Source organism: Cedecea sp. B1(4) (genome assembly GCF_059414925.1).
The window spans coordinates 795868-851167 of record NZ_JCAHMZ010000002.1 but is presented as its reverse complement, the minus strand read 5'-3'; the positions used below and the strand labels follow the sequence as shown (position 1 = coordinate 851167).

The 55300-nt window shown below is 56.0% G+C and carries 55 protein-coding genes (2 of these 55 running past the window's edge); 29 read left to right on the top strand and 26 right to left on the bottom strand.

Annotation, left to right across the window (positions count from 1 at the left end):
* Positions 1-813: the 3' portion of a GlxA family transcriptional regulator gene (locus tag ACR6JA_RS07380; protein ID WP_494493232.1), read on the top strand. 132 nt of this gene lie to the left of the window's left edge; only the last 813 of its 945 coding nucleotides appear in the window; its start codon lies off the left edge, out of view; it ends in the stop codon at positions 811-813.
* A gap of 70 nt (positions 814-883) precedes the next feature.
* Positions 884-1435, top strand: coding sequence for a dihydrofolate reductase family protein (locus ACR6JA_RS07375; protein WP_494493231.1), 552 nt, complete (start codon positions 884-886; stop codon positions 1433-1435).
* 28 nt (positions 1436-1463) lie between these two features.
* On the opposite strand, the gene ACR6JA_RS07370 is transcribed toward ACR6JA_RS07375, so the two are convergent.
* The 3 genes from ACR6JA_RS07370 to ACR6JA_RS07360 all read right to left on the bottom strand — a co-directional run bounded on the left by ACR6JA_RS07370 (position 1464) and on the right by ACR6JA_RS07360 (position 7065).
* Positions 1464-5474 (bottom strand): NACHT domain-containing protein, encoded by a 4011-nt coding sequence (locus ACR6JA_RS07370; protein ID WP_494493230.1) that lies wholly within the window; start codon positions 5472-5474, stop codon positions 1464-1466.
* A gap of 142 nt (positions 5475-5616) precedes the next feature.
* The gene (locus ACR6JA_RS07365; protein ID WP_494493229.1) at positions 5617-6486 is read right to left on the bottom strand and encodes a hypothetical protein; all 870 of its coding nucleotides are present in this window, start codon (positions 6484-6486) and stop codon (positions 5617-5619) included.
* A gap of 192 nt (positions 6487-6678) precedes the next feature.
* Positions 6679-7065, bottom strand: a complete 387-nt coding sequence (locus ACR6JA_RS07360) for a hypothetical protein (RefSeq protein ID WP_494493228.1) — start codon at positions 7063-7065, stop codon at positions 6679-6681.
* Positions 7066-7446: 381 nt separating this feature from the next.
* Here ACR6JA_RS07360 and ACR6JA_RS07355 point away from each other — a divergent pair, with 381 nt between their 5' ends.
* Together ACR6JA_RS07355 and ACR6JA_RS07350 are read left to right on the top strand one after the other, a co-directional pair.
* Positions 7447-7722: a metal/formaldehyde-sensitive transcriptional repressor gene (locus ACR6JA_RS07355; RefSeq protein WP_045782454.1), complete on the top strand. Its 276-nt coding sequence runs from the start codon at positions 7447-7449 to the stop codon at positions 7720-7722.
* A 28-nt stretch (positions 7723-7750) separates the two neighbouring features.
* Positions 7751-8869 carry an S-(hydroxymethyl)glutathione dehydrogenase/class III alcohol dehydrogenase gene (locus tag ACR6JA_RS07350; RefSeq protein ID WP_008459158.1) on the top strand — a complete coding sequence of 373 codons (1119 nt, stop codon included), beginning with the start codon at positions 7751-7753 and terminating at the stop codon, positions 8867-8869.
* A gap of 74 nt (positions 8870-8943) precedes the next feature.
* On the opposite strand, the gene katG is transcribed toward ACR6JA_RS07350, so the two are convergent.
* The 3 genes from katG to ACR6JA_RS07335 all read right to left on the bottom strand — a co-directional run bounded on the left by katG (position 8944) and on the right by ACR6JA_RS07335 (position 12404).
* Complete coding sequence (gene katG / locus ACR6JA_RS07345; RefSeq protein ID WP_494493227.1) at positions 8944-11118, bottom strand: catalase/peroxidase HPI; 2175 nt, start codon at positions 11116-11118, stop codon at positions 8944-8946.
* Positions 11119-11382: 264 nt separating this feature from the next.
* The gene (speG, locus tag ACR6JA_RS07340; RefSeq protein WP_008459155.1) at positions 11383-11940 is read right to left on the bottom strand and encodes a spermidine N1-acetyltransferase; all 558 of its coding nucleotides are present in this window, start codon (positions 11938-11940) and stop codon (positions 11383-11385) included.
* Positions 11941-12005: 65 nt separating this feature from the next.
* Positions 12006-12404, bottom strand: coding sequence for a DUF1283 domain-containing protein (locus ACR6JA_RS07335; RefSeq protein ID WP_008459153.1), 399 nt, complete (start codon positions 12402-12404; stop codon positions 12006-12008).
* A 103-nt stretch (positions 12405-12507) separates the two neighbouring features.
* Between ACR6JA_RS07335 and ACR6JA_RS07330 the strand changes: the two genes are divergently transcribed.
* On the top strand, positions 12508-12834 hold the full coding sequence (locus ACR6JA_RS07330; protein WP_008459149.1) for a YnfA family protein: 327 nt from the start codon (positions 12508-12510) through the stop codon (positions 12832-12834).
* A 78-nt stretch (positions 12835-12912) separates the two neighbouring features.
* On the opposite strand, the gene ydfG is transcribed toward ACR6JA_RS07330, so the two are convergent.
* Complete coding sequence (gene ydfG / locus ACR6JA_RS07325) at positions 12913-13662, bottom strand: bifunctional NADP-dependent 3-hydroxy acid dehydrogenase/3-hydroxypropionate dehydrogenase YdfG (RefSeq protein WP_494493226.1); 750 nt, start codon at positions 13660-13662, stop codon at positions 12913-12915.
* Positions 13663-13797: 135 nt separating this feature from the next.
* Between ydfG and dcp the strand changes: the two genes are divergently transcribed.
* Positions 13798-15846, top strand: coding sequence for a peptidyl-dipeptidase Dcp (dcp, locus tag ACR6JA_RS07320; RefSeq protein WP_494493225.1), 2049 nt, complete (start codon positions 13798-13800; stop codon positions 15844-15846).
* Positions 15847-16078: 232 nt separating this feature from the next.
* Here dcp and ACR6JA_RS07315 read toward each other — a convergent pair whose 3' ends face one another.
* Together ACR6JA_RS07315 and ACR6JA_RS07310 are read right to left on the bottom strand one after the other, a co-directional pair.
* Positions 16079-16735, bottom strand: coding sequence for a methyltransferase (locus ACR6JA_RS07315; RefSeq protein ID WP_494493224.1), 657 nt, complete (start codon positions 16733-16735; stop codon positions 16079-16081).
* Between the two features lie 98 nt (positions 16736-16833).
* Positions 16834-17502, bottom strand: coding sequence for an epoxyqueuosine reductase QueH (locus ACR6JA_RS07310; RefSeq protein WP_494493223.1), 669 nt, complete (start codon positions 17500-17502; stop codon positions 16834-16836).
* A gap of 102 nt (positions 17503-17604) precedes the next feature.
* Here ACR6JA_RS07310 and ACR6JA_RS07305 point away from each other — a divergent pair, with 102 nt between their 5' ends.
* A complete protein-coding gene (locus ACR6JA_RS07305; RefSeq protein ID WP_494493222.1) occupies positions 17605-18156 on the top strand; it encodes an AAA family ATPase in 552 nt (183 codons plus the stop codon).
* A 32-nt stretch (positions 18157-18188) separates the two neighbouring features.
* Here ACR6JA_RS07305 and ACR6JA_RS07300 read toward each other — a convergent pair whose 3' ends face one another.
* The gene (locus ACR6JA_RS07300) at positions 18189-18578 is read right to left on the bottom strand and encodes an acyl-CoA thioesterase (protein WP_008459134.1); all 390 of its coding nucleotides are present in this window, start codon (positions 18576-18578) and stop codon (positions 18189-18191) included.
* 117 nt (positions 18579-18695) lie between these two features.
* Here ACR6JA_RS07300 and ACR6JA_RS07295 point away from each other — a divergent pair, with 117 nt between their 5' ends.
* Positions 18696-18884, top strand: a complete 189-nt coding sequence (locus ACR6JA_RS07295) for a YdiH family protein (RefSeq protein ID WP_008459131.1) — start codon at positions 18696-18698, stop codon at positions 18882-18884.
* A gap of 43 nt (positions 18885-18927) precedes the next feature.
* Here the strand turns inward: ACR6JA_RS07295 and ACR6JA_RS07290 are convergent, their stop codons facing one another.
* Both ACR6JA_RS07290 and ACR6JA_RS07285 read right to left on the bottom strand, forming a co-directional pair.
* Positions 18928-19551 (bottom strand): LysE family translocator, encoded by a 624-nt coding sequence (locus ACR6JA_RS07290; protein ID WP_494493221.1) that lies wholly within the window; start codon positions 19549-19551, stop codon positions 18928-18930.
* A 79-nt stretch (positions 19552-19630) separates the two neighbouring features.
* Positions 19631-20494, bottom strand: coding sequence for a LysR family transcriptional regulator (locus ACR6JA_RS07285; protein ID WP_494493220.1), 864 nt, complete (start codon positions 20492-20494; stop codon positions 19631-19633).
* 88 nt (positions 20495-20582) lie between these two features.
* Here ACR6JA_RS07285 and ACR6JA_RS07280 point away from each other — a divergent pair, with 88 nt between their 5' ends.
* From ACR6JA_RS07280 to ACR6JA_RS07270, 3 genes are all read left to right on the top strand, one after another.
* Entirely contained in the window at positions 20583-21038 is a 456-nt protein-coding gene (locus tag ACR6JA_RS07280; protein WP_213713980.1) for a multidrug/biocide efflux PACE transporter, read from the top strand.
* Between the two features lie 101 nt (positions 21039-21139).
* On the top strand, positions 21140-22558 hold the full coding sequence (locus ACR6JA_RS07275) for an aldehyde dehydrogenase family protein (RefSeq protein ID WP_494493219.1): 1419 nt from the start codon (positions 21140-21142) through the stop codon (positions 22556-22558).
* A 1-nt stretch (position 22559) separates the two neighbouring features.
* A complete protein-coding gene (locus ACR6JA_RS07270; protein ID WP_494493218.1) occupies positions 22560-23489 on the top strand; it encodes an AraC family transcriptional regulator in 930 nt (309 codons plus the stop codon).
* On the opposite strand, the gene tam is transcribed toward ACR6JA_RS07270, so the two are convergent.
* Positions 23486-24244, bottom strand: coding sequence for a trans-aconitate 2-methyltransferase (tam, locus tag ACR6JA_RS07265; RefSeq protein WP_213713990.1), 759 nt, complete (start codon positions 24242-24244; stop codon positions 23486-23488). The two genes, ACR6JA_RS07270 and tam, sit on opposite strands and share 4 nt — an antisense overlap.
* A 66-nt stretch (positions 24245-24310) precedes the next feature.
* Here tam and ACR6JA_RS07260 point away from each other — a divergent pair, with 66 nt between their 5' ends.
* A complete protein-coding gene (locus ACR6JA_RS07260; protein ID WP_213713993.1) occupies positions 24311-24601 on the top strand; it encodes a hypothetical protein in 291 nt (96 codons plus the stop codon).
* A gap of 39 nt (positions 24602-24640) precedes the next feature.
* Here the strand turns inward: ACR6JA_RS07260 and ydfZ are convergent, their stop codons facing one another.
* On the bottom strand, positions 24641-24844 hold the full coding sequence (ydfZ, locus tag ACR6JA_RS07255) for a putative selenium delivery protein YdfZ (protein WP_039296773.1): 204 nt from the start codon (positions 24842-24844) through the stop codon (positions 24641-24643).
* Between the two features lie 270 nt (positions 24845-25114).
* Here ydfZ and ACR6JA_RS07250 point away from each other — a divergent pair, with 270 nt between their 5' ends.
* Positions 25115-26017 (top strand): alpha/beta hydrolase, encoded by a 903-nt coding sequence (locus tag ACR6JA_RS07250; protein ID WP_494493217.1) that lies wholly within the window; start codon positions 25115-25117, stop codon positions 26015-26017.
* 148 nt (positions 26018-26165) lie between these two features.
* A complete protein-coding gene (locus tag ACR6JA_RS07245) occupies positions 26166-26423 on the top strand; it encodes a MafI family immunity protein (RefSeq protein ID WP_008459113.1) in 258 nt (85 codons plus the stop codon).
* Positions 26424-26468: 45 nt separating this feature from the next.
* Here ACR6JA_RS07245 and ACR6JA_RS07240 read toward each other — a convergent pair whose 3' ends face one another.
* The 3 genes from ACR6JA_RS07240 to ftrA form a co-directional block, all read right to left on the bottom strand.
* Entirely contained in the window at positions 26469-26828 is a 360-nt protein-coding gene (locus ACR6JA_RS07240; protein WP_008459111.1) for an RcnB family protein, read from the bottom strand.
* Between the two features lie 192 nt (positions 26829-27020).
* Positions 27021-27116: a protein MgtS gene (gene mgtS / locus ACR6JA_RS07235; protein WP_008459108.1), complete on the bottom strand. Its 96-nt coding sequence runs from the start codon at positions 27114-27116 to the stop codon at positions 27021-27023.
* 121 nt (positions 27117-27237) lie between these two features.
* Positions 27238-28242: a transcriptional regulator FtrA gene (ftrA, locus tag ACR6JA_RS07230; RefSeq protein ID WP_494493216.1), complete on the bottom strand. Its 1005-nt coding sequence runs from the start codon at positions 28240-28242 to the stop codon at positions 27238-27240.
* A 65-nt stretch (positions 28243-28307) separates the two neighbouring features.
* Here ftrA and ACR6JA_RS07225 point away from each other — a divergent pair, with 65 nt between their 5' ends.
* Entirely contained in the window at positions 28308-28697 is a 390-nt protein-coding gene (locus ACR6JA_RS07225) for a rhodanese-like domain-containing protein (protein WP_213714002.1), read from the top strand.
* Here the strand turns inward: ACR6JA_RS07225 and ACR6JA_RS07220 are convergent.
* Positions 28694-29437, bottom strand: coding sequence for a sulfite exporter TauE/SafE family protein (locus tag ACR6JA_RS07220; RefSeq protein ID WP_166992658.1), 744 nt, complete (start codon positions 29435-29437; stop codon positions 28694-28696). The two genes, ACR6JA_RS07225 and ACR6JA_RS07220, sit on opposite strands and share 4 nt — an antisense overlap.
* Positions 29430-29789, bottom strand: coding sequence for an antibiotic biosynthesis monooxygenase family protein (locus ACR6JA_RS07215; protein WP_494493215.1), 360 nt, complete (start codon positions 29787-29789; stop codon positions 29430-29432). The genes ACR6JA_RS07220 and ACR6JA_RS07215 overlap by 8 nt, the downstream gene beginning before the upstream one ends.
* A gap of 75 nt (positions 29790-29864) precedes the next feature.
* Here ACR6JA_RS07215 and ACR6JA_RS07210 point away from each other — a divergent pair, with 75 nt between their 5' ends.
* On the top strand, positions 29865-30545 hold the full coding sequence (locus ACR6JA_RS07210; RefSeq protein ID WP_008459096.1) for an ArsR/SmtB family transcription factor: 681 nt from the start codon (positions 29865-29867) through the stop codon (positions 30543-30545).
* Positions 30546-30594: 49 nt separating this feature from the next.
* Here ACR6JA_RS07210 and ACR6JA_RS07205 read toward each other — a convergent pair whose 3' ends face one another.
* Complete coding sequence (locus ACR6JA_RS07205) at positions 30595-31512, bottom strand: bestrophin family protein (protein WP_213714008.1); 918 nt, start codon at positions 31510-31512, stop codon at positions 30595-30597.
* Positions 31513-31636: 124 nt separating this feature from the next.
* A complete protein-coding gene (locus tag ACR6JA_RS07200; protein WP_494493214.1) occupies positions 31637-33175 on the bottom strand; it encodes a methyl-accepting chemotaxis protein in 1539 nt (512 codons plus the stop codon).
* 195 nt (positions 33176-33370) lie between these two features.
* Here ACR6JA_RS07200 and ACR6JA_RS07195 point away from each other — a divergent pair, with 195 nt between their 5' ends.
* The 3 genes from ACR6JA_RS07195 (at position 33371) to ACR6JA_RS07185 (ending at position 35809) form a co-directional block, all read left to right on the top strand.
* Positions 33371-34708, top strand: a complete 1338-nt coding sequence (locus ACR6JA_RS07195; protein ID WP_494493213.1) for an esterase-like activity of phytase family protein — start codon at positions 33371-33373, stop codon at positions 34706-34708.
* Between the two features lie 144 nt (positions 34709-34852).
* Complete coding sequence (locus ACR6JA_RS07190; RefSeq protein ID WP_494493272.1) at positions 34853-35611, top strand: alpha/beta fold hydrolase; 759 nt, start codon at positions 34853-34855, stop codon at positions 35609-35611.
* Between the two features lie 30 nt (positions 35612-35641).
* On the top strand, positions 35642-35809 hold the full coding sequence (locus ACR6JA_RS07185) for a hypothetical protein (protein WP_494493212.1): 168 nt from the start codon (positions 35642-35644) through the stop codon (positions 35807-35809).
* Here the strand turns inward: ACR6JA_RS07185 and ACR6JA_RS07180 are convergent.
* The 4 genes from ACR6JA_RS07180 to ACR6JA_RS07165 form a co-directional block, all read right to left on the bottom strand.
* Positions 35806-37542: an ABC-F family ATP-binding cassette domain-containing protein gene (locus ACR6JA_RS07180; RefSeq protein WP_494493211.1), complete on the bottom strand. Its 1737-nt coding sequence runs from the start codon at positions 37540-37542 to the stop codon at positions 35806-35808. The two genes, ACR6JA_RS07185 and ACR6JA_RS07180, sit on opposite strands and share 4 nt — an antisense overlap.
* A 475-nt stretch (positions 37543-38017) precedes the next feature.
* Positions 38018-40159 carry a virulence factor SrfC family protein gene (locus ACR6JA_RS07175; RefSeq protein ID WP_494493210.1) on the bottom strand — a complete coding sequence of 714 codons (2142 nt, stop codon included), beginning with the start codon at positions 40157-40159 and terminating at the stop codon, positions 38018-38020.
* Complete coding sequence (locus ACR6JA_RS07170; RefSeq protein ID WP_494493209.1) at positions 40156-43128, bottom strand: virulence factor SrfB; 2973 nt, start codon at positions 43126-43128, stop codon at positions 40156-40158. Before ACR6JA_RS07170 ends, ACR6JA_RS07175 begins: the two co-directional genes overlap by 4 nt.
* Before the next feature lie 2 nt (positions 43129-43130).
* On the bottom strand, positions 43131-44513 hold the full coding sequence (locus ACR6JA_RS07165) for an SrfA family protein (protein WP_494493208.1): 1383 nt from the start codon (positions 44511-44513) through the stop codon (positions 43131-43133).
* A gap of 279 nt (positions 44514-44792) precedes the next feature.
* On the opposite strand from ACR6JA_RS07165, the gene ACR6JA_RS07160 reads away from it, so the two are divergent.
* The 4 genes from ACR6JA_RS07160 to ACR6JA_RS07145 all read left to right on the top strand — a co-directional run bounded on the left by ACR6JA_RS07160 (position 44793) and on the right by ACR6JA_RS07145 (position 48270).
* Positions 44793-45344, top strand: coding sequence for a flavodoxin family protein (locus ACR6JA_RS07160; protein ID WP_494493207.1), 552 nt, complete (start codon positions 44793-44795; stop codon positions 45342-45344).
* A gap of 306 nt (positions 45345-45650) precedes the next feature.
* Positions 45651-46109 carry a MarR family winged helix-turn-helix transcriptional regulator gene (locus ACR6JA_RS07155; protein ID WP_166992629.1) on the top strand — a complete coding sequence of 153 codons (459 nt, stop codon included), beginning with the start codon at positions 45651-45653 and terminating at the stop codon, positions 46107-46109.
* Positions 46110-46157: 48 nt separating this feature from the next.
* Positions 46158-47219 carry an HlyD family secretion protein gene (locus tag ACR6JA_RS07150; RefSeq protein ID WP_494493206.1) on the top strand — a complete coding sequence of 354 codons (1062 nt, stop codon included), beginning with the start codon at positions 46158-46160 and terminating at the stop codon, positions 47217-47219.
* Entirely contained in the window at positions 47209-48270 is a 1062-nt protein-coding gene (locus tag ACR6JA_RS07145) for a DUF2955 domain-containing protein (protein ID WP_494493205.1), read from the top strand. Before ACR6JA_RS07150 ends, ACR6JA_RS07145 begins: the two co-directional genes overlap by 11 nt.
* A 2-nt stretch (positions 48271-48272) precedes the next feature.
* Here the strand turns inward: ACR6JA_RS07145 and ACR6JA_RS07140 are convergent, their stop codons facing one another.
* A complete protein-coding gene (locus ACR6JA_RS07140; RefSeq protein ID WP_039293892.1) occupies positions 48273-48791 on the bottom strand; it encodes an Lrp/AsnC family transcriptional regulator in 519 nt (172 codons plus the stop codon).
* Between the two features lie 90 nt (positions 48792-48881).
* On the opposite strand from ACR6JA_RS07140, the gene ACR6JA_RS07135 reads away from it, so the two are divergent.
* The 6 genes from ACR6JA_RS07135 to atzF form a co-directional block, all read left to right on the top strand.
* Complete coding sequence (locus ACR6JA_RS07135) at positions 48882-50081, top strand: MFS transporter (RefSeq protein WP_494493204.1); 1200 nt, start codon at positions 48882-48884, stop codon at positions 50079-50081.
* An 89-nt stretch (positions 50082-50170) separates the two neighbouring features.
* Positions 50171-50890 carry a glutamine amidotransferase gene (locus ACR6JA_RS07130; protein WP_494493203.1) on the top strand — a complete coding sequence of 240 codons (720 nt, stop codon included), beginning with the start codon at positions 50171-50173 and terminating at the stop codon, positions 50888-50890.
* 135 nt (positions 50891-51025) lie between these two features.
* Positions 51026-52624, top strand: a complete 1599-nt coding sequence (locus ACR6JA_RS07125; protein ID WP_494493202.1) for an ABC transporter substrate-binding protein — start codon at positions 51026-51028, stop codon at positions 52622-52624.
* 130 nt (positions 52625-52754) lie between these two features.
* Complete coding sequence (locus tag ACR6JA_RS07120; protein WP_213714044.1) at positions 52755-52988, top strand: DUF2526 family protein; 234 nt, start codon at positions 52755-52757, stop codon at positions 52986-52988.
* A 12-nt stretch (positions 52989-53000) separates the two neighbouring features.
* Positions 53001-53873 carry an NAD(P)-dependent oxidoreductase gene (locus ACR6JA_RS07115; RefSeq protein WP_494493201.1) on the top strand — a complete coding sequence of 291 codons (873 nt, stop codon included), beginning with the start codon at positions 53001-53003 and terminating at the stop codon, positions 53871-53873.
* A gap of 209 nt (positions 53874-54082) precedes the next feature.
* Positions 54083-55300, top strand: partial view of an allophanate hydrolase gene (gene atzF / locus ACR6JA_RS07110; RefSeq protein ID WP_494493200.1) — the 5' portion only. Its footprint extends 579 nt past the window's final position; the window shows 1218 of its 1797 coding nt (coding positions 1-1218); the start codon lies at positions 54083-54085; its stop codon lies off the right edge, out of view.

Below are 55300 nucleotides of genomic sequence, written 5' to 3'. Positions count from 1 at the left end.
GGCGGGGTGCCTACGTCTGCAGGGTTTGAGGTGATGACTGAGTCAATGGCGGATACGCAGTACGATCTCCTGCTGTTCGGCGCCACGATGGAACAGGCTTCCCCCGCGACGATTGATTTTGTTCGCCAGGCGGCGGTCTATGCGCGCCGCGTGGCCGCCGCCTGCCTCGGGACCTTTTTATTGGCCGAAGCCGGGTTGCTGGAGGGCCGGCGGGCCACCACGCACTGGATGTATGCGCGAGATCTGCAGCAGCGTTTTCCGGGCATCAGCGTGGAAGAAGATAAGATTTTTATTTGCGACGGGCCTTACTGGACCTCTGCGGGGATGACGGCGGCCATTGACCTTGCGCTGGCGCTGATTGAGGACGATCTGGGGGCAGATATCGCCCGCACCATCGCCAGGAAACTGGTGCTCTATCATCGGCGCGCCGGTGGGCAGTCTCAATTTTCCTCCCTTCTTGAACTGGAGCCTAAATCTGATCGTATTCAAAAAGTGATGACTTACGCCCGCGCACACCTGGAAAACGCCTTGAACGTGGAAGAGTTAGCGGCAGTAGCAAATTTATCGCCCCGACAGTTTAGCCGCAGTTTCCAGGCTGAAACCGGCCAGTCGCCCGCCCGCGCCATAGAGCATCTGCGCCTGGAGTCCGCCCGTATGCTGCTTGAAACCAGCGCCCGCTCCATCGACGAAGTGGCCCGCCAGACCGGGTTCGGCGAGCGGGACAGAATGCGCCGGGCGTTTCTGCGCGCCTATGGTCAGCCGCCACAGGTAATACGCCGCCAGGCGCGAGGAGATGAAGAACCGCAAGCCTAAAATTGGCAGTGGCGACATGTTTTTATCTCTGTATTATCAGATGGATAATTGTCTGACAGAGAGGGAAAGTATGGCCAATTTAGTCTATTACGTCGCCGCGACACTGGATGGTTACATTGCCGACCAGCAGCATCAGCTGGACTGGCTAATGAACTTCCCGCTGGGGGATGACGCCACGCCATACGATGAGTTCTATCAGAGCGTCGGGGCGGTGATCATGGGGGCGGAAACCTACAGCTGGATCCTTGCAAACTCACCAGAGGCCTGGCCCTATGCCGACGTCCCGGCATTTATCGTCACGCATCGTTCGCTCTCCGTTCCCGAGGGGCAAAATATCACGCGGGTACAGGGCGAAGTTGTCGACATTGCGGCGCAGGCCCGCGAAGCCGCCAAAGGCAAAGATGTCTGGCTGGTTGGCGGAGGTAAAACTGCCGCCTGGTTCGCCGAAGCCGGAGAGCTGCAGCGCCTGTTTGTCACCCAGATCCCGGTCGTTATCGGGGCCGGGATCCCGCTGCTGCCGGTGAGCAAGCCGCTAAGTTTCTCTACGGTGAACCAGCGCCTGCTTAAGAGCGGGGCTATTGAGTTTATTGCTGATGTGAATATGACATCCCAGCCCATTTAAGGGCCGGGATTATTTTTCACTGCTAGTATTATTCACCGGAAACATCGAAGACAAAAACATCGATTTTTTTCTCTGTAATCTTTGCTTTTAGTCTCTTTTTCAGTGCTTCAGCTGTTTGAGGCACTGGACCTTCATTCGGTGTGGGAACGGCTGGGGCTTTTTTTAACCCGAACCAGAAAATACCGTAGATACCAAAACCTTGTGCGTCCGGATCCCGGGTATAGAAGCGGCCGAGTTGCTGCTCGACAGCGGTCCAGAGCTCGGCATGATAGTGTCGTTTCAGTTCGATAACCAACTTCATACGCGGGCCCATAATACAAATATCAGCGCGTTTGTCAGAGGACATATGCCCCTCTGGTTCAACATGAAGTCCCAGGGGGCGTAACCGGCCCCGAAGCATCTCGACAAACGCATCCCGGCAAATTTCCTCCGGTTTGGGATTATCAATTCGTCCGTAGCTGTCTACATTCCAGAATTGTTTGTGTGGATCGGTATTCGCGCCGGCGATCTGTTGCCCGATAGTGCTAATGAGATCCATCACAAGAGCCTGGAGATCGGCAATATTCGCGGGTATACCGCCTGAGAGCGACTGCTGTACCTCCTGCCATGAGGGGCGTCTGAAATGGGCATCGGCGTACCGCACACGCTGAGTTGTCAGCGCATGCTGGAGATGTTTCCGGTAGCTTTTCAGTGCGTCATCTGTGATGAGCTCAATGAGCGCATCAGTGGCCGCCTGTGTGGGGGTGGCAGAGAGTTTTTTTATCCGTGCAATCACAAAATCGCTGGCATCCCAGGGATTACAGTCACCGCTCCATCCATCATGTGGGTGGTAGGTTAGAGCCTGCCTTGAACCCACCAACCTGATTGCAAAGGTCTCAAGTTTAATGCTTATAGGCTGCGCATCAGCATGTAACCGTTCCTCTCGCAGGTTAACTGCATTCCGAATCGCCCAGATAAAGGGTGTGACAGTGTCGGCCCCTGCCTGGGTAATGGCTTCTTCACATCCTGGAACATCAGAAAGTAGTCCGAATACGGTCCAGAGCATCCAGTCGCTGGCGCGGCCTGTCGCGATCGCGGATTTAAGACCTGTTGGTATGATTTCGGCAAACTGCTCAGGCGCATCAACAAAGGCACATGCCGTGAGGCTTTTCAGCGTGCGCCCTGTACAGGTGATGAAGTCACGAAGTAATAACATGACATAATGGGCACGGATACCGGCGAGTTCTGGGTAGCCGACAAGTTCTGCAAGTCCTGCTACATGCTCTCTGCCCAGCTCGATATGGTGGCGGATGAGTAGGGCATAGGTTTCGGCCACGAAGGTGGGGTTATTCTCAAGAAGTTCACGTTGCCAGCTATGCTGTCTTACGCTGCTCTTTTTGCCCTCGGTAATAAAAGTGGAACACAAGCGATCGACTATCAGGGCGGCGCGGAGGCGATTCTTGTCAGTTTCCGCCAGAAGAAATCCCTTACTGTGGCCCTCACTGAGTCCCGCCATGAATGTGTACCAGTCACCTCTTTCTTCGTACCGTGCATCACAGTCGAAGATTTCCTCAACGGAGGGGTACGGACCGCTGAAGGCCAGCGACTCGGCTATCTTTAACGCCAGCTCAGCTCTTTCCGCGCCCAGTTCATCGATCAGGCGATCCCGTGGGGTGGCTTCAGCATCAAGGCCTCTGCCAATGGCGTAAAAGAATAGCCCTATCATGCCAAGCCCTTCTCTGTCGGTACCTGCTTCAATGGCGGAACGGTGTGTATCAAAATACTGTTGATTGTTGCGTCTTTCCGCCTGCCGCAAGGTGTTCTGATGAGCTAGTCGGCGCATCATATCAAGGCGTTCATCCTGAATTTCACTTATCGATAATCGTTCTATGATGGTACGAAATGCCGTATTGTCCTGCATTTCTACCAGTTCACCGAATGATGCTACTACGCTGGTACCTGCCTGTAAGGCTGAATACAATGCTATCTCAAAATAAAATGGACGAGTGGAGTCAGTGGCTGTTCGCATGTCCGTCATGGCACATTCGAGGAGCAGAGACCAGTCCGTGGTCCGGGCTAACAATCGGTTCAGGTCGTGAATTGCACGCCAGGGTTCATGGCTGCCTGCGTGAACGGCAAGATGCTGCGTGATTAAACGGGCCAGTAAGGGACGGTTGCTGGCCAACGTCTCACCTAATACCCTGTTACATTCGGGATAATATTCCTGGCTTAGCTGGGTGATCTTATCTAGCCAGCGTAGAATCTTTTCCGCGGCAGGCGTCACAGGGTTAATGATTGCGCGACGCGCGAGATTACTGAGAATGCGGGTCACACCTGAGAGGTTCAGGTATCGAGAGCCGTCATCTGCCACGGCATCCGGAAGGGTAAAATCGTCCAGAATAGTTATAACATCGCTATCAGGGATGGCTTCATCCAGACGCCAGAAAGCCCCTATTGGCAAATGATCTTCCTCGTGGAATATCGCGCTGAGGAGGGACATCACTGCTTCAGGCTTCACCCCCCGGCCGTTCAGTTCGCGAATGATATATCCCCTGAGCGAGATGTCTTCCCGGGTATCTGACAGACAACTCAGCATGCTCCGGACCCTATGCAGCCCGTTTTCACTAGTATGAAGCAGTAGATCAACCGCAGTTCGCCGCTCATTCAATAAGATGGCTGAGTTTTTGGCTACATCGCAGAGCACGTCCGCCATGCTCTCAGCGAGATGGCCTTCTTTGATCGCATCAAACACAATGCCCCGCAGGCTATGGGATTCGTGCTGAGTGAGCAGAATGTCTGAGAATTGGGGTATCAAATCCGTCTGGCCCAGGCCGGATACCGGCGTTTCCCAATGTCCTGAACGGAACCATGGATCACGCTGAGCAAGCCGGGATAAGGCATTAATCAGATGGCAGCGTGCGCCTGGGCTTAACGACGCCGGATCTCCATACGTCATGACGCCGAACGGATCGGCATCAATCAACACGCTGGCCTGTTCTGGCAGGTGGACCGCAAGCCAGGCATGAAGACCACGAAGCTCGGTAGTGGGTATACCATTCTGGGTTATCAAGGCAATGATCCTGCCTGATGGAAGCCCCTGGCGAACCCGATCAGCCAGCCACTCTGCTGCAACAAATTCTGCAAGCGTTCTGTGCAGGTAATCCGCGATTTCGTCGGTCGTAAAGAGGCGGGAACCCAGCGCATTTAGAAGATGAGTCCTGGGAACCAGAGAAATCTCATCGTACCCAGGGCAGTCTTCACTCGTCCTGTCTTCCTGCAGCGCAATGCCTCGAATGTCACTGATAAGCCGAAGGGCACAGGCTGCCCCAGCGGCTTCTTTCTGTTGCTCCGCTGTGGCGTCGTGTTTGGCCAGACGCCTGTGGGCAATGTCATGTTCAGACAGTAGCAGATTTACCGCATTCGCAAACAATGCCCGACGTGTGGCCGGCCATTCTCCGGCTTTGGCGTTCACCTGATTCCATAACATTGTTAGCGTCTGCGGATTATCCAGCATTGACTCCAGTCCTCGCGAAACGGCCTGTTCAATAAACTGTTCGGGCTGTAAAGCACCAAGAGTTCGAAGCAATGTGGCCTGTTCGGCAGGGGAAAGCGGCTCCAGGACGAGGATAATGAACTCCTCATCTGTGCCGGTTACCAGGTTAAGCGTTGACAGGTCGTTATCACCCAACCAGTCTGCAGCCCGGCATGCAAGGCGCACGTAGAGAATGTTGAGCTGTACAAGCTTCCCGGCAATCCTGTCAATGACACTGTCGGCGTCTCTGCCACTGCGCTGCTCGTCCAGAGCATCAATAAACAGGTGAGTAATGCCATGAAATTTACTGTCTGGATAAACGAGAAACTGCCTTGCTGTGAGGTAAAGTCGGCTGTCTGCTGTCGCGAAAAAACGAAACAGGTGTGTCTTCCCTGCACCTGGTGTGCCCAGCAAAACAAGATGCCGTTCATTGTCAAATACAGAGAAAAGACGCTGTTTGGGCTCTTGTTCCGAAGTGCCGTGCGTATCTATCTGACGTACCAGACGATCAACCATGGTATTTTTCATTTCCCTTTCATGACATGCTGGGCGGGTAGAATGCTAAGCTGTTAAATTATCTTATATTATCTCTCGTCGGCGATAAACAATGAAGCCCGTAGTAGGCGGTGGTCGCCGATCGTATTCGGTTGGTATATGGCTGGAAACTGGACTACAACATCAGGTCTTTGCGAAAGCGATAGTATTCACGCATTTCGTAGAGTTGTAGATGATCATCCATATCTTCGAATCCTTCCGTCATTAACCGGGAAGAGGGATGCCATTCTTCTTCACTTCCCCGAATATCAGGCAGCGTTTGCTGGGGTGTCATTGCCCTTTTTAAATTTTTCGGTAAATCGGCTGGCGAAACAATCGTCAAATCGGCAAATCGATAATATTTATAGGTGGCATCTTCACCGGGGCAGGATTTCCAGCGCGTTGATTTTGCTCGATCCTGTTCAAGATTTGAAAGATGGAGCGAGAATGAAAAATACCAAATTTCTGTATTGCCGCAGAAATCGGTTATCTCAATATAATGATGATATCGGTTGAGTTTTCTTAACGGTTTACCGTCTACTTCTCCGGATGCTGACGCGGAAAAATAGTAGTAAAAAGGCGTACTGTTAAATGAGAATCCTCCCTGATTTGCATATTTCCTGGGAAAACTATGCTGGCGCATACTACGTGGCGTAGAGTAGATGGTTTTATTTATCCCTACAGGTGAACGTTCTTCAAGTGCATCAAAAATCTGCGATCTGCGAATACCGCCGATCAGCGAAGTTATGCTGAGGGCATGATCGAAGTCGAGTGTTTTTGAACTGGCGGAGTTATAAATTTTAACCCGAAAATGAGGCCCGTAAAGATAGCGTTTTAGCCAGGTTGTTTTTATCAATAATACATGATTATTCCCCCGCATATTATAGCTCGCCAGGCGGGCACTTCTTCCGCTTAGCTTGATAGCGAGTATGGCTAGCATCAGAGAAAAGAATGAGAATACATGAGGAAGATATTTCAGGATCTGTTCAACAATCAGGTGGAACATTAATGCATTTCCTTTTCTGCCCATAAAGTTAGATGAAAGCGGTCAGAGAATGCTCCCAACATAGACCAGTACGTTATTTATTTCCAGCACGGACACGCTGCACGGTTTTTATCGGGACAGGGCGTGCATACGCCATCCTTGTGAACGGTGGCGTTAAATCGCAAAGGAAGGTGGCAGGCTATGGATGAGCTATTATTTTCGGTACAAGCTGCCCCGGCCGGATCTTGCTCTCCCCCAGCTCTCTTCATCCGTCAGAGTGGTTTCAATAAGCTCAATCGGGACGCCATTATCGTTAATGACGGCCATAAAAAAGTCATCAATGGGTTCATACGGCCCCAGAATAACCTCTTCTCCGTCGATGGCTTTTGACAGATTATCAACTTTGAACGCCACGTGCGGCACAGTTTTTAGCAGTGGATGCAGAGGAGAGTCATCGGTAAACCTGTGCCACTGGACCCGGAATTTACCTGGATTATTGGCGGTGTACATCCCGGCTTTTTCACTGTGGGTGCCTTCAGGTAAACCATCCTGCAAGGGAATGCCAAAATGGTGGAAGGTGTACGTTACATCAGGCTTCATAGTGCCTCACTAATTAGTCTCTTTACTCTTCTCGATAAAACCCGGCCGTCAGGCTGGATTGGCTGAAAATGTATTTTGCCATTACTTCGTCTGGCGTGCGGTAGAAAAATCGTTGACCCGGCGTCAGCGAACCGTATCGAATCCGATGAACAAAACCAGTTGCATCTCAGATAAAGGCGGTGATGGCTGAAAGCCCTGAAGCAAGAAAAGGGCGTGAGAAGCATGGCTGGCACTTGAACTCTGGAGCCACTCCACGATGGTAGATTTCCTATACTTGTTAAATGAACATTTCAACTAATTGATAATTATATAAAATATAAAAATTATCAATAACCAAAAAATCAATGTACTATACCCCCCTACAGTACCTAAGGGGCGGTTATGCCACACTCTCCAGAAGACAAAAAACGCATTTTGACCCGCGTCAGGCGAATTCGCGGCCAGGCCGAGGCGCTTGAGCGCGCGCTGGAAAACGGCGAGCCGTGCCTCGCCATTCTGCAGCAGATCGCGGCCGTGCGTGGGGCAGCCAACGGCCTGATGGGCGAAATGATGGAAATTCACCTTAAAGACGAGCTGGTTACCGGCGACACTTCCGAAGAGCAGCGCGCGCTGCGGATGGCGGAAGTCGGGAATTTGCTGCGCTCTTATCTAAAATAAAAACACCCTCACCAAAAGGAACAAAATAATGAAATCACGTGCTGCGGTGGCCTTTGGGCCGGGTAAACCTTTAGAAATTGTTGAAATCGACGTTGCGCCCCCGCAAAAAGGTGAGGTGCTGGTGAAAATCACCCACACCGGCGTTTGCCATACCGATGCTTTCACGCTGTCCGGCGACGATCCGGAAGGCGTATTCCCGGCGGTGCTGGGCCACGAAGGCGGCGGCATCGTGGTGGAAGTGGGCGAGGGCGTGACCAGCCTGAAGCCGGGCGACCACGTTATTCCGCTCTACACCGCAGAATGCCGCGAGTGTAAGTTCTGTAAATCCGGCAAAACTAACCTCTGCCAGGCCGTTCGCGCCACGCAGGGCAAAGGCCTGATGCCGGATGGCACCACCCGCTTCTCCTACAACGGCGAGCCAATTTATCACTACATGGGTACCAGCACTTTCAGCGAATACACCGTAGTGGCGGAGATCTCTCTGGCTAAGGTTAATCCTCAGGCGCCGCTGGATAAAGTGTGTCTGCTTGGCTGCGGCGTGACCACCGGCATCGGCGCGGTGCACAACACGGCAAAAGTGAAAGAGGGCGACACCGTGGCGGTATTTGGCCTCGGCGGGATCGGTCTGGCGGTGATTCAGGGCGCGGTGCAGGCTAAGGCCGGGCGAATCATTGCCGTTGATACCAACCCGGAGAAATTTACCCTCGCGCGTGAAATGGGCGCCACCGACTGCATTAACCCGAAAGATCACGAGAAGCCGATTCAAGATGTGATCGTTGAGCTGACCGACGGCGGCGTGGATTACAGCTTCGAATGTATCGGCAACGTGAACGTGATGCGTTCCGCGCTGGAATGCTGCCACAAAGGCTGGGGCGAGAGCGTGATTATCGGCGTGGCCGGGGCGGGGCAGGAAATTAAAACCCGCCCATTCCAGCTGGTGACTGGCCGCGTCTGGCGCGGCTCAGCGTTCGGGGGCGTTAAAGGCCGCACTCAACTGCCGGGCATGGTAGAAGATGCAATGGCGGGCAAAATCAATTTGGATCCGTTCATTACTCACCGCATGCCGCTGAACAAGATCAACGAAGCGTTTGACCTGATGCATGAAGGCAAATCGATTCGCACCGTGATTCACTTCGGCGAAGAGTAAGCAGTAAAAAGGGAAGGCGAAATGCCTTCCCATATAGCGTTAAACCCGGGGAGGCCAAAAGCCTCCCTTTCGTTTTACTGCTGCAGGTCGAAACGGTCGAGATTCATCACCTTTGTCCATGCGGCGATAAAGTCTTTGACGAACTTCTCTTTGGCATCCTGGCTGGCATACACTTCCGCCAGGGAGCGCAGCACGGCGTTAGAGCCAAAGACCAGATCGGCGCGGGTGCCGGTGTATTTTACTTCTCCGCTAAGGCGATCGCGGCCCTCAAACACTTCGGAGCCTGCGTCAGCGGCTTTCCACTCGGTACGCATATCCAGCAGATTGACGAAGAAATCATTCGTCAGCTCACCCGGACGAGAAGTCAGCACGCCGTGCTGGCTTTCATCGTAGTTAACGCCCAGCGCGCGCAAACCGCCGATTAAGACCGTCAGCTCAGGAGCCGTCAGCGTCAGCTGCTGCGCCTTGTCAATCAGCAGCGCTTCGGTTGAGGTGGCATTCGCAATGCGGCGATAGTTTCGGAAGCCGTCGGCGGCCGGTTTCAGCAGCTCGAAGGACTCAATGTCGGTCTGCTCCTGAGTGGCGTCCACGCGCCCCGGCGTGAACGGTACTTTGCTGTGGCTGGCCTTCTCAATGCCTACCACACCGGCCAGCACGATGATGTCCGCCAGCGACGCTTTGCCGGATGCCTTTTGAATTGCTTCAAGCACAGGTAAAGTACGGGCCGCCACGGCGTTCACTTCCCAGCCGCGCTGCGGAGCAAGTGCCAGCCGCGCCCCGTTGGCACCGCCGCGTTTGTCCCCGCCGCGGAAGGTTGAGGCAGATGCCCAGGCCACCGAAACCAGCTCGCTGACGGACAGACCGGAATCCGCAATCGCTTTTTTCAGCGCGTCGATATCGGCGCTGGACGGCGCGTGGGTAGCTTTCGGCAACGGATCCTGCCAAATCAGATCTTCTTTTGGCACTTCCGGGCCGATGTAGCGCGCTTTTGGCCCCATATCGCGGTGCGTCAGTTTATACCAGGCGCGGGCGAAGGCTTCGTTGAAGGCCTGCGGATCGTTCAGGAAGCGGCGAGAAATTTTCTCGAACTCTGGATCGAAGCGCAGCGTCAGGTCAGTTACCAGCATCGTTGGTTTGCGTTTTTTGGACGGATCAAACGGATCGGGAATGATATCCGGGCCGTTGGTCGCCTCAAACTGAATGGCGCCTGCCGGGCTGCGGGTTTGTACCCAGTCGTAGCCGAACAGGTTTTCGAAGAAGTAGTTGCTCCACTGGGTTGGCGTTTGCGTCCAGACCACTTCGAGGCCGGAGGTTATGGCATCCGCGCCGACGCCGCTATTGTAGCTGTTTGCCCAGCCAAGCCCCTGCGCCTCAAGCGGAGCATCTTCCGGGTCTGCGCCAACGTGGGTGGCGGCTGCAGAGCCGTGGGTTTTACCGAGCGTATGGCCCCCGGCAATCAGGGCGACAATCTCTTCGTCGTCCATCCCCATGTTGCCGAAGGTGGCGCGAATAGCAGGCGCTGCGGAAAGCGGGTCGCCGCTGTGCTCAGGGCCTTCCGGGTTGACGTAAATCAGACCCATTTCGGTCGCACCGAGCGGAGCCTGTGCCAGGGATTCCGGGTGGCGGTGTTCAAGCCACTCTTTCTCAGCCCCCCAGTTAACGTCGAGATCTGGTTCCCAGACATCTTCGCGCCCGGCACCAAAGCCGAAGGTGCGGAAGCCCGCATTTTCCAGCGCCACGTTACCGGCGAGAATAATCAGGTCTGCCCAGGAAATTTGCTGACCATATTTTTGTTTAATGGGCCAAAGCAGGCGACGGGATTTATCGAGGCTGACGTTATCCGGCCAGGAGTTAAGAGGCGCAAAACGCTGTTGACCGCGTCCGGAGCCACCGCGACCGTCGCGGGAGCGATAGGTTCCTGCACTGTGCCACGCCATACGGATAAAGAGACCGATATAGCTGCCCCAGTCGGCAGGCCACCAGGATTGAGAATCCGTTAACAGCGCTTTGATGTCGCCTTTCAGGGCGTAATAATCGAGTTTGCTAAATTCTTTGCGGTAGCTGAAGTTTTCATCCAGCGGGTTTGAGCGATTGGAGTGTTGATTCAACAGGTCGACGCGCAACTGGTGCGGCCACCAGTCCTGGTTGCTGGTTCCCTCGCCGGCAATGTCCGTGCTCTGGCCGTGGTTAAATGGGCACTTTCCTGCGCTCGCTGAGGAAGCATTGTGTAAGTCAGTAGAATTGCTCATTTTGCTCTCCGTTATATGTATGCCCGGTAACGATAATCTGTACGATCAATAATTAATATCTGGATGGGCCTACGAATTTGATAGCCGTTGCCTTTTAAACGCAAAATTTTACAGCCCTATTATTTTAGTTCTGATTGAGTGGTTTGCAGGAAAAACCCGTCTGATTGTCTGGAAAATAGACGAAGCGGTAAGAAGGCTGGCGAGAGATACAGGGGAATGACAGATGAACGCTCGCGCAGGGCGGCATTCATCTGTGAAAAGCGGTTACTGAGCCGTCGGCTTCAGCAGGGTTTTTTCCGGGGTTTTCTGCGCCAGGAACTGCTGCTGGAAGATGCACATCCGAATGGCGTCGCGGTACTGGCCGTTAATGAAGAACTCGTGGATCAGTTCACCTTCCACGATAAAGCCCAGTTTTTTATAAATATGTACCGCTTTTTCATTCTCTTTATCGACAATCAGGTAGAGCTTATAGAGATTGAGCACGGTAAAACCGTACTCCATGGCCAGTTTGGCCGCGCGCGAGGCGAGCCCTTTGCCCTGGAACTCCGGCGTGATAATTATCTGAAACTCCGCCCGACGGTGAATGTGGTCGATTTCGACCAGCTCAACCAGCCCGGCATTCACGCCGTTGCAGTCGATGACAAAGCGGCGCTCGCTCTGATCGTGAATATGTTTGTCATACAGATCAGACAGCTCCACGAAGGCTTCGTAAGGCTCTTCAAACCAGTAGCGCATCACGCTGGCGTTGTTGTCCAGTTGATGGACGAAGCGGAGATCTTCTCGCTCAAGCGGGCGAAGACGAATAGGCAGTTCGTTACTCATAGCAGATCCTTGCGCTGATGATGGTGAGGCTTCTTAAGCAGAAGCCTCGTTTGAGAGGGGGACTATTATGGATTGATCGCGCGGCCGGTGCGGCGATCCAGGCAGCGCAGGGTGTTCGGCTCCCAGTAGGCATTCACGTTGGCGCTCTGCTGGCATTTGTCGAAGGTATCCTGGGCAGCATCTTGTTTGGCCCAGTCTTTGTCCCCGCGCGCCGACTCACGGTCGAACACTTTTTCGTTATGGCGGTTGATCTTCTGGCGCAGGGTACGGGTGTCATTCCACTGCTCTTTTTCTTCCGCTGCGCGCTGGCGGGTCAGGGAGTTCTCCTGACCACCGACACCGTTCGTTCCGCCCGGAACAACGATCACGTTAGTATCGGCCTGTGTTGGCATAGAAACCATGAATGCAGCTCCCAGCAAGGCTAACGGCATCCATGACAAAGACTTACGAAGGATTGAGTTCATTGCGATTTCCTTTTTAGTTTAATAAAACTAATCATATCATTGAGGCTGATTCGTGCCTAATGTCAGAGTTAGTGGGCATCATTATTACTGAAGAAAAGACAATATGATCAAAACAACGTTGCTATTTTTTGCTACCGCTTTGGCGGAGATTATTGGTTGTTTTCTACCCTGGCTATGGCTTAAACGCAACGGCTCTCCGTTGTTATTGCTGCCTGCGGCGCTGTCGCTGGCGATTTTTGTCTGGCTTTTGACGCTGCATCCGGCGGCCAGTGGGCGGGTCTATGCGGCCTACGGCGGGGTTTATGTGGTGACGGCGTTGCTCTGGCTGCGCGTGGTCGACGGCGTGAAGCTCAGCGTTTACGACTGGACCGGAGCGGCCATTGCTTTCTGTGGGATGCTGATCATCGTTGCTGGCTGGGGCCGGGCCTGATCGCTCCGCATTTTAGCGTGCCGTAAGATGAAAAAACGGGGCTGCAATGGCCCCGTTTCACTATGACTTTCGCCAGAATTACCCTTCGCGATGGACGCTCAGACCGGCAAACGTCTGGCTGACCGGCATCATTTCCAGGGTGTTGATATTGACGTGTTTCGGCAGCGTAGCTACCCACCAGACGGCTTCGGTAACGTCTTCCGGCGTCAGCGCGTTGGCGTTTTCGTAAGTTTTTCCGGCTTTATCGTCGTCGCCCTTAAAGCGAACGTTGGAAAACTCGGTGCCGCCCACCATGCCTGGTTCGATATCCGTCACGCGAACGGCCGTTTTATGCAGGTCGGTGCGCAGGTTCAGGCTGAACTGACGCACGAAGGCTTTGGTCGCCCCGTAGACGTTGCCCCCGGCGTAAGGCCAACTGCCCGCGGTGGAACCGATGTTAATAATGTGGCCGCGATTGCGCTCGACCATGCCCGGCAGCACGGCGCGGGTCATATAAACCAGGCCTTTGTTGTTGGTGTCGATCATGTTTTCCCAGTCATCGACGTTGGCTTTATGCGCAGGCTCCATGCCCAGCGCCAGCCCGGCGTTGTTGACCAGGATATCAATCTGTTGCCAGTCGGCAGGCAGGGAAGCCAGCGCTTCTTCTATTGTCGCGCGATTGCGCACATCCAGCTGCAGCGTAAACAGGTTGTCACCCAGCTCTTCTTTAAGCTCGAGCAGGCGTTCCTGACGGCGGCCGGTGGCAATAACCTTATGGCCATTCTTAACGAAACGGCGGGTAATGCTTTCACCAAAGCCCGCGGTAGCACCCGTAACCAGTACAATCATCTCTCTGTTCCTCAACGCTTTTGTCCGGCACTACCTTAGCACGCTAACGGGCCACGGTAATCTTAGTTTTTCTTTTAAGAAACGAAGCTAAATGCGCTATAACTAACCCACATTTCAGGTCACCGGGAGTAGAGGATGTTGCAGAGCAACCCGTTTTTCCAGCCGAGTTTATTGCCTTATCAGGCCCCGCATTTCGACGAGATAACTAACGACCATTACCGACCGGCATTCGATGAAGGTAAGCGCATCAAGCGTGAAGAAGTCGCCGCCATCGCCGGTAATCCGGCTGAGCCTACGTTTGAAAATACTTACCTGGCGCTGGAGAAAACCGGTGCGATGCTGGGCCGCGTGACTACAGTGTTCTACGCCATGACCTCGGCGCACACCAGCGATTTCCTGCAGCAGCTTGATGAAGAGTTCTCCACCGAACTGGCTGAGCTTGCCGATGAAATTCGCCTGAACGACACCTTATTCGCCCGGCTGAATCGCGTTTATCAGCAGCGCCACGACCTCAATCTTGATGTGGAGTCCCTGCGGCTGGTGGAAGTGACCTGGCAGTCGTTCAAGCTGGCGGGCGCCACATTAAGCCAGCAGGATAAAACGCAGCTGAAAGCGCTGAACAAAGAGAGCGCCCAGCTCACCAGCCAGTTCAATAATCGTCTTCATGCAGCGGATAAAGCCGGTGGCCTGGTGGTTGACCACGCTGAGGCGCTTCAAGGCCTGACCAGCGCGGAAATTGCGGCTGCGGCGCAGGCTGCGGCTGACAAAGGCCTGCCGGGGAAATGGCTGCTTCCGCTGCTGAATTTTACCCAGCAGCCGGCTTTACAAAGCCTGCGCAACCGCGCCACGCGAGAAGCGCTCTTTGAGGCTGGCTGGACGCGTGCCCAGCGCAACGATGCGAACGATACTCTCGCCATCGTCGCTCGCCTGGCTACGCTGCGGGCTGCACAAGCTCAGCTTTTGGGCTTTGAAAACTACGCGGCATGGAAAATGGCCGACCAGATGGCGAAAACCCCCGATGCGGCGCTGCGCTTTATGCGGAATATCGTCCCTGCGGCCACCGGGCGGGCGCGCCGCGAACTGAAGGACATTCAGGACGTTATTGATGCCCAGAACGGGGGCTTCCAGGCCACGGCATGGGACTGGCAGTTTTACGCCGAGCAGGTGCGTAGCGCGAAGTACGATCTCGATGAAGGGCAGATTAAACCGTATTTTGAACTCAACGGCGTGCTGACCAACGGCGTATTCTGGGCCGCCAGCCAGCTTTTCGGGCTGCGTTTTGTGGAACGTTTTGATATCCCGACTTACCACCCGGATGTGCGCACCTGGGAAATTTTTGATAACGATGGGCGCGGCATGGCGCTGTTCTACGGTGATTTCTTCGCCCGAGACAGCAAAGGCGGCGGGGCGTGGATGGGGAACTTTGTCGAGCAATCCACGCTGTTTGACGCCATGCCGGTTATCTACAACGTTTGCAACTACACCAAACCGGCCAGCGGCGAGGCGGCACTGATTTCATGGGACGATGTCATAACGCTGTTTCACGAGTTCGGCCATACGCTGCACGGCCTGTTTGCTACCCAGCGCTATGCGAGCCTTTCGGGGACCAACACGCCGCGAGATTTTGTGGAGTTCCCTTCGCAAATTAACGAGCACTGGGCGAGCCATCCCGAGGTCTTTGCCAATTATGCCCGGCATCACCAGACCGGCGAGCCAATGCCGGAGTCGCTCCGCAGCAAACTGTTCCGCGCCGCGCAGTTCAACAAAGGCTACGACATGACCGAGCTGCTGGCGGCGGCGCTGCTGGACATGAACTGGCACATCCTGGCGCCAGACACGGCCATTGACGATGTGGCGCGCTTCGAAGCTGAAGCGCTGGAAAAAGAGCACATCAAGCTGGCCGAGGTGCCGCCTCGCTACCGCAGTAGCTATTTTGCCCATATTTTCGGCGGTGGCTACGCGGCGGGGTATTACGCCTACATCTGGACGCAAATGTTAGCGGACGACGGCTATCAGTGGTTTGTAGAGCAGGGCGGGCTTAGCGCCGCAAACGGCCAGCGCTTCCGGGAGGCAATTCTATCGCGGGGCAACAGCAGCGATCTGGAAGCGTTATATCGTGGCTGGCGAGGGCACGATCCGCACAGCGAACCGATGCTGAAAAACCGCGGGCTGTCGGAGCAATAATGGTGAAGAAAGCGCTCTCACTAGTGTAGCCGCAGTGAAATCGCACTTAACGCAAACTGCAAAGCCCTGATTTGCGTTAAGTGCCTTAAAAATCAAACAGAATATATCCGTGCAATGTCCAGGGTTGCTGGCTATAAATTTCAAACCTGCTCGGGAAAATGCAGGGTACTTCTGGGTTATTTTGAACGATTACGGGGCCTGATCGATGTCGGCAGGCTCCCGGATTTTCCCTTTAATCGCGGCGTCCGCTGGCGGTAAATAACGCGACTGTTCCTTCAATTTTTACGTCGACCCGTTCGAATCTCGCGGTCAAAACATCCCTTAGCAGCCCTGCTGAATCCTGTCGATTAGAAAAGATCCCTTTCTTGTTATAAACGTTCATTAGCTTGCGGCCAAAACCATTGTGCGCCACGCCCTCACCCAGAATCGTCGCGCCAAAGAGCGTGCCTTCTGTTTTAAGCGCACGGGCGATGTTATCTATCGCCCGCGCTTTGTCATTGAGCGAACCCGGCAGGCAGTGCAGTAAATAGAAAAGTGAAATGGAGTCAAAACGATCGTGCCAGCTCTGCGGCAGGGGCTTAAAAACGTCATGCTGCAGATGGTCTTTGACTCTGTGGCCCGCTTTTGCCGAGGCCGCCTGCAGGCTGCTGGCGTTCAAATCCATCAGGGAAAGTTCAACGGTGGCAGGCAGGTGAGGCAGGTAATAGCCCGTTCCCACGCCGATATCCAGATGATTTTCGCCGGTGTGGGCCTTGAAATGCGGGAGCAGAACGGTGTCGGTCGGGCAACGCCAGGCGTACTGATTTGAGATCTTTAACACCCACCAGTCGTAAAGTTTTAGAGTGATAGGGTTGTAAGCTCTGACGCCAGCGTGAGTATTATTTTGCATAGTTCCCTCTGGTAATAATTTAAAGAGGAAATTAAAACAGCTGCCCTTAATACGGGCAACCGTTAATTAATGCAAAAATGTGTCAACCATTCAGTGGGTTAAGCCTGGGATGACTCATCGTCTTTGCCATAGAACAGCTTGCCGATTTTAATCATCGGACGGTTATTGGCTTTCCGGTGCAGGTTGGTGTCGCGCAGGGAATAGACGCAGCCGCAGTATTCCTGCTGGTAGAACTGTTCGCGCTTGCTGATTTCAATCATGCGAGCGGAGCCACCCTGTTTGCGCCAGTTGTAATCCCAATAGCTCATGCCTTCATAAGGCGCGGCGGCGCGGTGCCCGCAGTCGTTTATCTGCTGCATGTCTTTCCAGCGGGAAATCCCCAGCGAACTGCTGATGACATTAAATCCGTGCTCATGGGCGTAAAGTGCGGTACGCTCGAAACGCATATCAAAGCACATGGTGCATCTCACGCCACGCTCCGGCTCCCACTCCATCCCTTTCGCACGCTCAAACCAATTATCGGTATCGTAATCCGCATCCACAAACGGCACGCCGTGCTGTTCCGCAAAGCGAATGTTTTCATCCTTGCGCAGTAAATACTCTTTCTGCGGGTGAATGTTTGGGTTGTAGAAGAACACGGTGTATTCGATACCGGACGCGTGTATGGCCTCCATGACTTCACCCGAGCAGGGGGCGCAGCAGGAGTGCAGCAGCAGTTTCTTCTCGTTGTTAGGCAGGTTCAAAACCGGCCGGATAAATTCTTGCATGCGGGTGATCCTAAGTCTTATTCACTTTTTTGCCAGAGGGTAGCAGGAACGAGGACGTGGAATCACCATAAATCAGTAAAGAAAATAATGTTTGGGAGGTTTATGAACAATATTCAGGTGAAACGCGTGGTGCTTACCGGCGGGCCAGGTTCCGGGAAAAGTACCCTCATTAATGAGCTCAAACGCCGGGGTTTTGATTGTCAGCCGGAGGCCGGGAGGAGCATCATTCAACATCAGCAGCAAATTGGCGGACACGCCTTACCCTGGCAGGATCCTGCGGCATTTGCTGAGCAGATGCTTGGGTGGGAAATGCGCTCCTGGCATGGCGCAGACGAAAAACAGACTTATTGTTTTTACGATCGCGGCGTGCCGGACATCCTGGGGTATCTCACCCTGATGCAGTTGCCCATTCCCGATCATCTGTTGGAAGCCGTTAGACGGTTTCCCTACCATTCTGATATTTTCCTGGCACCGCCCTGGAAGGCTATTTATGCCGGGGATGCAGAAAGAAAGCAGAGCTGGGAAGAGGCGGTGCAGACGGCTGCAATCATGGCCGACACTTACGGCAAGCTAGGGTATCGGATAATCGTGTTGCCGGAGGGGAGCGTGGAGTGGAGAACAGATTACATCCTCCAGGCGCTGGAGGAAGGCTAGCGAAGAGCGCGGTTGCCCTTCGCTAATCAATGTTAAAGCTGTTCCAGTGCGTTCAGTACGGCTTCCGGCATGGAAGGGCGGCCATTGGCCAGGCAGGTGGCGACAAACGTCGCTTCGGCATAAACCACGCCATCAACTTTGATCTGCTGGGCGAAGTTCACGCGGTTGCGTTTTTCGTTGCGCTCAAGCTGGCAGGTGACCTCAACGTTGTCGCCTTTCTGCAGGCTCTTACGAAACCGCAGGGAGTACTCCAGCACCATGTAGAGCTTGCCCTGGCGGAACTCTTCCTCGATATCAATGCCGAGCGCCTCGCGCATGTAGGCGTGACGCGTCCACTCCATGTAAAACGGATAGTACAGGCCGTCGACTACGCCCTGAAAATCAATATGGCTTTCATCCACTTCATAATGCTTAGAAAACATGTTTCAGTCCTGATGTTGTTATAAAAGTTAAGCGCCAGAAATCCTGCCCTGGCTGTTTTTTGAACAGCGCATTGGTGGTACAATAGTGTCGATTTCACAACCCAACAGAGGATTACCATGGACACCGAGATAACCCCAACCACCTTAGCGTTTGAATTTCTTCGTCGTGAACAAGAGCAGTTAACCCCCGCGCAATTCCTGATCCGCCTGCAGCAGCTCAAGCTGGAGTTTGCCGATCTGCTGGGTTTAACCCACCTCGAACTGCGTGAAGAGATTTTCCATGCGCACCGGTTGGGGATTCACTGATCCCACTCTGTCTGAGCCACCGCAAGCGGTGGCTTTCTGTTTTTTAGCGTGAGAAGAAAATCAGCTTCAGCCCCAAAATCCCCATCACGCCGCCCGCTAAGCGGTCAATCACGGTTTTAAAACGAAGGTAGGCATTGCGCGGTTTCTCGGAAGAGAGCACCAGAGTGACAATTGAATACCATCCCGCATCAATCACAAAGCACAGCACCGGCAGCACGACGTAGTAGAACGCCGGGATCTCGCGCGGCAGCAGCGCGGTAAAAATACTGGCAAACACGACGGCGGTTTTCGGGTTGCTCAACTGGGTGAACAGCCCGTTACGGAAGGTGGCTATCATGCTTTTATCGCTTTTCCCCACGGCGCCCACGTGCAGCGGCTCGCGCGAGTGTTTGATTATCTTATAAGCCAGCCAAAGCAGATAAAGCCCGCCGGCTATCTTGATCCCGGTATAGGCCACCGGCACCGCCAGCAGAAAAGCCTGTAAACCCAGCAGCGCCATCAGTGAAAACGCCGCCGCCCCGACGCCGGTTCCCAGCGCGGTCACCAGCCCATGCGCGCGTGAACGCGCTACGGCATTTTGGGCGACATAAACAAAGCTTGGGCCGGGGCTCATGGCGCCCAGCGCGATGGTGGCGGTAATAGCAAAAAGGGGAGTGATAACGCTCATTTACGGGATCCTGTTGGTGGAATAACATTTTTTAACCTGAAAGCCGTGCGTGTGACAACCGCAAGTGTGTGCCGAGTTATTACCGCCGCTCGCGTAGTCGATCGATCATCCAGCGGCCAGCCGGGCCGGGCGGCGTTTTGTTCGACCAGGCGACATCCACCTCAAGATTTTGCGGCCAGCCTTCCACCTTCAGCGGCTTAAGCACGCCGTGCCCAAACTGGTTAACCAGCCAGCTCGGCAAAATTCCCCAGCCAAAACCCTGTTCCGCCATTTCAAGCAGCAGCAGTAAAGACGGGGACGACCAGATGGGGCCGTGCGCGGCGACCTTGCCGGGGCGCACAAAGGTTTTAAGCACCAGTTGCCGCACGGTATGTAGCTCATCCATGCGCACCTCTGTCTGCTTCGCCAGCGGGTGATCGCGATGAATAAAAATGGTCATTTCTGCGCCGACCTGAAGGCGGGCGACGGTAATATCCGGCGGATAACTTTCCTGAACCCGCAGGACGCCGACGTGGGCGCGGCCAATCTGCAGGCTATCGATCACGTCTTCATCTTCGGCAATGATGCATTCAAATTCGATGTCCGGGTAACGCTCGGAAAACTGCTGCAGGATGGATTCGTGGTGGGCAGTTTGCCACATGTCGGAAAGCACAAACGTCAGGCGCGGCTCGACGTTGTCGGCCAGCCTGACGGAAACTTCATCCAGCCGCTCGCTGGCGGCAAAAATCGCCTGCACATAGGGCAAAACGCGCTGTCCGTGCGAGGTGAGCGTGGGCTGCCGGGCGTGGCGGTCAAACAGGGTAACGCCGAGATCGGCCTCGAGGTTGGCAATGGCGCTGCTGATGGTGGACTGGCTCTTTTTCAGCTTACGTGCGGCGGCAGAAAAAGAACCCGTTTCAACGGCCTGCAAAAAGGCTTCCAGTGATTCCGGGGAGTAACGCATAAACTATCGCTTTTATCGATGGCTGTTAGCTATATTATATCAATAATTACGATGATAATGGCGACCTTGTGAAAAAGGAGTCATCAAAATGAAATCGCAAAACAACAGAAGCCTGTCTGAGCGCATTGTGCATGCCGTCGGCTTCGAGGCCATCGCCATCGGTATCTGTGCGCCCACCGCCGCCTGGCTGATGAACAAACCGCTGTTCCAGATGGGTGCGCTGGCTATCATGCTTTCCACCGTCGCGATGGTCTGGAACATTATTTACAACGCCGGGTTTGATAAATTTTACCCGCCGTCAGTCAAGCGTGGTATGGGATTGCGCGTTGCCCACGCGCTGGGCTTCGAAGGGGGCTTTATTCTGATTGGCCTGCCGCTTGCCGCCTGGATGCTGAATGTCACGCTGCTGCAGGCGCTTATGGTAGAGATTGGTTTCTTCCTGTTCTTCCTGCCGTACACCGTGGCTTATAACTGGTGCTACGACTGGCTGCGCGCCAAACGCTTTCAGAACGTGGCCAGCAGAGAGATGAAAAAGCAGTCCTGATTTGCAGGATTGTGCAAGCATCAAACAGGATTGCGCTACAGGAAAACGGGCGTGTTCAACGACACTTTAAGCGTCAGACACAACCCCCTGGAGCGTAATAAATGAAAATCATCGATACCCTCTATATTAACGGTCAGCACGTCACGCCCCACGGCACTGAGGTGCTGACCTTAATTCATCCCGTCAGCGAACAACCTGTCGCTCAGGTTCGCCTGGCAGACGAAGAAGATACCCGCCTCGCCATCGCCGCGGCAAAAGCCGCATTTCCGAAAATGCGCCTTTCCAGCCGCGAACAAAGAATGATTTGGCTGCAGCTGCTGCACGACGCCGTGAAAGCGCGTGAAGACGAGCTGGTGGAGATCATGGTGGATGAATACGGCTGCCCGGTCGCTTTTGCCCAAAGCACCGTGGCTCGCTCGTACAACAGCTTCCTCCAGGCAATCGATCTGCTGAAAGACTACTCTTTTGAATCTCAGGCTGGGATGGCGAAAGTGGTCATGGAGCCGCTGGGCGTGGTCGGGCTCATTACTCCGTGGAACGCTAACTACGGCTTTATCGCCGGCAAACTGTCGATGGTGATTGCCTCCGGCAGCACAGCGGTTATCAAGCCCAGCGAACTCAGCGCCCGTCAAACGGCGATCATCACGGAATGTCTGCATGCCGCCGGGCTGCCCGACGGCGTGATTAATATCGTTACCGGCCAGGGCAATGTAGTTGGTGCGGAAATCACGCGCCACCCGGACGTGGCTAAAATCTCGTTCACTGGCTCAACGGCGGTAGGCAAAACGATTGCTCGCGACGGGGCGGCCACCATGAAGCGCGTCACCCTTGAACTGGGTGGCAAGTCGGCCAACGTGCTGCTGGACGATGCCGATCTCGACACCGCCATTCCGCTGGCGCTGCAGGTGATGAGCTGGAACAGCGGCCAGGCCTGTATCGCAGGGACTCGTCTGCTGGTGCCAGAAAGCAGGCTGGCCGAGGTCAAAGCGCAAATTCTCAAACATCTGGCTATTCTGGTACCAGGCAACCCGCGGGATCCGAAAACGAACATCGGGGCCGCCGTGACCGCCCGGCAGTACCAGCGCGTGCAGGAGTATATTCGTAGCGGGATTGCCGAAGGGGCGGAGCTGCTTTGCGGCGGAGAAGGGCGTCCTGAGGGACTGGCAAGCGGTTACTTTGTGAAACCGACGGTGTTTGTGAACGTTCGCAACGACATGACCATCGCCCAGCAGGAAATTTTTGGCCCGGTGCTGTCGGTGATTACCTACCGCGATGACGCCGAAGCAGTACAGATCGCCAATGATACGGTTTATGGCCTGCAAGCCTACGTTAGCGGGAAAGATGCTGCGCGCACGGCGGCCGTTGCCCGGCAGCTTATCGCGGGGCGCGTGTTCGTCAACGGTGTTTATGACGAGCCGCTCGCGCCGTTCGGCGGTTTTAAACAGTCCGGCCTTGGCCGTGAATTTGGCACTTACGGGCTGACAGCGTATCTTGAACCCAAAGCCATCATGGGGCAGTAATATGCAACCAACCGAGCGGCCTTCGGGTCGCATTATTGACGAACTGCGCCAGCGTGTCGCCCGTCGTTACCCGTCGGGCGGCTGCGGGGTGAAGGAGCTGAGCTGCGCGCTGCCGTGGCTCAGCTTTATTCGCATCGAACAGCCGACTCTGCTCAATCGCGGGATGCTTTCGCCATCCATGTGCATGGTGCTGCAGGGCAGCAAAAAAATGCTTATCGGTGACAACGTCATGGAATACGGTCCCGGCAGCTATTCGCTGGCAGCCGTGGATATGCCGGTGTCCGGGCAGGTGACCCGCGCGAGCGAAGCCGAGCCTTACTACGGCGTGCGCATCGACCTTGACGGGAAAGAAATTGCCGACCTGATCATGAACATGAATGTGGTGCTGCCGGACGGCAACGGGGAGAAAACAGGGGCCTGGGTCGCCGCCGCGGAAGAAGAGCTCCAGGGCGCTTTTCTGCGCCTGGTCACGCTGCTGGACAACCCGCAGCATCTGCATGCCCTTGCGCCGCTCATCAAGCAAGAGATTCTCTACCGGCTGGTCATCGCTCCCGCCGGGGCTTCATTCTGGAAACAGGCGCTGGGCTGGGCGCAGGGCAAAGGCGTGGGGGAAGCCATTAACTGGATCAAACAGAATTATGCTGAGCCGCTGGTCATTGATGAGTTGGCGAAGCGCGTCGGCATGAGCGCTTCCAGCCTGCATCACCGCTTCAAAGCTCTGACGATCATGAGCCCGCTGCAGTACCAAAAACAGCTTCGCCTGCTGGAGGCCCGCCGGCGTTTATTGAGCTGCGAAGGCGATGTGGCCAGCGTCGCCTGGAAGGTGGGCTATGATTCCCCCTCCCAGTTTAACCGGGAGTATCGCCGGGCATTTGGCGCGTCGCCGCTGCAGGACATTGATGCCCTGCGTCAACAGGGCACTTCGTTCTAAGCCGTTTTCCGCGCCACAATAAACAGGCGGGGGAACGGCATCAGCACGTTGCCGTCATGCTGCTTGCGGTAGGCGCGCTGCAGCAACTGGTGATAGCGCTCAAGAAACGCCTCCTGCTGAATGGCGTCCAGCCCGTTCAGGTAAGGGCGCAGGCCCGTCGAGCTTAACCATTCAATGATGGCGCGGGCGGACGGCATAACGTGGAAATACGTCGTGCGCCAGATATCCACCGTGCAGCCGCTTTCGGCCAGCAGATCGTAATATTCCTGAGCCGTTAGCAAGGCTTCGCGGCTCGAGCGCGAGATCCCCAGTTCGTCGGCAACCTGGCGCATCAATGTATGCGTGGGCTCCTGCCAGTTATCGGGCATTTGTACCGCCAGCACGCCACCGTCTGCCAGCTGAGCGGCGAGATGCGGGAAGAGCTGTTTATGGTTGGCTATCCACTGCAGCGAAGCGTTGGCGAAAATCACATCCTGTTTCACGGCGGGCTGCCAGGTGGCGATATCTGCCTCTTCAAAGCGGCAGTCTGGCAGCGCGGCACCGGCTTTGGCGAGCATCGCGGGAGAGTTATCCAGCCCGGTAATCGAAGCTTTTGGCGCCAGATTACGCAGCAGCGCCGTGGAGTTACCGGGGCCGCAGCCCAAATCGGTAAAGGTGTTTGCGCCAGGGTGGTTAATTCGGGCAACCAACTCAGCGGCCGGGCGGGTTCGTTCAGTTTCAAACTGCAAATAGAGCGCGGGGTTCCAGTCCTGCATCGTTTTATCCTCGTTGCTTTGCTAACATTGCCGACAAATTATTTTATACGCTATTGAAGGTAACGCATGGCTAAACATCCGGTTGGCAAATATTTGAGACTAGAGCTCACCCATAACGACAATGATCTGCTGATTTATGTGGTGAAGGGCAGCCGCATCGAAGACATGCCGCCTGACGAAGATAAGGATTATCCGGGGGAAATGCACCTGGCGATGCCGAAAATGAACCGGGAGCTGGACGCCGAGCTGGCGCGTTTGCTGGAGGAAGCATCCGGTGGCGACGTTATCGTGATCATCTGTGCCGCTGACAGCGTGTTTGAGCACGGTTTTTCGCAGGTCAGGGCGCTGCGTAAATAACATCCGTTACCCGGCGGCAGGCCGGGTAACTTTTAGCCATCAGTGTAAGCCCAGGCGGAATAATTCCGTCGGTTCAAATTGCCCTTCACAACCTTCCACTTCCACGCATTTGCTGCGGCGAATTTGCTCGGCATTTTTACCTTCACCGTGAATGGCTTTAATCAGCCCGGTTTTGCCTGTGCCGTTAATCAAAACGCGGCTGCCGGTGGTAATGGCATTCCTGTTGCGGTCCCAGGTCATCATCATGTTGAGTACACCTCTTAACGAATGAAACAGTTTAACCGGAGCCTATTTAAGGCCGATACGCGGCAGGATTCATTAATCAGAATCAAATTGTATGATGAATTGGTTATTATTTTGCGATGAGTAAAGTGGACAGAATGATTTCCACCAGGCGGTTTTTCTCCATAATCAACGCAAGCGAAACGGCTGGTTACGTATTGCTGGTTTAGAATATGATTTTAGACACACTCTTTTGGCATAGTGATTAACCTGTATTGTCAGGAGCTTACTATGGAACGTCGCCATTTTATTACCTGTGTTACCGCCGGATTGCTCGCGGCTAAAGCGGGCGTCTCGTTTGCTGCATCAGGCGTGAAGCGTTCGGTTATTCCGCTGTGGAAAGGCACGCCACCGGGCGGTGGTGGGCCGACAGGGAGTATTCAGACGTCGGCGCGCGGGGCGCAGAGCAATATTGCGCTCCCGATTCTGACCGTGATTGAACCCGAATCACCTAATGGTCAGGCCGTGCTGGTGGCTGCCGGCGGGGGCTATAAGCGCATTGAAATGGGGTCAGAAGCCTGGCCCGCAGCGGAATGGCTGGTGGCGCGGGGATATACCGCGTATGTGCTGAGCTACCGTTTGCCGTCGGAAGGATGGACTGATGGCAATCTGGTTGCCTTGCAGGACGCGCAGCGCGCGTTAAGAATCGTGCGCGATCGTGAGCATAACGTCAGCGTACTGGGCTTTTCCGCCGGTGGGCATCTGCTTAGTCTGGCCGCTACGCGACCCGATTACCGCTCGTATCCAAAGCAGGATCGTTTAGACGATAAACCCGCCTTTGCCGACCGGGCGGCGTTAATTTATCCGGTGATTACGCTGGAAAAACCTTATGAGCACACCTCTACGCATAAAATTCTGGTCGGCAAAGATGCTTCATCAGCCGAGAACGCTGCCTGGTCCGTGCAGAATTATGTCACCCCGCATTCGCCGCCGTTTTTCCTGGTCCAGGCCGAAGACGACCCAATTTCCGACCCGCAGAATACGTTAATTATGGCCGCGGCCTGTGAGCAGCAGCATGTGCCGGTAGAAATGCACCGCTACAGCAGCGGCGGCCACGGTTTCGGCATGGGAAAACCTGGTACACCGACCGTGAAATGGCCCGATCATTACGCGAAATGGTTGGCGAAAAGTTAGTGTCGGATCGTTATCTGAAATAAGTATTACGCACGCCCCTCAAGAAATTTCCCCGCAATCCGATATCCATAGGGATGTATTTCGGCAGGATGCCGTTTCCCATTCCCAATGATGGCACGCAAATAACAATTAACTTTACGTGGTCAATATGGATATCAACGAAAAAATCAAAACCTTTGGTGAGGCTCTTAAAAACCGGCTCGATTCGTCACTCATTGACTTCGCGCTGGAATATATCGACTTCTCAGAAAATGTACTGGCTTTTGAAACGCTGTGTGGACATATCGCAAATTATCAGGTGCGTATTAGCCCTGATGAGTACAGGCAGGTACTGGATATTGCGGGGTTATTGGAGATCGATAATCAATATACTGAAATCGATCCCCTGAGAAATTTATTAAATTAAACCCTTTCGGTGTTAAGGATATCCAGCCTCAGGGTTGGATTATCCTTAGTGCTGATAAAATATATCGCCAGCCATTGCCTGAAGGATCTTGCCTTCGGCGTCGGTAATTAAGACATAATTGCCGCCCATGTAGGTCCAGTGGCTACCGGCCTGTGGCGCAGGGAGATGGCGAAGCTGCCAGCTTTTGATGTTATAGGGTTCGGTCCGGTAGATGTCGGGCGCAATGTCGCCGATCTTGTACATTTTGAAATCTGAGGAGAATTCTTTCAGTTCATAGGACTGTGCCGACGTGCCCGGTGCCGTCGCCTTTAGCTGCTTATCACCTGAATAGGCAAAGGCCAGAGAGGGCAGCGCGCCCGCGAGCCATACCGCTGTTAATACCGCTACTTTTGTTGACTTGCGCATAAATTCTCCAGAGTGAATCCAGTCTGCTTTTGTTGATTCCGTATAGGAAGACAACAAATTGTGCCGATTTACTCATTACGCGCTGTATTTTTTTGTTAGCAAATCCTCCACCGCGGTGGCGCAGAAAAGAAAACGCCTCCCGGAAAGTTTATTTCGCGAGAGGCGTCGTAGGTGGGGGAAGGTCACCGTTCATTAGTCATCCCATTTGTGGCTAAACCAGGCGGCAAGAAAACCGGAAAATAAGATGAATCCCAGTACTGCCATAAATACGTTCATGTTCCCTAACATAGTTAATCCTCCAGATTACTGCATTTCTATAGAAATACCTCGCGTGATAAAAAAGGGTTTACTCAGATGAGTGGAGCTATCATACCGTACACAACTTAAACAATCCCTAACCGCTGGTAAATTATTCGTTTTGTAAAGTAAATGCGTTTCTGTATGTGGCGGGAGACGTTCGAAGATGTTTCCGGAAGTGATGACGCAACGTCGCCGCTGAGCCAAATCCCGTCTGTTCGGCAATATGCTCTATCGGCAGTGTGCTGTTTTCCAGCAGCTCTCGGCAGCGTTTAAGGCGGGTTTGCAGCAGCCAGGCGGCGGGCGTGCTGCCCGTCGCGGCTTCGAAGCGGCGTAAAAAAGTTCTCGGGCTCATGCCGACATAGGCGGCCAGGCTTGCCACGGAGTGCCGCTCGCTTAAATGGCGCTGCAGGTGATCAAACAGCGGCGCAAACCGCTCACCTTCGTACTCTACGGGGACGGCTTGTTCGATAAACTGCGCCTGGCCGCCCTCGCGATGAGGCTGCACGACTAAGCGCCGGGCAACGCTGTTGGCCGCTGCGGCACCAAAATCCCGGCGCACCAGATGCAGGCCGAGATCGATGCCCGCCGCGCTGCCCGCCGAGGTCAAAACATCCCCGTTATCCAGATAAAGCACGTCCGGGATCACTTTGATCGCCGGGTAACGCGCCTGCAGCGCTTCCGTGTAGCGCCAGTGGGTGGTTGCCCGCTTGCCATCAAGCAGGCCAGTTGCCGCCAGCACAAACACGCCGGAGCAAATGGACATCAGACGTGCACCGCGCGCATGTGCCGCCCGCAATGCCGCAATAAGCGACTCTGGCACGGGTTGATCGATCCCGCGCCAGCCAGGAACCACAATCAAACTGGCTTCAGCCAGCAAATCCAACCCGCCATCAACTGCCAGGCGAATACCGCCCATCGCCCGCAGCTCGCCAGGCTCAATGCCGGCGACGGCAAAGCGATACCAATTCTCACCCAGCTCGGGGCGCGGCAGGCCGAAAATTTCTACGGCAACGCCGAATTCGAACGTGCAAAGGCCGTCGTAAGCCAGCGTGACGACAAGAGGGTTTTTAGGCAGGGAGGCTAATTTTGTCATGATATTTACGCTAATCGTCATTCGTGCCAGCTGTCAAGCATCCGTCGCGGCGTCAGAATCAAAGCTCAAACCAAAAGGAGATAAACATGAGCTACGTGACTGACCACCCTGCTGCAGCCTCAGAAACCGTCGCCGCGCATTACCTGCACAAACTGTCGCTTGAAACCGACTGTGCCGACGTCAACGCGGCGATCCAGAGTGGCGATCCAGATTTTGTGCTGCTGCACGTGGTGGGTTCTGATGAAACATTTGCCCGACGGCACCTGCCGGGGGCTATTCATTTACCCCATCGACTTATCACCGAATCCCGCATGGCTGAATGGCCCGAGGACACGCTGTTTGTGGTGTACTGTGCCGGGCCGCACTGCAACGGTGCCGACCGGGCGGCACTGAAACTGGCACAGCTCGGCAGGCTAGTGAAGGTGATGCCGGGCGGCATCACCGGCTGGAAAGATGAAGGTTTGCCTTTCGCCTAAATCAGCGCGCGGAGCACCATATCACCGCCAAGCAGAACGAGGCAGATCAGGAAGCCGCGCTTGAAGGCTAATGGGCTGATGCGCCTGCGGATACGCTGGCCTGCAAACAGGCCGATAAGCGCGGCGACAACCGCCATGACGGACGTGCTAATGGCGATTTCCTGTAGCGCGCCGTGCCACCAAAGCCCGGCGGCCAGTGCAAGGGTTGAAAAGGTAAAGGACAGCCCGAGTGCCTGCACCAGTTCATCGCGCTCAAGCCCAAGCGACTGAATATAGGGCACGGCGGGGATCACAAACACGCCCGTGCCACCGGTCAATAAACCGGTGAGGAGGCCGATCAGCGGCGAGAGCCAGCGCTCGTGGCGGGCGGGAACGTGCAGCGGCCTGGCAAACAACGTCCATAAGGCATAGACGATCAGGGCAATGCCCAGCGCCACGGTGGTTGCATGACTACTGCCCGAGGCCAATAAACTGCTGCTGCCAAGGGTACCCAGCACAATGGTTAGCATCATCGGCCACAGGCGTTGGAGCAATGCCGCCAGGTTGCCCCCTTCATAAAGCTGGAAAATATTGGTCAGGAAAGAGGGTAAAAGCAGCATGCCAGCCGCCGCCACCGGGGAGATCAATGACCCCAGAATCCCCATGGCGACGGTAGGTAACCCCATCCCCGTGACGCCCTTGACGGTGCCAGCGAGCACAAAAGTAGCGGCAATGGCAAGGCTCAGGCTGAGATCATTCATTAGCGTTTTCCTTATGTGCGTGGCGGCTATCCTGCGGAGCATGTTCGCGCTCAAACATGCCGTAATCGCGGATCACGTCCGCCACCCTGAGCCGGTAATCGCTAAAGACCGAGTGGCGGCCCTGGCGCTGAACGCTGCGGTGTAATTCCTGATTGCGCCATTGCAGCACGGCGGCCTCATCGCGCCAGAACGAAAGCGACAGGATTTTTCCGGGTTCGCTAAGGCTTTGAAAACGTTCAATGGAAATAAACCCATCAATATCGGCAAGCAGGGGTTTTAGCTCTGCCGCCAGTTCAAGATAGCGGCTATAGTGTCCTTCTGCAGGCAGGACTTCAAAGATTACGGCGATCATCAGGTTGCTCCTTATTGTTATCTCCTGCTAACCCTAATCCATCGTCAGACAGGACGCTTCGCTGAGCATCGAAATATGGAAACAGATTTTCTCGAAACCCGGCTTGCCGCCGTTGCCGCCGCCATTGCGGACAAAACCCGGGCCAGCATGCTGTGCGCGTTAATGGATGGCCGGGCCTGGACGGCAACTGAACTGAGCATCATGGCTAATGTGGCACCGTCCACGGCCAGCAGCCATCTGGCAAAGTTAATGGAGCAATCGCTGATTGCCTGCGTGCAGCAGGGGCGACATCGTTACTACCGGCTTCACAGCAGCCAAATTGCCGGGGCGCTGGAAGGATTAATGGGGCTGGTTGGCCGCGATGACGCGACTATGCGCACCAAAACTCCCGGCAATCTTCGCTACGCCAGAACCTGCTATGACCATATGGCGGGAGAGATCGCCGTGGCACTCCATGACGCATTATTTCGCCTTCGCTGGCTGGAGGGGGAAGAGTATGTGGTCACCGCCAGGGGGGAAGAACAATTGCTGCTTCTGGGAGTAAACGTGGAAAGCGGGGCCTCGCGCCGGCGCTACGCCTGCGGCTGTCTGGACTGGAGTGAAAGACGCGAACATCTGGGAGGGCAGCTAGGCAAAGCGTTGCTGCATACCTGCGAACAAAAAGGGTGGATGCGGCGGGATCTGGTCAGTCGTGAGCTGCACGTGTCCGAGAGCGGGAAGCGCAAGCTGGCAGGATTGTTTGGCGTGGCGTTTTGACAGAGTTGTCACCTCTCCCTAAAGGGAGAGGGTTAGGGATAGGGTAAAATCAGCTCAGCCGATAATGCCGGTTCGGCTGCAGCGCCTCTGGCTTCTCCACCTCATCGTTCATATCCCGTAAATCACGCTCAATCGCCACGCAAATAGCATCCAGCGGCAGGTCGTTGTCCTCGGTACCAAAGGGATCTTCCAACTCTTCAGCCAGCGAGTCGAGGGAAATAAAGGTATACGACACAAACACGGAAACAAACGGTGTCATGTAGTGGAGGTCGGTCACCAGAGCAAACGGCAGCATGATGCAGAAGATATACACCGTGCGGTGTTGAATCAGGCTATAGGCGAAGGGCATCGGCGTAGAAATAATGCGTTCGCAGCCGCCGGACACCGCCGACAGTTCGTTCAGATGATTATCCAGGCTGCGCCATAGCACGTCGGAAATCACGCCTCGCTCGCGCTGCTGGTTCAGCCAACTGCCCATCAGCATCAAAATACGGTTACACGGCGCATGGCTTGCGCTGACCCAGGCCAGATCCTGCGGGCTCAGGTAACGACTAAGCGTTTCCTGCTGCGGCTTTTTGCGCAACGTCATGCGCAGGCTGTTGCAGAAGGCGACCTGTAAATTCACAAACCGCTGCACCGTTTCGGGCTGATCCCCCGCCAGCGTTTTCACCTCGCGTAACAAAGAGCGCGACGTGATGGCCAACTGGCCCCACAGCAGACGCGCTTCGTTGAAGCGTGCGTAGCAGGCGCTGTTGCGGAACCCGAGAAAAATGGCGATAGCCACGCCGAGAATGCTGAATGGCGCGATGGTGAGCTTGATTCCGAGGGTTTCGTACCACGGCAGGAAAAAAATAACGCTAATAGAAAGCAGCAGATTCAGCAGCAGGCGGGAATAAATCTTTTCCAGCACTGAGCCGTGCCAGACGAAGAGGCGAGCCAACCAGTGTTGATGCGGGCGAACGATCATGATGAGTAACAGACTAGTAACAAGAGACTGTATTTAACGGCAGACTGTGACGCAGATCAATCTTTATCGCTACAGAAACTTAACAAAGGCTACCCCAAAGCGCGTTGAGGTAGCCCCAGGGTTATCAGGCGAGTTTAAACACTGAAACCGACTCATTGAGCCGCTGCGACTGATCTTTTAGGGAATGCGCGGCGGCAGAGGCCTGCTCAACCAGCGCGGCATTTTGCTGGGTGACCACGTCCATTTGCAGCACGGCCTGATTAATCTGCTCAATGCCGCGGCTCTGCTCATCGGTAGAGACGGCAATCTCAGCCATCAGCGTGGTGACCTGGGTAATCGACGTAGCGATGCGTTTCATGCTTTCCCCGGCCCGGTTGACCAGCTCGCTGCCGTTGGTGACCTGCTGGCCGGACAGCTCTATCAGCTCTTTAATTTCTTTTGCCGCCACGGAAGAGCGTTGGGCGAGATTGCGTACCTCCGCTGCGACCACCGCGAAACCGCGACCTTGCTCCCCGGCTCGTGCGGCTTCCACCGCCGCGTTAAGGGCAAGAATATTGGTCTGGAAGGCGATGTCTTCGATGATGGAAATAATGCTGTCGATTTTGCCGGAACTGGTTTCGATATTGCGCATAGAGCCGATAACCTGGTCGACGATTTGCTGACCTTCGCTGGCCGCCGCGCGCATGCCGTTAGCCAGCGTATTGGCCTGATGCGAGCTTTCTGACGTCCGTTTAACCGTGACGGTCAACTGTTCCATGCTGGCCGCCGTTTCACCCAGCGACGCCGCCTGCTCTTCGGTGCGAGCGGACAGGTCGGTATTACCCGCCGCAATCTCTTCTGATGCATAGCCGACGGTGGTGCTGGACTCGCGTACCTGGCTGATGATTTCGGTGAGCGACAGGCGCATTTGCTCGAGGCTGTGCATCATCTGGCCGATTTCATCATTGGATTTGATATCAATGGAACGGTGCAGCAGGCCGTTGGCAATTTCAGCGCAGTGTGCCTTCGCGGTGTCCAGCTCTTTGAGGACGCGAACTTTCAGCAAAACAAACACGGCGGCAAGAATCGCGATAAACAGCGCGGCAAACAGGCCTATGGCGACAAAACTCGACTGAAAACCTGCCTGCGCGTCGGCGTTGAGCTGGTGTGCGTGTTGCTCCCGGAATGCCAGCAGCTTATCCAGCGTGATTTCGAACCCGCGATCGAGCGCCGGGATGGCGCCCGTGACCAGTTCCGCGCTGCGGGCTTTGTCATTGGCCTGGGCGGCCTCTAACAGAGGCAGCAGCCCTCCGTCACGATAGGCGAGCCAGGCGGCTTTATAGTCATCGGCGAGCGCTTGTTCCCCGGACTGCTTCGTCGCTTCAAGGTAAGCCTTAAAGCTGGTGTCTGCTTTACCCAGCGCTTCTTTTGCCCCAGCCAGGCTCTGGCTAGCCTGCTCGGCGTTACCGGATTCCATCTCCTGAATGGCCTGCATGGCGCGAACGCGCATCGTGCGGCTGTGGTTAATGGGGTCAATGACGGATAACACTACGCGTATTTCGCTGTTGACGTCATTGAGGGCATGGTTGCTGCGGGTAAGAGACCAAATATTGGACGCCGTGCTGGCGAGAAAAATAAGCAACAGCGTGCTGAAAACCAAAATCGAAAAACGCCTGACTGACATACTAAATCCTTAAGTCGGTGAAATATTCTTATCCCAGGCCGCGCTGAAGAGCATTCAACACTGCTGGCTGTAGGGTTATCGGCAGCAGGAAGGGGATATTTACCGGGCGGGAAATTTAGAGCACAAAGTGTAATCTTACTGTCATCTGGCTATTTTATAACTCCGGTACCTCAACCACCGATATGTATAAAAACCATGAAATTAAAAACACTTGCCTTACTTTGCAGTACCGTATTCCCTCTGGCTGGTCACGCTGCGGATGCGCAGGTTGAACGTTACGTTGTCACGTTTCCGCAAGGGGACAGCGTGGCCTACAAAGGTGAATACGCCGCTAACTTCCCGCATGGACTGCCGGTAGGCGTTGGCTCGGGCCTGACCTTTATGGGCAAGCAGGGCGACGACCTGATCTTTACTACCGTGACGGATCGCGGGCCCAATGCTGACTCGCCGAAAGCCGGGAAAAAAGAATCCAAGATTTTTGCAAATCCTGACTTCACGCCGCTGCTGATGACCATCCGCGTGAGCAACGGTAAAGCCGAAGCTATCGACGCGAAGCCGCTGCATGATGCGCAGGGGCAGATTAGCGGGCTGCCGCTGCCAGAAGGGCTGATTGGCGCAACCAATGAAATTGCCCTGAGCGATACGCTCCAGAAGTTGAAGAGTGACCAGCGCGGGCTGGACACAGAAGGCATCACGCCGGACGGCAAGGGCGGTTACTGGCTGTGCGACGAGTACGGCCCGTTCGTTATCCATGTGGATGCTGACGGCAAAATCCTGAAAAAATATGGCCCGCAGGCTGAGCACGGTGAACAGGGCGTGGCGGGCGGATTGCCGAATATTGTCAAATGGCGCCAGCCTAACCGTGGGTTCGAAGGCATCACCCGCATGCCGGATGGCCGGATTATTGCGGCGGTGCAGAGCACGTTGGATATTGACGGCAAAACCAAAAACAGCGCGCAGTTCACGCGTCTGGTCAGCCTCGACCCGGCGACCGGTAAAACCGAAATGTACGGCTACCCGATCGACGTGGACGTCTATAAAAAAGCCAAAGATGCCAAAATTGGCGATATCGTGGCGCTGGACAACCACCGCCTGCTGCTGATTGAGCAAGGCGGTGACAAAAACAAACAGATGCGCAACCTGGTCTACGTGGTTGACCTGAACGGCGCGTCCGATCTGACCGGGTTCGATAAAGAAAAAGCCCCGGAGTTTGATGATGCTGAGCAACTGAAGGCGCGCGGCATCAAGCTGGCGAGCAAAAAAGAGGTTGTCGACCTGCGCAAGCTGGGCTGGCAGCAGGAAAAAGCCGAAGGCATAGCGCTGATTGATAATCAGACGATTGCCGTGATCAACGACAACGATTTTGGCCTGCAGGCCGTGCTGGCGAACGCCGATGACTACCAGGTGGACGGCAAAGGTCACCTGCTGAAAGACGGCGCGGAAGTGGCGACCAAAATTGAGCTGAAGCCGCTGGAAAAACCAGAATCACAAAACGATTTCTGGGTGATTAAGCTGCCCGAACCCCTGAAGTAATTTTTGCCCTTGCTCCTTTGTCGCCTGCGGCAGAGGAGCAAGCCAATGATGCCAGGCGGGCCAGGCGCATTTTAGAGAAAGGAGTGGCAGGAAAATACGGTATACTGTATATAAACACAGTTATTGTAAGAAAAGGGAATGCTGATGCAAAACTTCTTCTCCGCCACGGCGCAATGTCGGGTGCGCTATCTGGATTTACCCGGCGGGGGTGTGCCGCTCCTGTTCATTCATGGCCTTGGCTGCGCTTCCTCTTATGACTATCCCCGCGTGGTCAGCGATCCGGCATGGAGTTCCCGGCGTAGCATTCTCATCGATCTCCCCGGCAGCGGGTACAGCGACAGGCCGCGATCTTACGGCTACAGCACCCGTGAGCAGGCAAGTGTCGTGGGCGAACTGGTGGATCATTTAGGGTTAAATCGCTTTTTTCTTTACGGGCACAGCATGGGCGGCAGCATCGCCATTGAAGTGGCGGCGTCGATGCCAGGGAAAATCGCAGGATTGATGGTGTCGGAGCCCAATTTCCGCGCCGGCGGCGGGATGTATAGTCGCATGATTGCCGCGCAGACCGAAGACGAATTCGTGGCTCATGGTTACCAAAAAGCAATCGCGGCTAACGCGGCAAATCCGTGGTCCGGCAGCTTGCATAATAGCGATCCCAGTGCTGTATGGCGCGCCGCAGTTAGTCTGGTAAGCGGCATCGAACCGGACTGGTATCAGCTTTTTGCTCAGCTAAAAATCCCCAAAACGCTTATTTTCGGTGAGCTTTCGCTGCCGGATGAAGATTTCACCGCTTTCCAGCAGGCCGGGGTGACGACCGCCATCGTACCGAGCGCCGGGCACTCTATGTCCTGGGAAAACCCCGCCGGACTAGCCAGGGTGCTCGCCGAGCAGTGCAGGGCGTAATAAAAAAGCCATCCCGAAGGATGGCTTTTGGTGACAGACGAAGAGGAAAAAACGTGGTTTTTCCCTCTTCGTGGTTATCAGCCGAAAATCAATGAATTGATTTTCCTGTTTCTTTTGACGGATCGTCTTGTATTTCTTCTATTGATAGAGGTTTGTCAGCGGCCTGAAAGCCATCCCGAAGGATGGCTTTGGCTTTAAATCGCTAACTTTTTATTTAACGCCTCAATTTCTTCCCGCCACTGTTTTTGCAGCGCAGGTTTCTGGTGCTTTTCCTTGCGCGCCACGTCCTCCGCCAGCTTTTCCTCCAGCTCGATAAGTCGTTCCAGCAGCGCATCGCTTTCTCTATAGCGCGTTGCTTGCTGGATAACTTGCTCTGGCTGGGATTTCACTTCGGTCAGCGGCAGCCCGCTTTCCTCTGTGGTCAGCAGGGCGTACAGCGCGTCCAGGTCGTTCCATTCGCTCAGCACGCCGTTATCCACCAGCCAGAAGCGGTTACAGCCTTTGGCTATCAGCTCGCGGTCGTGGGTCACTAACAGCACGCCACCTTCAAAGGTTTGCAGCGTTTCCGCCAGCGCCTCTTTACCTTCCATGTCCAGGTGGTTGGTCGGTTCATCCAGCATCAGCAGGGAGTAGCGGGCCAGCGTCAGGCCAACGAACAGCAGACGCGAACGCTCTCCGCCGCTCAGCGTACTGACGGCTTGCTGGTGTCGCAGCCACGGAAATCCGGCGCTGATTAACGCCATTTTCCTGTCCTGTTCGCTGAGAGGGGCAAACGGCTCCAGCGCCTCCAGCAGCGAATCACCGTCGTTAAGCTGGTGCAGCGTCTGGTCGTAATACCCCAGATGCACCCGAGGATGCAGGCGAATCGCGTCCTCACGCTCTGACTGCTGGTACTGTTGCCAAAGCAGGCGCAGCAGAGACGACTTGCCGCAGCCGTTTCGGCCTATCACCGCCACGCGGTCGCCGCTTTTCACTCGCTGCAACGGCAGGGTGAATAGCGGTTCACACTCCGGCGCAGGCCGAACGTTTAGCGCTTCCAGCTCCAGCAGTCTGTCGGCAATCAGCGCTTCACCTTTCAGCTTAAGCTGCCACTGGCTGCCCGCCGTGAGCTCAGTTTGCTCGTCCTTCAGCCGGTCAATGCGCTTTTCCATCTGCTTGGCTTTTCGGGAAAGGTCTTCGTTGTCGTAGACCCGGCCCCAAATTGCCAGCCGTTTGGCGCTGGCAGTAATACGGTCGATTTCCTTTTGCTCCGCCTGATGGCGGTGGGCATCGGTTCTGTCCCGTTCCTCCAGCGCACTGCGCGCCTGAGAACACGGCAGCGCAAAGAAATGCAGCGAACGATCGCGCAAAATCCAACTGCCGTTGGTGACGTTATCCAGCAGGCTGCGGTCGTGCGAGACCAGCACGAAGCTGCCGCTCCAGCCGCGCAGGAACTGTTCCAGCCACAGCAGCGTGGGCAAGTCCAGGTGGTTACTGGGTTCATCCAGCAGCAGTAAATCTGGTTCACTAATTAGCGCTCGCGCCAGCAGCAGGCGAGTATGCTGCCCGCCGCTCAGCGTGCCGGAAGTCAGCCGCCAGTCCGTTTCGCTAAAGCCCATACTTGCCAGCAAAGCCTCCGCCCGCCAGCATTCGCTATCTCGCTGGTTTTCCTCAATTTGCGCCAGCACAGCATCGAGCATGGTCATCGTATTAAGGCTTTCCGGCAGATGCTGTTCAACCCTTGCCATCAGGCAGCTAGCCGCCCGCGTCACCGAGCCGCTGGTGGGCGAAATAGTGCCGTCCAGCAGTTTCAGCAGGGTACTTTTGCCACAGCCGTTATGACCGATCAGGCCAATACGGTCGCCTTTTTTCAGGGTAAAAGTGATGGACTCCAGCAGCGAACCGAAAGCGGTGTCGAGGTGCAGAGATTGGGCGGTTAATAAAGTGCTCATATGTGCTTACTCAAGAGTTATGGCGTGCAAACGCCTCGTCGTATAACGCTGATGATAACCCGGTAAGCCCGAGAGAAGGGATTCAGTAAGTTTCTTCGCTCAAGCCGAAGTTATCGCAGCACGGAACCGATAACGCTTGAGCAGAGACGATCGCCAAAAGTATGCGAACGGTTAAAGCGCTCACAAGACATCATGGGGATCCTCCTTATATATGTTGAGTGAATGGGTGGGCGGATTGTAGCGGGAAAGTTAATGGGTTACCACCTGCCAGAATTTGTTACGAATGCATTCGACGGCGGCGTCGCTGCTTACCCTCTCCCTGGAAGGGAGAGGGAATAGATGACCTATTGTTTTGACCTGTTGTTTCTCCCACGCCCCTTGGGGAGAGGGAATAGATTGCGTTCTGTTCTGACCTTTTATTTTCCCCCTATCCCCTTTGGGGAGAGGGTCGGGGTGAGGGACTGGCGCCCCAAATTCATCCCAGCAGCTTCACCAGCGTCTGCCGCTGCTTCTCATTAATATCCAGCGGGTTTTGATAGCCGATATTCTCCGTGGCCCGGGTATATAGCGCGACCAGCCAGTCGTAAACGTAGCTGGCGTTGCCGCGCGTTGGCTGCTCGCCCAGTTTTGTCAGTCGACGGCTGATATCCGCTTGGGCAGGGGGGGCAAACACGGCCTGGCCTTTATTGACCCGGCTTGCCGGGCGAGCGGAAACCGGCACGCTGGCGTAGCCCAGCCAGGCAATAAAATCACCCAGCACCGTGCTGGCACGGGAAATATCCAGCTCAAGCCCGGAGTCGCCGTTTTGCATGCTGCGTTCCAGCCCCATCGGCACATCCAGCCGGTAGCTGGCGACGATCAGCGTGTTGCACAGCGCCTGAAGCTGAACGCTGTCCAGGCCAAACTGGTGTGCGGCTTCCCGACGCTGGCCCAGCAGACGCAGGTGGTTAACCCAAAGCCGGTGCACGGCGCGGGCGTAGCTGATGCCTTCGGTCTGAGGGGCAACATGCTCGGCCGCGTCGGCAAACAAGTCTATCTCCAGCGCAAAGCCTTCCGGTTTAGGCTGATGCTGCTGTTGGTGCTGCAGCCAGATCTGCTGCAGAGCATCCCGGGATGGCACCAGGCTTGCCAGCAAATCACCGTGCTGGGTCGCTCGGGCCTGCAGAGCACGCACCAGATCTTCTGCCTGCTGGCGAGCCTGCTGTGGGGTGGCCTGCTGCGCGTCAATAAAGCGCTGGAACAGTTCGACGATTTGCGTTTCCAACTCACCGCGTAGGGCGGCGAGGCGCTGTTCACGGCGGGTGGGATTTAGCGCATCGGTTAGCCATTCCAGCAGGCGATGCATGTTTCTGCTGTCCAGCGCCTGCAGCGTGCCCCAGCGCTTGCCCGGGTTGCCAATCAGGCGCTGAACGCCGTCGTCCAGGCTGGCACCAAGCGTAAAGCGGGCGTCAAACGGCGTGATGGCCCAGACCAGGCCCGGCAGCGAGCTGTGCCCCGGGCTTTGGGTGCTGTCTACCCACCATGCCAGCGCTTTCCCCGTCGCCTGAACTTCACTGCGTTCGCTGACGGCGTTACACACCAGCAGCGTGTCCGGCTGAAGCCGGGTGGTGTACCAGCTAAGCTGACTCGCCGGGATATCCAGTAAATCCACGTTGCTCAGCGCAGTCGGCTGGCTGAGGGTGAAAATAACCTCGGCGCACAGCAGCGCGAGGTCGTTCTGCGGCAGACTGAGGTGAGAACCAGGCTGGTTTCCCACCAGCGGGCAAACCATCACATCCGCCTGTTCTGGTGCGTCTTCCGGGCCGGAAGGAATGAGAAAACCTTCGGCAGGCAGCAGGAAACTGTCCACCACGAGGCTTGCCGGAGCCAGAACCTGTTCCACGCAGCCCAAATGCTGCAAGGCCTGCGCCAGCCGCAGCCAGGTTTCCGTCAGGGCGCTATCTTCGCCCCACAGCAGGGCGAACAGCAAGGCGCGATCTTCTGTCGAAAGATAAGGTGCAAGCTCGGCGATGCGGTAAACCAGGCGCTCATCCAGGTGATGCTGACGGCGCTGGAGACGGTGGTAGCCGTACAGCAGATCGGCCGTTTGCTCACGGGTTAATCCTGGTGCAGCGGCAGACAGACGGCGGGACTCCAGTTCGGTCAGCCGCAGGGCAACCGCGCTTGACGTTGCCAGACGGGGCGCGTCAGAGGCGTGATACCTGTTGATAAACTGCTGCGCCAGTTCGGCCTCGCTAAACAGCGTCAGCAGCAGCGGGTAATTCTCTACTTCAGGCGGCCGTTGGGCGCTGAAGCGCACCGCCATCGCCGCTGGCGTATGGCCTGGGTTGATGTGCGTCAGGTAGTCCAGCCGTTTATCACCGAGCTGAATATCAATGCGGCTATTCGGGCTGCCCTGCAGGGTATTCAGCAGATGATTTTTGCCGTCCAGGGCGTGGCCATAAATGCCTAGCGTCAGCGGAGCGTCCTCCAGCGCGCTGATGCGACGGTGGCGTTCGCTCAGCTGTTGGAGGCGCGCCAAAAGACTGTCCGCTTCATTGTCGAGCAGCGGAGAGAAAGTGCGGGTCATCTGAACCCAGTTCACCAGATGGCTGAGCGTGGTAGTTAACTGCTTCATTTTTGGTATACGCTCCCGCTGTCTATCCAGTAATGCGTCGCCCCGCTGTAGCTGCCGGCGAGGGTATTCAGTTTAAAACTCAGTTGTTCGAGGGGGACTTTGCTGCCGTCCGACAGCCAGGCTTCGGCAAGGCTGAATGACTCGGCCTCGCGGGTCTGCTTCAGGCGCACGTTCAGCACGCCGTCTCCGGCAATTGATTTCGCCAGCTGCGGCGAGTTGATTGCCAGCGTGTAGAGCGGCGTGGCTGGCCAGCGGGCGTTATCCAACTGACGGAAGCCCAGGCAGGCGTTGCCGCGCAGCGGGAAGTGGACTCGGGTGTCCAGGCTTGCCTGCGGGCTGTCGAGATCGATATCCCGGTACCAAACGTTGTCTTCCAGCAGCCGGTCGTTGCCGTCCAGCATGCCCAGGTAGCGCACGGTGGAATAGGCCTGAATATCGGCGGCTTTAAAGTTAAAGCTCGGCAGGCGCAGATCCATCGCCAGGCTGCACAACATCGCGCCCACCGCGGCGGTAGATTTCGGGTTACCGATGCGTCCTTGCTGGCTGAACGGATACCACTCGTGGGTCTGGTAGTTATCGAGCCAGACAATGCGGTTAACCGGTACCGGCTGCAGGTGACGCAGAAGCGCCTGTACGCCAGGCAGACAGCCAGGGCGACCGGTGACTAACAGCACGTCGCAGCAATAATGGTTGATCACTTCGCACAGCGCCTGCAGCGGCGCGGTGAGGGTAAACTGGCCCGCCAGCAGTGCATCCTGCAGCGCGGCAATTTCCGCCTGCAGCGGCACGCTCATGATGTCAAACTGCGGCGCGTCGGCTGGCAACTCATGCTGCACGGCCTGCTGAACGTAGTTGATCACGTTGCGGGTTGGCTGCTGGGTCAGTAACTCGCCGAAGGTTGCTTCCAGCACCGAATCCGGCTCTTCCGGGTCGCTCTCTTCCCAGAAAGAAAGCACTGCATGGCCAAGCGGAATAAACAGCTGGAGCGCAGTTTGCTGGCGTAGCGTGGCGCGGGTGTCCATGCGGCCGGATTCCCCAAACAGCGTGGTCATCAGGCCTGGCGCGTCAGCTACGCCCGCTTTGTGGATGTGGGCTTGCAACGCAGGCAGGACGCAGCGCTGAATCACGTCCAGCAAAATATCGTCCCCGGCGACTTTAAAGCCTTCACGGAACAGCAGGCGCGGCGCGATTTTCACGTTGCTGCCCACGCCGTCGTCCAGTTGATACTGGGTGATCGCCATATCGGTTGTGCCGCCGCCGATGTCAATCGACGCCACGCGCAGGGTTTTGCCGACGGGTTCGTCCGGCGTCAGGGTGCGGTCAGGGCGGGCGAGGCTTTCAAAGAAGCGCCCGGTTTGCCCGGCGTAGTTCACCAGCGCCTCGTTATACAGCCAGACCAGCTGGCCGCAGGTGGCTTCGTCCCACTCCATCTGCACTTCCGGCACCGGCACGATACTTTTCTTTTTGTCTCGCTCGAGGGTGAAGCCTTCGTCGGTCGGGTGCCAGTCCATCGCTTTCCACACCAGGCCGACCGCCTCCTGCATACGCTGGCGGAACAGCTCGCGTTCCGGTTTTGGCATAGCGGAAGGTAAAGTCAGAATCAGGTTGCGCAGCTGGCGAGGCGAGGTCGGGTGCCCCATGCTCTGGCGGGAGCCGATACTGTTGATTTGCATCAGCGCCTGGGAGAGCAACTCGCACAGCATCAGAGTCATCAGCGAGCTGCGGCTGTACTGCGGCGAAAACACCGGCAGACGTTCATCCATCGGCAGGGCATACAGCGGCTGGCCGTCGTCGTTCATCAGGTTCATCAGCGGGAATGCGGTCGCCAGCGGCTCACGCTGGGTTTTCACGCCCATCTGGCTGAAGCGCCAGTCCTGGCTAGCTGGCGTGACGTCCCACAGGTAGCGGCGCGGGCTGGAGATCCCGCTGGCGCCTTCGGTACCCAGGCGAGCGCAGGCCATACGGCGAGCTTCGTCGCCTACGCGGGCAATAGAAGGCCAGACAAAGGCGTCGTCGCGCCCGCTTTCAACGGAGAAATGCTGCTTGCCAAATTTTGCCTCGCTGAACTCCAGGCGGCTGGTAAACATCGCGTCGTTGATCAGCTGTGGTTCGCTCAGGGAGCGGATCTGCAGCTCGGCCGTCTGGCGCAGACCGTCGTTTTCTTCGCCGTGATCTTCGATCAGGACGCCACAGGTGTGGGTGTTCCCCACATCCAGCACTAGATCTACGTCAATCGGCGGGGATTGCAGCGTGGCGGTGACGATCTTCACTTCCGGCACGGCGAGCTGGTTGCCGATAAGCTCCAGAATATTCAGATAGTGAGCCTGATATTCAAAGGCTTTCATAGCGGCGGCGAGCTCACGCTCGGTGCGCTCTTCCACGCGGGTGGCAAACTGGGTGAAGGTTTCGCGCAGCCAGCCGTCCACCCAGGTCTGGTCGAGAAAATCTTTGATCTCGTGGTTGTGCCAGGCCAGCGCAAAACGGGCCCCGTTGCGGACGTCGTTTTCCGTCGGTGCCAGATGCGCGGCGGGGTGATCGTCCGCGTAAATTTTGCTGTCCAGCGCGATGCTGATGCGCACCGTATTCCCGGCGGAATCGGGCGTCTCCAGAACACGCACCTGCACGCGGGCCCAGTTATCCGGTCCACCCACAAAGGTACGCGGCGGGTTAAAGCGCAGGAACGGCAGCGGCAGCCAGGTTTTGTCCATCACCCGCAGGGAGTGGCCAAGCGTAATGGTGCTTTCGGGTTTCACCACTTCTGGCGCGGTGCCGTTTTCGCCCGGTAGGGTAAATTTCCCGGGCACAACATCGTAATCAAGGCGTAACAGCGGGCCGTTGGCCGTCTGGCGCACAAAGCGCCCGGCGTGGGCGGCGTTAGTCTGCGGCGCAAGACCAAAGTCCAGGAACTGAATGCCGCTGTCTTTGATGAGCGTGACGCTCGGCTTGTAGTGAAAAAGGGTCGCCAGCATGATCAGTTACTCACTTTTCGGAAGGTGATCGGTATGACTTTGTCGCCTTCATAGCGGCCGGTGCAAACGGCGGCGCCGTTGCTGCCGGTTTTACAGGTCACTTCCGGCATCGGGTAGCGGCTGCTGTCGCTGCAGCGCGCGCTGCCGCGGGTTTTAATCATTAGCGCGCCGTTTTGATGCAGGCCGGAAAACACCTCAGCTTTACAGACAATGTTATCGCCGTGCACCAGGCGCACCGTGCCTTTGTTGTTGGCTATCTGGTAGCGCAGGCTTGGCGCTTTACCGGTGATCGGGTCACTGAAATCGATCTGTGCTCGCCAGGTACCGTTGAGGAATTTAGTGGAGCCAATTTTCACGGCTTCTGCCGGTAGAATTAACGCATTTTTCGGCACGTCTGCGGCAACGGTAATTGGCTCAGAATTTTCTTCCGGCGCGGCAACCGGCGCTTGCTCAGGTTTAGGCTTAGGCGGCACCACAATTTCGGCTGGCGTCAGCGGCAGGGTGGTTTTGGCCACATCGACGGCCTGTATTGGCGCTGGCGCAATAGGTTTAGGCGGGACTTCGGCCTGGGCGGTTGCGACCGGCGCGGTCTGGCTCCCGCTAAGCAGCAGATAACCCACCGGGGCCGCAATGGCAACGGCAATCACGGCGGCGACCGGCAGCAGCCAGCGGCGACGAGGTTTCGCGGCTACGGCGACAGGTTCCGGGCTCGGGGCCGGTTTTTCTTCTTCGGCTGCGGCTTTTTTCACTGCGGTGAGGCTATAAACCGGAGAATCATCATCCACCTGAACCGCCATCGGGGCTTCAAGCAGCGGCTTTTCTGGCTCGCTAATTTCTACCGGCAGTGGCTCTGGCTCCGGCATCGTTTCTTCAGGGATAAACGCAATTTCAGGCTCGCGTGATTCCACCACCCGCAGGCATTCCAGCACATCGTCCCGTGCGCCCTGGTTAAGATTCACGAACCCCCAGAAGGTGATCACCGGCTTGCCGTTCACCAGGTAGACGTGCTGGCTGCCGGGGAACTGCAGAGCTTTTTCCAGCAGTGCGCCAAAGAGGCGAATTGAGGTTTTCTCCGCCTGCTGGCAGCGTGAGCTGAGCGAGGCTACGTTGGATAAGCAATTATCCAGATAGCGAAGGGCGGTGCGGCGCTCTTCGTCGCTGGCGGCTGCCCAACTGGTGACGCTGCCTTCCTGAGGCGCATACCAGTCAACGCGGTCGCCTTCGTCATTGGGCTGGGGAATGGCCAGCGCGTCGGCGACGGCCTGCTGTTTACGAAGGCGTAATGTTTCGCGTATTTGAAACGCGGAATCAAACACTGCCTGACCGTTTTCGCCCAGCGCGAGAAAGTCATCCAGGCATCCGCTGCGCAATAATGTTTTTGCCACGTCATCAATCCTGCTGTTAACGGCTCACCCGAGAGCCATCTTCACGCTTTACAGTTTAACGAAGCGGCCCTAAGTCAAACGGCAGAAGAGACGGCAAAATGGGTAAATTATCTGGCTATTAGACAAAATGAGGCGGTAAGATGCGGGCGATACTTACCCGGAAGTAAGTCACTTACTGGTAGGTAACTTCTTGACCAGAAAGAAAAAGACAGACACGATGAACCCCGATTTTGCGGCCTTCTGGCCGAGGCTTTCCCTCTAACCATGTCGAGAAAAATTATGGCTAAAATCGTTGTTATTTACTTTTCCGGATACGGTCACACCAAACGTGTGGCAGAGCATGTTGCACAAGGGGCAAACGCCGACCTCGTCGCCGTGGACAGCAATGGCGATATTCAGGAAGCAGACTGGCAAAAACTGAACGACGCCAAAGGGATCATCTTTGGGGCGCCGACCTACATGGGCAACGTGCCGTGGCAGTTCAAAAAGTTTGCCGATGCTTCCTCCAAAGTGTGGTTCACCCGTGGCTGGCAGGACAAAGTGTTCGGCGGTTTCACCAATAGCGCCAGCCTGAACGGCGACAAGCAGGTGAGCCTGCAGTGGATGCAAACGCTGGCCTCTCAGCACGGCGGCATTTGGGTGAGCCTGGGCCAGTTGCCGGCTAACACGCTGGCGGCAACCCGCGAAGACGCGAACAACCTGGGTGGCTCAGTTGGGCTGCTGGTGCAGTCTCCGGCTGACGCTGGAGCCGAACAAATTGCCCAGGGCGACCTCGACACCGCCGTGAAATACGGCGCTCGCGTGGCGGATATTGCTGCTCGCCTGAGCTAACGTTTCTCCTCTTTTCTAAAGCGCCTGCGGGCGCTTTTATTTTGCTGACAAAGAGGGAAAAAGCGTGGTTTTTCCCTCTTTGTGGTTATCAGCCGAAAATCAATGAATTGATTTTCCAATTTTTTTAACGAACCGTCTGAGATTTCTTCTCTTGCCAGCGGTTCATCAGCTGTCCGGAAGCGCCTGCGGGCGCTTTTGTCTTTGCCACTTCCTCAGTAATTACCCCTGGTTATTGTCAGTTGTATTCATCAAATAAATACTTATCATGATAATTATCATGGTGACTATTTACATGGGGATTACCCGATGCATGACGATAAATACGACATTGTCGATTTTCCCGATCGCCCGCTGGGGATGCGCCTGGCGATGCTGGTGCGCCTGTGGCGTGGCATCGTGGATGACGCCGTGGCGTTTACCGGCCTGACCCAAAGCAGCTGGACGACGCTGATGCAGCTCAGCGTGGCGGGGGAGAAAATCACCGTCACGGATCTGGCCCGGGCGCAGGGCATCGACCTGCCGCCTCTGACGCGCACGCTGGCACAGCTGGAAAAAGAGGGCTATGTCACCCGCACGCCGGACGAAAAAGACAGACGGGTGAAATTTATCTCGCTGACGCCTGCGGGCCAGAAAGCGATTAAGGCGGTAAGTGAAACGGTGGAGCGCTGCCAGGCGCAGGTCGCGCAGGGCATTCCGGCTCAGCAAATAGAACAGTTCAGCCAGACGGTAAACCTGCTGGCCGCCAACATGATCAAAATTCGATAGTTCTTTCACGCCTTGTCTCCCGGCGTGTTTCTCATTTAGCGAGTAGTTATGACCCCTGAACAACGATTTACCCGCTGGGTAAAAGTCACGCTGGCGCTGTTTGCCGTGATGTTTTGCTATTTTCTGGCCGCCGACATCTGGGTGCCGCAAACCCCCGACTCCACCGTGATGCGCGTGGTGACCCCGGTTTCATCGCGCGTATCGGGCTACGTGACGCATATCTACGTCAGCAATAACAGCGTGGTGAAGAAAGGAGATGTGCTGTTCGACATCGACAATAAGCCTTACCAGAATCAGCTTGAACGCGCGGAAATTGCTTATCAGCAGGCGATGCTCGACAACCAGCAAATTGACGCCCAAATCAGTGCCGCGCGGGCAAAAATCAAAGCCGCCCAACTGGATGCCGACAACGCCGGGCGCAGCTATCACCGCTTTAACGGACTTAGCAGCGGTAACCTGATTTCTAAACAGGATCTGGACGTGGCTTTTACGCGCTGGCAAAGCGCGGTGCAAAACGTCAACAACCTCCAGGCCGCGCTGGCACAGCTGGTGATTTCGCGCGGGGAACGCGGGGATCAAAACGTCACGCTGCAAAAATACCGTAACCTGCTGAACGACGCCCGGCTCAATCTGGATTACACCCGCGTGGTTGCCAGCAGCGACGGAATTATCAGTAATTTACAGCTGAAAGAGGGCTGGTATGCCGGGGCGGGATCTCCCGCGCTGGCGCTGGTTAACGACAAGCTCGATATCGTGGCCGACTTCCGTGAGAAAAGCCTGAGTAAAACCCGCCCAGAAACAACGGCAGATATAGTATTCGACGGGCTGCCGGGGCAGGTTTTCAAAGCCAGGGTCACCAGCAAAGATGCGGGCGTTTTGCCGGGGCAGCAGGCTATCAACGGGCAGCTTTCCGCGCCGGAAACTTCAAACCGCTGGGTGAGGGACGCGCAGCGCATGCGTATTCATTTGCTGCTTGAAGACGGGACAACGCCAGATCTGCCGGCTGGCGCACGGGCCACGGTGCAGCTCTACAATTCGCCTTCCGCTTTCGCGTCGTTTATCGGCGGGATGCAAATCAGGCTGGTGAGCTACCTGCATTATGTTTATTAAATTTATTCTTGGCCCGCTGAAGCGCAATGCACCGACGCCCTTCAGCGGCAATGATTTCCGCCATATGCTGCGCATCGTCATGGCGGGCTGCGTGGGGATGTTTGTCTACAGCTGGGTTAACACGCAGTACGGGGTGTTCTACGTGGTTTACCCCATCATGCTCACCGGGCTGGTGCCCATTTTTAACGGCCATATTGCCCGGCAGATGATCGCCAACGCGCTGCTGAACTGCGTGGAAATGACGCTGCTGTTCGCGATGCTGGCGAATTACCCGCTGCCGATGACGCTGATTGTGTTCCTGATGTACATGACGCGCTTCTACCTGATGAGCCGGGGGCCGCTCTTTCTGTTTGGCTCGATGGGTGTGGTCTGTTTAAGCGTGATGGCTAATTTCCTGAGCTACCCGACCACCGACATGAGCGACCTGATGTTTTCTAACATCATCGGTAGCCTTTTGGCGGTGGGGCTGTCGGCGCTTAGCTGTTATTTGCTGCCGGACGTAGAGCCGCGCAAGCCGCCGCCTGCGATTCAAAAGGACGGGCCACGGGTGATGCATGAAACACTGCTCGCCTCGTTAACGGCGACTCTCTTATTCACCATGTTCCAGATCTACACGCTGAATGATTCCCTGGCCGCGCTGATGGCGGGCATTTTTGCCCTGTTCCCCATGCATTTTCGCGGGGCGATCCTTTCGTCCTGGTGGCGCATTGTCGGGGTGATTGCCGGGTGTCTTTACGCGATTCTGGTGCAGCTGGTGATCTACGATTTCAGCCGCCACCTGATCCTGCTGATGCCGCTGATTAGCCTCGGTCTGCTGCTGGCCGCGCGAATTCACGTGTTTGAGAAGGTCGGGCCGGGCGTGGGGTTTTCTATTCTGACCACGCTGGCGCTGATGTTCGGGCAATACATGCACCCTAATCAGGATATCGTTTTTAGCGCGCTGTACCGTATTTCATCGGTGTCGGTGGCGATTGTCGGCACCCTGGCCGTGACCTTTATTATCCATAAGATACTGAATAACTTTGCCTCAACGCGCTATATCGTGAAATGACGTTAGTCCTGTTCCGGCCAGTCGCGGGTAATGCCCGGCTGGACAGGGCGCTCAAGATAGGTGGACAACACGATATACGTCCTGGTCGCCACCACGCCGTTGATCTCATACAGATGCGCCAGCAGGGCCTCAAGCGCCCTTGAATCCTCGGTGCGGACCTTCAACAACATGGACGTGTCCCCGGCGACGGAATGGATCTCTTCCACTTCCGGGTAGGCGGAAATTCGCAGCAGATCCGGCGTTTTTCCCCAGCCCTTGGTATCAATGTGCACGAAGGCCAGCAGGGATTTGCTGATGGCCTTTGGGTCGAGCAAGGCCGCCGTCTGCTGGATCACCCCGGAGCGCTTCAGGCGTTTGACTCTTTCGTGTACCGCCGGGGCGGAAAGGGCGACCTTTTCGCCGAGTTCGGCGTAGCTGATGGTCGCGTCCTCCACCAGCGCGCCTAATATTCTTCGGTCGGCGGCATCGAGAGTTCGCTCTGCCGCACCGTTCTGCTTAATACTGTCTGTTTCTTTTTTCATATTGCCCCTGAGTAATGACGCTGAATTTCATTCGGATAAAATTGGTTTTTATCGAATGTAAGTCAAGTTTAATCCTTGTCAGGAAGAAAAATGAAAAACAGCCAGTGTCTGGAACTTCATCCAGAGCCGTCTCTGTCTCCCGCCAAAGCCGTGTATGTGCTGACCGGCTGCGTCGGCGTTATCGGTGCCAACTCAATGGTGCTGGGGCCTATTGCGCCGGCAGTGGCATCGTCTATAGGCGCGGGAGTGCCGACTGTGATGATGGCCGCGGCGGCTTTTGGCCTGGGAACGGCGGCGAGCGCACTTTTTCTGGCTCGTTTGATCGACTTAGTCGGCTCGGCGCGGATGCTCAAATTCACCATGATGCTGCTGGGCGCGGCGCTGCTGCTTTGCGCGGCTTCGCCTTCAGTGGCGGTATTTATTGCCGCTCAGCTGATTGCCGGGATAGCTTCCGGTATCGCGCTGCCCGCGATTTACGCCAGCGCGGCGGCCATTGCGGAGCCGGGGCGTGAAAGCCGGACCATCGGCAAGGTGCTGACCGGCTGGACGCTGAGCATGATCGCCGGCGTGTCGTTTTCCGTGGTGCTGACAGAGTTGTTCAGCTGGCGCGCGGTGTATGTGTCCGTGAGCTGTCTGGCGGCCCTGGCGCTGATCGCGCTCGTCAGGTTGAACATTCAGGATCGCCCGGCCGCGGGCATTGCGCCTTCACCGCTGTCTGCCCTGGGGCTGCCAGGCATCAAGTCGTTGCTGGTGGTGTGCGGGGCGTTTATGACGGCGTTTTACGGGATTTATGCTTATTTGGGCGACCATCTTCATCAGGATCTCGGCCTGCCGGTGACGGCCAACGGCGGGGTGGCGATTGCCTATGGGGCGGGGTTCGGCTGTGCCGCTTTGCTCAGCGGGATGGTAGATCGGTTTGGCCCTAAACGCCTGATGCCGCCGGTGCTTTTGGTGGTAGCCCTTGTTTACCTGGGCCTGGCGATGCTCGGTGGTTCGCTGGTGGGGATTATCTGCCTGCTGTTTGTGCTTGGCCTGGTGAACCATCTGGGGGTGAACTTACTGATTCAGCGCCTGACGGCCATCGACCCGGCCAAGCGCGGCACGCTGATGGGATTGAACAGCGCAGTGACTTACCTGGCTGTGTTTGCCGGCAGCAGTAGCTACGGACCGCTTTATACCGAGCGCGGGTTTACTACGATTTCGCTGCTCTCCCTGGCGCTGATGGTCATTGCGGTACTGACCTGCCTGTGGCGTGATTTTGCCGGGCAGGGCGTGAAGGTTGTGGGCTAAAGCTTCTACGTTATCGCTTTTTTATCTGAGACAAGCCGGGTTGCCTGTGCTAATTCTGAAGCCATTATATGGCTGTAGAGGTCCGAAATATGAGTCAAAGATTGCCGGTTTTGTTGGTGCAAATGGGGCGGCCCCCCGAGGAAATTCAGCAAGCCGTGGGGGATCAGCCGGCCTGGTTTGAGCAGGCATTAAAGCACCCGGATGTCGAACTTAACATCGTCAGGCCGTTTCTGGGCGAGCCTTTGCCCGCGCCAAAAAGCTTTCAGGCGGCGGTGATTTCGGGTTCATGGTCGATGGTGACGGAGCATGAAGCGTGGAGCGAACGCACGGCGGAATGGGTTAAAACCGTTGTTGCCGCCGGTACGCCGCTATTTGGCGTGTGCTACGGGCATCAATTGATGGCTTACGCGCTCGGCGGGAAAGTGGATTATCACCCGCAGGGCAGTGAGGTCGGGCAACTGCCGGTGGCACTGACAGAAGCAGGGCGAGACGATCCGGCGCTGAGTCATCTGCCTGAGTCGTTCCCGGTCTTTTTAAGCCATGCGCAGAGCGTCCTGGCGCTGCCGCCCGGGGCCGTTTGTCTGGCGTCGTCGGCCCACGATCCTCACCAAATCATCCGCTACACGCCCAATGCGCTGTCGGTGCAGTTTCACCCGGAATTCACCGCAACGGTGATGAACAAAATTCTCGCCAGCCGCAGCGAGCAGGCATCGTTAAGGCAAGAAAATAAACAGACATTGTCGAACGATGTCAGCGCTACGCCCGGGGCCAGGGCAATTTTGCAGCGTTTTGTTTTGCCTTCGGCCTGAACGCCCGCCTTAACCGCCACAATTGTATAGAAAGGAAGGGTTTGTCATTTGCTTGTCGCTAAGGGCTGTGCTGTTATTACTGTGAGAAATAATAAGTAGCTCAACCATTTGGCAAGCAAATAAAAGGCAAACACTATGTCTAAAGGGAAAACACTGCTCGGCCTGCTGCTGAGTGCGCTCCTCCCGGCAGGAAGCGCGATGGCGGCAGCCAACAGCACGCTGGTTTACTGCTCCGAAGCCTCTCCTGAATCCTTTAATCCACAAATTGCCAGCTCTGGCCCAAGCTTTGTCGCCAGCTCGCAAACCCTGTACAACCGCCTGATTGATTTCAGCCTGACCGACAACACGCCGGTGCCGTCGCTGGCGACGGAATGGAAAATCAGTCCCGACGGTAAAACCTATACCTTCACCCTGCGCAAGGGCGTGAAGTTCAACAGCAACAAGTTCTTTAAGCCAACGCGCGACTTCAACGCCGACGACGTGGTGTTCTCGGTCATGCGCCAGAAAGACGCCAATAACCCGTATCACAAGGTGTCGCAGGCGAACTACGAATACTTCAACGACGTTGGCCTCGACAAGCTCATCGTGGACGTTAAAAAGCTGGATGACTATCACGTCCAGTTTACCCTGAGCGAGCCGAATGCGGCGTTTCTCGCCGACTGGGGTATGGACTTTGCCTCTATTTTGTCTGCGGAGTACGCGGATGCAATGCTGAAAGCCGGTACGCCGGAGCGCGTGGACAACAACCCGATCGGCACCGGGCCTTACGCGCTGCAGGACTACAAAGTGGATTCCGTGATTCGCTACGTCGCCAACCCGAATTACTGGAAAGGCGAAGTCCCGACCAAACATCTGATTTTCTCCATCACCCCGAACGTACAAACCCGGCTAGCGAAGCTGCAGAAAAATGAATGCCAGATTATCCCTGCGCCAAGCCCGGTACAGTTCGACGCCATTAAAGCGGACAAAAACCTGGCGCTGCACAGCATCGATGGCCTGAACGTCGGTTACCTGGCGTTCAACACCAGCAAGAAGCCGTTCGATAACGCGCTGGTGCGCCAGGCGCTGAACTATGCGGTGGACAAAAAAGCCATCGTCAACGCCATCTTTATGGGGTCCGGCTCGGTAGCTAAATCGCCGATCCCGCCAACCATGCTGGGCTACGACAAGGATCTGAAAGACTACGGGTACGACCCAGAAAAAGCCAAAGCCTTGCTGAAGCAGGCCGGGCTGGAGAAGGGCTTTGATACCGATCTGTGGTCTATGCCGGTGCAGCGGCCTTACAACCCGAACTCGCGGCGTATTGCGGAGATGATCCAGAGTGACTGGGCGAAAGTGGGCGTGAAAGCCAAAATAGTCACCTTCGAATGGGGCGAATACCTGTCCGGGATGCGGAAAGGGGAACACTCCTCGGCGCTGTTTGGCTGGATGTCCGACAACGGCGACCCGGATAACTTTGCCGATACCCTGCTGGGCTGCGGCAGCGTTGCCAGCGGCTCGAACGTCGCCCGCTGGTGTGACAAAAACTACGATTCACTGGTACAGAAAGCGAAGCTGACCAGCGACCCGGCCGCCCGCGCGAAGCTCTACGTGCAGGCGCAGGAAATTTACTATCAGCAGGCGCCGTGGATTGCGCTGGCGAACGGTAAAACTTTCTACGCGACCCGTAGCAACGTGAGCGGTTATACCGTTAGCCTCGCGGGGAGTGATTTCTCCAAAGCGAAGCTGGATTAAATTTTATTAACCCTCACCCCGGCCCTCTCCCAGGAAGGGAGAGGGGGAATGCGGACGTCGGTGTTTTTATCCCCTCTCCCCGCTGGGGAGAGGGTTAGGGTGAGGGGCAACACATGATAAGGAACATGCCATGACCCATCTTGCAGACGTTGTCAGCCGCGTAGACGACGCCATTGCCAAAGACATCATCATTCCGATGAACGAACTACTGATTGAACTCAGCGACGACGCAGCGCTCACGCGGGAAGACCGCTATGCCCAGCAGCAGCGGCTGCGTATCGCCATTGCCCACAAAGGCAATCACCACACAGAAGAAGCCGAAGAACGTCGCGAGCAGTTGACCCGCGGCGGCACCATTATCTAGTCGGGAGTTATTATGCGTATTGGATTTATCGGGCTGGGCGGTATGGGCCAGCCAATGGCCGAAAACCTACTGAAAGCCGGGCATCAGGTTGCCATCTGGAACCGCTCTCCGGCACCGGCTGAAGCCTTAAAAGCGAAAGGGGCGACGATACACGCCACACCAGCCGCTTTCACCGACAGCGAAGTGTTAATCACTATGCTGGCCGACGACGACATTAGCCGCCGCGTGGTAATTGAGCAGGGCGCGCTGGAAGCACTGCCGCAGGGCACAATCTGGATCAACATGGCCACGGTTTCCGTCGCGTTTACCAATGAGATGGCGGAAAAAGCCAGCGCAACCGGGCATCGGTATATTGCCGCGCCGGTACTGGGGCGTGTGGACGTTGCCGCCGCAGGCAATCTCAACATTCTTACCGCCGGGCCAGCGGAGCTGCTGGACAGCGTGCAGCCGATCTTCGATGTGCTGGGGCAAAAAACCTGGCGCTTTGGCGACAGGCCAGAGCAGGCTGCGGCGGTGAAGCTGGCGGCTAACTTTATGCTCGCCAGCGCCATCGAAGCGATGGGGGAATCTTCTGCGTTGGTGGGGGCCTATGATGTGGCCGCCGGGGATTTCCTCGGTATGCTGACCAGCACGCTGTTTGCCGCGCCAGCGTATAAAAACTATGGCGCGATGATCGCCGAATCACGCTACAGCCCGGCCGGGTTTACCATGAAGCTGGGGCTGAAAGACGTGCGCCTGGCGCAGCAGGCGGCGGAAAATAAAAATGTGCCAATGGGCTTTGCGGGCGTGTTGCGGGATAACTACCTCGATGCGCTGGCCCACGGCGATGAACATCTTGACTGGGCGGCATTAGCCACCGTTTCCGCGCGCCGCAGCGGGAAATAACCTTATCTGGCGGCGAGGATATTACTTTCGTCGCCAGATATATCCCTCTAAATATTCACCCGCACTAAAATAACGCCCCGTTGCGGTGCTTTGAATATAATAAAATCTTATTTATTAATATAAAGTCATTGATAATAAACAAGTAATATAATCTGGCATCGTAATTGCTTTATCTATTCCATCTTGTATACCAGGTGGGATGCCAGCTTATGTCAGTCGCTTTATTGTCGCAGTGGGTAGCCGATTACCAGCCCCAGCCGGAAAGGTTGTCAGACGCTTATCAGCAATTAATGGCCAATATTTCACGCCAGGATAATGCGTGGATTTATATCGCCAGCGAACAGCAAATTAATGAGCAAATAAAGGCTTTATTGCAGGCCATTAAGGCCGGAGAGAAAACACCGGCGGATTTCCCTTTATTTGGCGTACCGTTTGCGGTCAAAGACAATATAGACGTAGCCGGGATGCCAACCAGCGCCGCCTGCCCGGTGTTTACTTATCATCCCGCCGAAGATGCCACGGTGATTGCGCGCCTTCGCGCCGCCGGGGCCATTGTGGTGGGCAAAACTAACCTCGATCAGTTTGCGACCGGCCTGGTCGGCACCCGCTCGCCGTATGGCGCGGTGATGAACAGCTTCAACCCAGACTACGTCAGCGGGGGCTCGAGTTCAGGCTCCGCATCTGTGGTGGCGCGCGGTTTGGTTGGTTTCTCACTGGGAACGGACACCGCAGGCTCCGGGCGCGTACCCGCCGGGTTCAATAACATCGTTGGCTTAAAACCGACCAAAGGCTGGCTATCGACGACGGGCGTAGTTCCGGCCTGCCGCCTCAACGACTGCGTTTCTGTCTTCGCCCACTCGGCGGCGGATGCGGCCCTGGTCGCCAACGTAGCAGGTGGGTACGATCCGCTCGATCCCTACTCCCGAAGCAACCCTCACACCGCCCCGGCTCGCTTTAGCCCGCGCTTGCGCTTTGCCATTCCAGACCGCCTGACCTTCTTCGGCGACAAACTCAGCGAAGAGGCCTTTCAGCTGGCGCTGGACAGGTTAATGACGATGGGGGCGGAGCTGGTGGCGATAGATTTCAGCGATTTCACCCGGCTGGCCGAGCAGCTGTATAACGGCGCGTGGGTGGCCGAGCGCACCGTCGCGGTGAAAGAGATCCTCGAAAAGCATCCTGACGCCATGGATCCTACCGTACGCGGGATCGTCGCCAGCGGGCTGAGCTTCACGGCCTGCGATGCCTGGCAGGCGGAATATACTCGCGCCGAGCTTGCCCGCCGTATTCAGCGGCAGCTTGCCGCATTTGATGCCCTTGTGGTACCGACGTCGCCGACGATTCACACGCTGGCTGAAATGCGCGACGAGCCGGTGGCCTATAACTCGCAGTTTGGCACCTACACCAACTTTACCAACCTGGCTGACCTG

Excerpts from the sequence above, each read along its gene's own strand:
- ACR6JA_RS07375 (WP_494493231.1), top strand. The coding sequence starts at position 884 with ATGGCCAATTTAGTCTATTACGTCGCCGCGACACTGGATGGTTACATT.
- ACR6JA_RS07370 (WP_494493230.1), bottom strand. The coding sequence starts at position 5,474 with ATGAAAAATACCATGGTTGATCGTCTGGTACGTCAGATAGATACGCAC.
- ACR6JA_RS07365 (WP_494493229.1), bottom strand. The coding sequence starts at position 6,486 with ATGTTCCACCTGATTGTTGAACAGATCCTGAAATATCTTCCTCATGTA.
- ACR6JA_RS07360 (WP_494493228.1), bottom strand. The coding sequence starts at position 7,065 with ATGAAGCCTGATGTAACGTACACCTTCCACCATTTTGGCATTCCCTTG.
- ACR6JA_RS07355 (WP_045782454.1), top strand. The coding sequence starts at position 7,447 with ATGCCACACTCTCCAGAAGACAAAAAACGCATTTTGACCCGCGTCAGG.
- ACR6JA_RS07350 (WP_008459158.1), top strand. The coding sequence starts at position 7,751 with ATGAAATCACGTGCTGCGGTGGCCTTTGGGCCGGGTAAACCTTTAGAA.
- katG (WP_494493227.1), bottom strand. The coding sequence starts at position 11,118 with ATGAGCAATTCTACTGACTTACACAATGCTTCCTCAGCGAGCGCAGGA.
- speG (WP_008459155.1), bottom strand. The coding sequence starts at position 11,940 with ATGAGTAACGAACTGCCTATTCGTCTTCGCCCGCTTGAGCGAGAAGAT.
- ACR6JA_RS07335 (WP_008459153.1), bottom strand. The coding sequence starts at position 12,404 with ATGAACTCAATCCTTCGTAAGTCTTTGTCATGGATGCCGTTAGCCTTG.
- ACR6JA_RS07330 (WP_008459149.1), top strand. The coding sequence starts at position 12,508 with ATGATCAAAACAACGTTGCTATTTTTTGCTACCGCTTTGGCGGAGATT.
- ydfG (WP_494493226.1), bottom strand. The coding sequence starts at position 13,662 with ATGATTGTACTGGTTACGGGTGCTACCGCGGGCTTTGGTGAAAGCATT.
- dcp (WP_494493225.1), top strand. The coding sequence starts at position 13,798 with ATGTTGCAGAGCAACCCGTTTTTCCAGCCGAGTTTATTGCCTTATCAG.
- ACR6JA_RS07315 (WP_494493224.1), bottom strand. The coding sequence starts at position 16,735 with ATGCAAAATAATACTCACGCTGGCGTCAGAGCTTACAACCCTATCACT.
- ACR6JA_RS07310 (WP_494493223.1), bottom strand. The coding sequence starts at position 17,502 with ATGCAAGAATTTATCCGGCCGGTTTTGAACCTGCCTAACAACGAGAAG.
- ACR6JA_RS07305 (WP_494493222.1), top strand. The coding sequence starts at position 17,605 with ATGAACAATATTCAGGTGAAACGCGTGGTGCTTACCGGCGGGCCAGGT.
- ACR6JA_RS07300 (WP_008459134.1), bottom strand. The coding sequence starts at position 18,578 with ATGTTTTCTAAGCATTATGAAGTGGATGAAAGCCATATTGATTTTCAG.
- ACR6JA_RS07295 (WP_008459131.1), top strand. The coding sequence starts at position 18,696 with ATGGACACCGAGATAACCCCAACCACCTTAGCGTTTGAATTTCTTCGT.
- ACR6JA_RS07290 (WP_494493221.1), bottom strand. The coding sequence starts at position 19,551 with ATGAGCGTTATCACTCCCCTTTTTGCTATTACCGCCACCATCGCGCTG.
- ACR6JA_RS07285 (WP_494493220.1), bottom strand. The coding sequence starts at position 20,494 with ATGCGTTACTCCCCGGAATCACTGGAAGCCTTTTTGCAGGCCGTTGAA.
- ACR6JA_RS07280 (WP_213713980.1), top strand. The coding sequence starts at position 20,583 with ATGAAATCGCAAAACAACAGAAGCCTGTCTGAGCGCATTGTGCATGCC.
- ACR6JA_RS07275 (WP_494493219.1), top strand. The coding sequence starts at position 21,140 with ATGAAAATCATCGATACCCTCTATATTAACGGTCAGCACGTCACGCCC.
- ACR6JA_RS07270 (WP_494493218.1), top strand. The coding sequence starts at position 22,560 with ATGCAACCAACCGAGCGGCCTTCGGGTCGCATTATTGACGAACTGCGC.
- tam (WP_213713990.1), bottom strand. The coding sequence starts at position 24,244 with ATGCAGGACTGGAACCCCGCGCTCTATTTGCAGTTTGAAACTGAACGA.
- ACR6JA_RS07260 (WP_213713993.1), top strand. The coding sequence starts at position 24,311 with ATGGCTAAACATCCGGTTGGCAAATATTTGAGACTAGAGCTCACCCAT.
- ydfZ (WP_039296773.1), bottom strand. The coding sequence starts at position 24,844 with ATGATGACCTGGGACCGCAACAGGAATGCCATTACCACCGGCAGCCGC.
- ACR6JA_RS07250 (WP_494493217.1), top strand. The coding sequence starts at position 25,115 with ATGGAACGTCGCCATTTTATTACCTGTGTTACCGCCGGATTGCTCGCG.
- ACR6JA_RS07245 (WP_008459113.1), top strand. The coding sequence starts at position 26,166 with ATGGATATCAACGAAAAAATCAAAACCTTTGGTGAGGCTCTTAAAAAC.
- ACR6JA_RS07240 (WP_008459111.1), bottom strand. The coding sequence starts at position 26,828 with ATGCGCAAGTCAACAAAAGTAGCGGTATTAACAGCGGTATGGCTCGCG.
- mgtS (WP_008459108.1), bottom strand. The coding sequence starts at position 27,116 with ATGTTAGGGAACATGAACGTATTTATGGCAGTACTGGGATTCATCTTA.
- ftrA (WP_494493216.1), bottom strand. The coding sequence starts at position 28,242 with ATGACGATTAGCGTAAATATCATGACAAAATTAGCCTCCCTGCCTAAA.
- ACR6JA_RS07225 (WP_213714002.1), top strand. The coding sequence starts at position 28,308 with ATGAGCTACGTGACTGACCACCCTGCTGCAGCCTCAGAAACCGTCGCC.
- ACR6JA_RS07220 (WP_166992658.1), bottom strand. The coding sequence starts at position 29,437 with ATGAATGATCTCAGCCTGAGCCTTGCCATTGCCGCTACTTTTGTGCTC.
- ACR6JA_RS07215 (WP_494493215.1), bottom strand. The coding sequence starts at position 29,789 with ATGATCGCCGTAATCTTTGAAGTCCTGCCTGCAGAAGGACACTATAGC.
- ACR6JA_RS07210 (WP_008459096.1), top strand. The coding sequence starts at position 29,865 with ATGGAAACAGATTTTCTCGAAACCCGGCTTGCCGCCGTTGCCGCCGCC.
- ACR6JA_RS07205 (WP_213714008.1), bottom strand. The coding sequence starts at position 31,512 with ATGATCGTTCGCCCGCATCAACACTGGTTGGCTCGCCTCTTCGTCTGG.
- ACR6JA_RS07200 (WP_494493214.1), bottom strand. The coding sequence starts at position 33,175 with ATGTCAGTCAGGCGTTTTTCGATTTTGGTTTTCAGCACGCTGTTGCTT.
- ACR6JA_RS07195 (WP_494493213.1), top strand. The coding sequence starts at position 33,371 with ATGAAATTAAAAACACTTGCCTTACTTTGCAGTACCGTATTCCCTCTG.
- ACR6JA_RS07190 (WP_494493272.1), top strand. The coding sequence starts at position 34,853 with ATGCAAAACTTCTTCTCCGCCACGGCGCAATGTCGGGTGCGCTATCTG.
- ACR6JA_RS07180 (WP_494493211.1), bottom strand. The coding sequence starts at position 37,542 with ATGAGCACTTTATTAACCGCCCAATCTCTGCACCTCGACACCGCTTTC.
- ACR6JA_RS07175 (WP_494493210.1), bottom strand. The coding sequence starts at position 40,159 with ATGAAGCAGTTAACTACCACGCTCAGCCATCTGGTGAACTGGGTTCAG.
- ACR6JA_RS07170 (WP_494493209.1), bottom strand. The coding sequence starts at position 43,128 with ATGCTGGCGACCCTTTTTCACTACAAGCCGAGCGTCACGCTCATCAAA.
- ACR6JA_RS07160 (WP_494493207.1), top strand. The coding sequence starts at position 44,793 with ATGGCTAAAATCGTTGTTATTTACTTTTCCGGATACGGTCACACCAAA.
- ACR6JA_RS07155 (WP_166992629.1), top strand. The coding sequence starts at position 45,651 with ATGCATGACGATAAATACGACATTGTCGATTTTCCCGATCGCCCGCTG.
- ACR6JA_RS07150 (WP_494493206.1), top strand. The coding sequence starts at position 46,158 with ATGACCCCTGAACAACGATTTACCCGCTGGGTAAAAGTCACGCTGGCG.
- ACR6JA_RS07145 (WP_494493205.1), top strand. The coding sequence starts at position 47,209 with ATGTTTATTAAATTTATTCTTGGCCCGCTGAAGCGCAATGCACCGACG.
- ACR6JA_RS07140 (WP_039293892.1), bottom strand. The coding sequence starts at position 48,791 with ATGAAAAAAGAAACAGACAGTATTAAGCAGAACGGTGCGGCAGAGCGA.
- ACR6JA_RS07135 (WP_494493204.1), top strand. The coding sequence starts at position 48,882 with ATGAAAAACAGCCAGTGTCTGGAACTTCATCCAGAGCCGTCTCTGTCT.
- ACR6JA_RS07130 (WP_494493203.1), top strand. The coding sequence starts at position 50,171 with ATGAGTCAAAGATTGCCGGTTTTGTTGGTGCAAATGGGGCGGCCCCCC.
- ACR6JA_RS07125 (WP_494493202.1), top strand. The coding sequence starts at position 51,026 with ATGTCTAAAGGGAAAACACTGCTCGGCCTGCTGCTGAGTGCGCTCCTC.
- ACR6JA_RS07120 (WP_213714044.1), top strand. The coding sequence starts at position 52,755 with ATGACCCATCTTGCAGACGTTGTCAGCCGCGTAGACGACGCCATTGCC.
- ACR6JA_RS07115 (WP_494493201.1), top strand. The coding sequence starts at position 53,001 with ATGCGTATTGGATTTATCGGGCTGGGCGGTATGGGCCAGCCAATGGCC.